This window comes from Brucella sp. JSBI001 (assembly GCF_026014005.1).
Classification (GTDB): Bacteria; Pseudomonadota; Alphaproteobacteria; order Rhizobiales; family Rhizobiaceae; genus Brucella; species Brucella anthropi.
The window spans coordinates 3,069,715-3,127,385 of the sequence record NZ_CP110339.1 but is presented as its reverse complement, the minus strand read 5'-3'; the positions used below and the strand labels follow the sequence as shown (position 1 = coordinate 3,127,385).

Genomic DNA, 57,671 nt, shown 5'->3' with positions numbered 1-57,671 from the left:
ACAATGATAGAAAAACGCCCAATCTCCAGCCTGATCGGCCATCTGATCCTGATCCTAGGCATCATTATTGTTGCCTTTCCGATCTACTACACCTTCGTCGCTTCAACGATGACGTCAACGCAGATCATTCGCCCGCCAATCTCGCTGTTGCCCGGCGACCATTTCGTCGAAAACTACGGCGAAGCCATCTTTGGCGGTGTGGAGCGTGTTGTTGGTGTAAGTCTTGAACGACTTCTCTGGAACTCGTTCGTGGTCGCAATGGCAATCGCCGTCGGCAAGATCATCATTTCGTTCATGTCGGCTTTCGCGATTGTGTTTTTCCGCTTTCCAATGCGCATGTTCTTCTTCTGGATGATCTTCATAACGTTGATGCTGCCTGTGGAGGTTCGTATCCTGCCGACCTACAAGGTGATCGTGGATCTCGGCATGATCGATACCTATGCCGGGCTTACGCTGCCATTGATGGCATCCGCGACAGCGACATTCCTGTTCCGTCAGTTCTTCCTTACCATTCCGGGTGAACTGGTTGAAGCAGCACGTATCGATAATGCCGGACCATTCCGTTTCATGCGGGATATCCTGCTCCCCCTTTCGAAGACGAATATTGCAGCGCTTTTCGTCATTCTCTTCATTTACGGATGGACCCAGTATCTCTGGCCACTACTCGTTACCAATGATGCCAAGATGAACACGATCATCATCGGCCTGCGCCGCATGGTCGATTGGGCTGACGCATCCACACCGTGGAACTACGTCATGGTAACAGCCATTCTGGCCATCATTCCACCGATCCTCGTTGTGGTGTTGATGCAGCGTTGGTTCGTCAAAGGTCTCGTTGAAACGGAAAAGTAATGAGCAAAATCGTTCTTGATAACGTCCGCAAGAGCTATGGCGGCAATGTAGAAGTCATCAAAGGCGTATCGCTGGAGATTCACGACGGTGAATTTGTGGTGCTGGTAGGCCCTTCTGGCTGCGGTAAATCCACTCTCCTGCGCATGATAGCGGGTCTCGAAGGTATTACATCCGGCACAATCTCCATTGGCGATCGCGTGGTCAACGAAGTAGAACCCGCAGAACGCGATATTGCCATGGTGTTTCAGAACTATGCGCTCTATCCGCATATGACGGTGCGCGAGAACCTCGCCTATGGTCTCAAGAACCGCAAGACACCAAAGGACGAAATCGAGCGCCGCATCGCCAAGGCTGCGAAAGCGCTGGAAATCGAACCTTTTCTTGAGCGCAAACCACGCCAGCTTTCTGGTGGTCAGCGCCAGCGTGTCGCCATGGGGCGCGCCATTGTGCGCGAACCGGCAGCTTTCCTCTTTGATGAACCGTTGTCCAATCTGGACGCGAAACTGCGCGTGCAGATGCGTGTCGAGATCAAGCGCCTACAGCGCTCGCTTGGCACCACCAGCGTTTACGTGACACACGACCAGATGGAGGCCATGACCATGGCTGATCGTCTTGTCGTGCTGAATGCCGGCCATATCGAACAGGTTGGCACGCCGATCGAGCTTTACGAAAAACCTGCCTCCACCTTCGTCGCGACATTTATCGGTTCCCCATCAATGAACCTGCTGCAAAGCACAGAAAGCACCGGTTGGGCGACAGGCAGCGCGGTACAAAAACCTGACGGGAGTTTCACCATCGGTGTTCGCCCAGAGGATATCCGTATTCTGGAGGATGGCGAGCCGGACGCTGACGGATTTAATGCAACCATTCGTATTGAAGCTGTCGAACTCGTCGGCGCAGAAAGCTACATCCACGCTGCGTTGCCAGATGGCAAGCCGCTTATCTTCCGCGTTGCCGGACGGTCGGCACATAACATTGATGAGACTGTCAGAGTTGGCGCTTCCTCTGGAAACGTGCATGTTTTCAACAATGATGGCCAGCGTGTAAATGATTGACATGAAACGGGTTGCGCCCTTCAACGGAGCGCAACCCGCTATAATAATCGATTTCTGTTTTAGAATTTATCGGTTACAGAGAAGTGGAATATTTTTCCGCCTGTGAGGAAATCCCGATAGATGACGCACCAGCAGATACTCTCCTTCGCGGTAATCATACTCATGATGGGGGCGTTTATCTGGGGCAAGTTCCGTTATGATGTGGTCGCACTTTGTGCACTTCTCCTGGCAATAGTAGTTGGGGTCGTACCCTTCGATCACGCATTTTCGGGTTTCAGCGACGACATCGTTATCATCGTTGGCAGTGCGTTGGTGGTCAGTGCAGGTGTCGCACGTTCCGGCCTTATGCAGGCGGCGGTACAGCGTTTCCTGCCAGAAATGAACAGTGTGCGGCTCCAACTTGCAGTGCTGGTGGCAGTCGTCACTGTTCTCTCAGCTTTTGTTAAAAACGTCGGCGCACTGGCAATCATGATACCGGTTGCTTTTCAATTCGCACGTCGTTCCAATGTTTCTCCATCGACCTTTCTCATGCCTATGGCCTTCGGCGCGTTGCTCGGTGGTTTGATGACCCAGGTGGGCACTTCACCCAACATCGTTGTTTCTCGCATTCGCGGCGAAATGGTCGGTGAACCCTTCACCATGTTCGATTTTACGCCTGTCGGCGCTGTACTGTCAGTGGTAGGACTCATCTATCTGGTACTTTTCTACTGGCTTGTTCCACAGCGCACTCGCGAAAACGTATCGCTGGATGAGGCAATCAAGATCAAGAATTATGCTTCCGAAGCACGTATCACCAAGACTTCGACGATGACCGGCAAGCGCGTGACCGATCTCATCAAGGCAGCTGAAGGTGAAGCGATGGTGACTTCCATCATACGCAACGACCAACGATTGACGCCACTTCCCGATACGATCCTGAACGAAGGCGATGTTGTCCTTCTTGAAGGTGATCCCAAGGCGCTCGATGCTGTCATAAGTGCCGGAAAACTTACCTTGTCCGAGAACCGTAATCCGTCCGAGACAAGCGGTTCCACCGACATCGAGGTTGTGGAAGCTGTTATCGGCAAGAATTCGCGCCTTATCGGCCTAACTGCCCAGAGACTTGCCCTTTTTGCACGCTACGACCTGAACCTCCTGGCGGTCAGCCGGCCAGGCGAACGTATTACTGAGCGGCTCAGTGAAGTCATCCTCCGTTTCGGTGACGTGGTCGTACTGCAAGGCAGACAAGCAAATCTGTCCACCTTCCTGCCGGAGTTCGAATTGCTGCCGCTTGCCCGCCGCAAGCTTATGCTTGGCAGCGTTCGGCGCGGGTTGATCCCGCTCGCCATTCTGATCGCTGCCATCGGGGCAACCGCGTTAAGCCTTGTACCAGTGGCGGTGGCTTTCTTTGCCGCCGCTGTCGCCATGCTGCTGTTCAAGGTGATACCTCTCAACGAGGTCTATGACGAAATCGACGGTCCAATTCTGGTGATGCTTGCGGCACTCATCCCGGTTTCGGATGCGCTGCGAACAACCGGCGGCACGGACCTCATCGCAGAAGGGCTCGCCACAATCGGCCATCAGTTACCGCCAGCAGGTGCGTTGGCGCTCATTCTTGTAGCAGCGATGATGGTGACACCATTTCTTAACAATGCTGCGACGGTGCTCGTCATGGCTCCCATCGCCACAAGTTTTGCTTCCGGACTTGGTTTCAAGCCGGAGGCCTTTTTGATGGCGGTTGCGATCGGCGCAGGGTGTGACTTCCTCACGCCAATCGGCCATCAATGCAATACGCTGGTCATGGGGCCAGGTGGTTATAAATTCAGCGATTATCCACGTCTGGGATTACCGCTATCAATCATTATAGCGATTGTAACAGTCCCAACACTAATGTTCTTCTGGCCCTTGAAATAGTCCTAGAACTGAACTGAGCGTATCCATTCGAGACTGTCGGAAACAATTTTTTCCACGGTCTCGGCGATATCTGCGCGGAAGACCAGCGGTTCTCCAACAGGGCTTTCGAGCGTAGCGATCTGGCTTTCCAGCATAGTGACCGGCATAAAATGGCCTGTGCGATGCCCCATATGTTCGTGCAACACTTCAAAACTGCCATCCAGAAAGACAAACAGCACCGGTGTACCAGCAGCAGAGCGGAGACGATCACGATAGCTCTTCTTCAGTGCGGAACAGGAAACAACGATTCCGTCGGTCGAAGCCGCAAGACGTTCACCGATTTTGTCGAGCCAAGGCCAACGATCCTCATCCTGCAAGGGGATGCCTGCTGACATCTTATCGACATTGGACTTCGGATGAAGAGAGTCGCCCTCAAGAAACGGGAGCGCCAGTTCATCGGCAATCTTCTCGCCTACGGTTGATTTTCCGGAACCCGAAACACCCATAACGATAATACGCAGCATCAATTCCTCATACACTCGCGGTCATGCCGCCATCGACGTGCAAAACCTGTCCATTGACGAAAGAGGAGGCATCGCTGCTCAGGAATACCGCAGCGCCGACCAACTCTTCCACGTCACCCCAACGGCCCGCCGGCGTTCTTTTCTCCAGCCATGTCGTAAATTCGGGGTTATCAACCAATGCCTGATTCAGCGGCGTCTTGAAATAGCCGGGAGCAACCGCATTGATCTGCAAGCCATGTCGGGCCCAATCGGTGGCCATGCCGCGCGTCAGGTTACGGATCGCTCCCTTTGTTGCCGTGTAAGGTGCAATGGAAGGTCGCGCCAGTTCACTTTGAACCGAAGCAATGTTGATTATCTTGCCGTGTCCTCGCGGGATCATATGGCGCGCAGCTGCCTGCCCAGCATAAAATGCGCTGGAAATGTTGGTTTCCAGAAGCTGCTGCCACTTCTCGATCGGAAAATCTTCAAGCGGCGCGCGATATTGCATCCCGGCATTATTGACCAGAATATCGAGCGCACCGATTTCCTCTTCAATCGCATCAATAGCTGCACGAACTTCTTCAGCAACCGTCACATCGAACACCGACGCAAAGACCGTATGGCCCTCGTCTTCCAGTAGCGTAACGGCCTTATTCACTTTGTTCTGATCACGGCCATTGATGATTACCGTTGCTCCATGTTCTGCAAGCCCACGAGCCAATGCAAAGCCGATGCCCTGGCTTGAGCCGGTAATCAGGGCTATGCGCCCTTCCAGACTGAATAGTTCGAAAGAAGGAGCCATCAGAAAGTTTCCAATTTGAGACCGACGCGGCTTGCCGCCTGCACAATGTGTTGACGCATCACTTCGCGCGCTCGCAACGGATCACGTGAATGAATCGCATCCCTGATTGCGGTGTGTTCATTGATTGTAATCTCGACAATCTGCTCTAGTACTGCCCGCGCACGCGCCGCATTGATTGCCTGATTGATGCGTTCGGCAATGAAACCCAAAACCAGCGGAAAATATTCGTTATGCGTTGCGGAAGCGAGCGCACGGTGAAATGCCAGATCAGCGGCAATACCGGTATCCGTCCATTTTTTCGAACCGCTCATCTCTGCGAGTGCTTCATTCAGTTGCATCATGTCATGTTCATCATGATGCACCGCAGCAAGCCCCGCCGCTTCTATCTCCAACGCCATTCGCAACTGGAACAGGCTGCGGAAACTGTCACGATTGGCAAGTGTTTCAGGTTCTATGCGGAGAGCATGTCGCCTGTCGGGTTCCGTTACGAACGCACCTACACCCTGTCGGGTTTCAACCAGGCCCTCGTTACGCAACTGGGCAATCGCTTCACGCACAACCGACCGGCTGACACCGAAGCTTTGTGCAAGATTATGTTCTGTCGGCAACTTTTGTCCCGGCAGAAGACTACCTTCACTGATCTGCCGCGTAATTTCCGAAGCAATACGTCCCGGAAGCTGCTCATTACGCCTGATTTCGCCAAACAAATTGATGAAGTCTCCCTGATTGCCCGTGCAAGTGGTGTGTCGTCAGCCTTTTGAAGAGTCAAGAGAAAGCTGGCAGCCCGGATTCATGATATTGTCCGGATCGATGACTTGCTTGATACCTTCAAGCAGTTTTCGCCGTGCAGGGTCAATGCGCTTCTCGAAATCTTCCCTTTTGAGGCGACCAATGCCGTGCTCTGCACTGATGCTGCCTGCATAACGATCCAGAACAGCATTGATCGTTTCTTTTGCAAGCGTGATCTTCATGTCTTTCGTCGCTACATCGAGATTGCTTTCTGGAATGACATTGAGATGCACATTGCCGTCGCCAACATGCCCATAAGAAACGGCGAGACAATCTGGAAGGACCTTGGCCAGTTCCCTTTCTGCTTCTCCGACGAATGATGCCAGCTTTGAAAGCGGGACCGAGATATCGGTACGCAGGTGCTTGCCGCGCAGCGCCTGTCCTTCGTTCATCGCTTCACGAAATGTCCAGAGATTTTGACCTTGCGCACGAGAGGACGCGATTGTCCCGTCAAGAACGAGGCCATCTTCCATCGCGCCCGCGAGAAACTGTTCCATCAAGGATAGTATGTCGACCAGCCCTGAACCCGAGACCTCCATCAAAACATAGGCCGGGTATTGTCCAAGTGGCATGGCAAGCTCCGGCATCGCCTCTTGCGCCAAGGTAAAAGCCACTGGCGGCATAAATTCAAAAGCGGACATCAAATCACAGCACTGCACACGCGCGCGCCGATAAAGGGCAATCACGTCATCCAGCGAATTGAGCCCCAGCAGGGCAGTTTCCACCTTGTCCGGCAAGGGCATAAGTTTTATTGCCACACCGGTCACTACTCCCAAAATGCCTTCTGCCCCGATAAATAGCTGTTTCAGATCAATCCCACGATTGTCTTTCCTCAGCGTCGAAAGGCCATTGAATATTGTGCCGTCTGGCAGCACGACCTCCAGCCCCAGGACCAGCTCACGGGTCATGCCATAACGCAACACGTTGATGCCTCCGGCATTGGTGCTGACATTTCCCCCGATGCGACAGCTTCCCTGTGCACCAAGTGCTAATGGAAAAAACATCCCTTCGGCTGCCAGTTTGTCTTTCAGTTCGGAGAGAATGCAACCGGCATCCACAACCGCCGAAAAATCATCCGGATCAATCTTCCGAATGTGATTCATCCGCTCAAGACTTAGAATGACGAGATTGTCGCGCCCATCCGGTACGCCGCCTTGCACCAAACCGGTATTTCCGCCTTGCGGAATGATAGACAATCCCAGTGAATAGCAGGTTTTAACCGCGGCAGAAACGTCCGCTGTCGAGCGTGGTCGGATCACGGCAACTGCCGTATTCTCCACATCTCCCGGCCAGTCGCGACAATAGCCAAGCATGTCGTTTTTCCCGGTCATAACCAGATCGACGCCCAAAAGAGCAACGAGATCAGCCTGCTTGTTTCCAGTCATGTCCCCCGAACCATACATGATATCCTCTTGGCTTTACCGATATGCAATGCGCTGTCGCGGATGTACGACAGTTTTTAAGATGCGGCAGGCTTTTCCGTTTCATTCCTGTGGCAAGACGGAGAAAACTGTTTTCAACGCCTACATATAAGGTTATCAGACAACCCTACAACACAAATCTGGTGGGAGACTGGAGAAGTGTCGTAATGGTAGCCAACGCCACGTTTTCGAGTAGGGTCGGCTGCGAGGCAAGGAGGAGCCTTCTAGATGCATATTGCAATCATCGGCGCTGCCGGCATGGTCGGGCGCAAACTAACGCAGCGCCTTTCAAACGACGGCCATCTCGGGGAAACTCCAGTTGAAAAACTGACACTTATCGATATCGTTGCAGCGGAACCTCCTAAAGGCTTTGCAGGATCGGTCGATACTCTGGCAGCAGATATATCCACCATGGAAACCGCTCAGAAGATCGTGTCAGGACGCCCTGACGTCATCTTCCACCTCGCGGCAATCGTGTCCGGTGAAGCAGAACTAGATTTCGATAAGGGGTATCGAATCAATCTGGATGGCACCCGCCATCTGTTCGATGCGATCAGGCGTGCACACATTGCTGACGGCTATAAGCCTCGCGTGGTTTTCACATCGTCCATTGCCGTTTTTGGTGCTCCGCTCCCCTACCCGATCCCTGATGAATTTCACACGACCCCGTTGACGAGCTACGGCACGCAGAAGGCTATCAGCGAACTTCTGTTGTCAGACTACACCCGGCGCGGTTTCTTCGACGGCATCGGCATTCGCCTGCCAACGATCTGCATACGCCCCGGCAAACCGAACAAGGCTGCATCCGGCTTTTTCTCCAATATCCTGCGTGAGCCACTCTCCGGGCAAGAAGCAATCTTGCCTGTTCCTGAAGATGTCCGGCATTGGCATGCTTCGCCGCGCTCAGCCGTCGGCTTTCTAATCCATGGAGCCACCATCGATACGGAAGCAGTTGGAGCACGTCGCAATCTTTCCATGCCGGGTCTCAGTGCGACTGTAGGCGAGCAGATTGAAGCATTACGTCGCGTTGCGGGGGAAAAGGCGGTAGGTCTGATCCGCCATGAGCCAGACGAAATGATCATGCGTATGGTTGCAGGCTGGGCTCCCGGTTTTGAAGCAAAACGCGCCCAGGCTCTTGGCTTCACCGCAGAAACATCCTTTGATGAGATCATTCGCGTTCACATCGAAGATGAAATGGGAGGCCAACGTTGACACGCAAGATCGCTTTTCTTGGAACCGGCCTGATGGGCGCACCAATGGCCAGTCGGCTTCTGGATGCAGGCTTTGATGTAACCGTCTGGAACCGGAACAGCGCCAAGGCTGCCCCTCTTGCTGAAAAAGGCGCCAAACTTGCTCAGTCTGCCGCTGAGGCAGCAGAGACCGCGGAATTAGTCATCACGATGTTGACCGATGGCCCGGCAGTACGCGACGTCCTTTTCGATCAAGGAGCCGCAGCAGCCTTGAAAAAAGGCAGTGCAGTCATTGACATGAGTTCAATTTCACCAGGCTTCGCACGCGAACATACCAAGCATCTAAAGGCAATTGACATCAATCACATCGATGCCCCGGTTTCCGGTGGCGTAGTGGGTGCCCAGGAAGGCACGCTTGCCATCATGGCCGGAGGAGATGAAGCGATCATCGCAGGCCTTGCCGATGTGTTCAAACCAATGGGACGCCTCACCCGCGTCGGCCCGTCAGGTGCCGGTCAACTCGCAAAACTTGCAAATCAGCAGATTGTCGCCGTAACTATCGGAGCAATCGCTGAAGCAATGGTTCTGGTTGAAAAAGGTGGTGGGTCGCGGGCAGCATTCCGCGACGCTATCCGCGGTGGTTTCTGTGAAAGCCGCATTCTCGAACTGCACGGCAAACGGATGATTGACCGAAGTTTTGAACCAGGCGGCACATCGCGCATCCAGCTCAAAGATCTCAATTCGATCCTCAAGACTGCGAGCGACCTATCGTTGAGCTTGCCATTGACCGAGACCGTACGCGAAGCCTTCGCAGCTTTCGTGGACGAAGGCGGTGGTGAGAAGGATCACAGCGCCCTGCTCCTTCATCTTGAAAAGCTCAATGAAGGTCAGAAAAGCTAGTTTGCAGGCAATCGAGCTGCATTGGGAGGTGCAATGAAGATCACCGCAATCGAAACCATCCGTATCGCCGAACGGCCAAACCTGTTGTGGGTGGAAGTTCATACGGACGAAGGAATTACCGGACTCGGTGAGACCTTTTTCATGTCCGAGACCGTCGAGGCCTATCTCCACGAATATGTTGCGCCGCGCGTTGTCGGTCGCGATCCTTTGCAGATTGATCTGCTGGCATCTGACCTTGTGGGTTATCTCGGTTTCCGTTCAACCGGCGCGGAAGTGCGCGGCAACTCCGCTTTCGATATTGCCCTGTGGGATCTATACGGCAAAGCTACCAACCTCCCGATTGCTCAACTTCTCGGCGGCTTCAGCCGTCAGTCCATCCGAACCTATAATACCTGCGCCGGAACTGAATACATCAAGAAGGCTACCGGCCAGCAATCCGCCAATTATGGTCTGGCGGGTGCTGGCGCTAATTGTGACGATCTTAATGGCTTCCTGCACCGCGCAGACGAGCTTGCGCTCTCGTTGCTGGACGAGGGCATAACGGCGATGAAAATCTGGCCATTCGACATGGCGGCAGAAAAGACACGCGGGCAGTATATCTCTCAACCTGATCTAAAGGCGGCATTACAGCCTTTCGAGAAAATCCGTGCAGCCGTCGGTGACCGCATGGATATCATGGTTGAATTTCATTCAATGTGGCAGCTCTTACCCGCCATGCAGATCGCCCGCGAACTCGCGCCTTTCAAGACCTTCTGGCACGAAGACCCGATCAAGATGGATAGTCTTGGCAGTCTCAAGCGCTATGCGGAAGCAAGCATAGCGCCGATCTGTGCCTCTGAAACACTGGGGAGTCGCTGGGCGTTCCGTGATCTTCTCGAAACGGGTGTAGCTGGCGTCGTCATGCTCGATTTGAGCTGGTGTGGCGGCATTTCAGAAGCCCGCAAAATTGCCGCCATGGCGGAAGCTTGGCATCTGCCGGTCGCGCCACATGATTGTACAGGACCAGTCGTTCTGTGTGCTTCAACACACCTGTCACTGAATGCACCGAATGCCCTCATTCAGGAAAGCGTCCGCGCATTCTACAAGACCTGGTATCGCGATCTGGTCACGGCCCTGCCCGAAGTGAAGAACGGGATGATCACGGTTCCACCCGGTGCGGGACTTGGCATGGAACTTCACCCAGAAATGGACAAGGCCTATACCGTCAGCCGAAGGAAAACAGATCGATCTAATTTTTGATGTTGGCTCGGCCTAAAGTCTGGACACAGCCCCAGACTGCTAATAACAATAACGCTCTTGTTGTCAGACATCCTGACAACATATGACCTATGGGAAAGGTCATGAAATGGGAGGATATCTGTGCAAGACAAGCGTGAAGTGAAAGCAACGGCGATTTTGCCCGAGGACAGCCATTCTGCGATCTTGATCGGTCGCGTATGGTCGAAAGCCGAAAACGGCCCTTGTCCAGTACTGGTAAAAGACGGTTATGTGCACGATATATCCAGCTTGTCCGCTACAGTTTCGGGTCTTCTGGAGCACAACTCACTGTTACGCGAGTTAGATGGCACAGAAAACTTCACCAATCTTGGCTCTCTGGACGATTTTCTTTCCGGTGATTGTGGAGAGTTGCTTGCTCCCATCGATCTGCAATCGATTAAAGCAGCCGGTGTCACCTTTGCTGACAGCATGCTTGAACGCGTGATCGAAGAACAGGCAAAAGGCGACCCCTCCCGCGCCCGTGAAATTCGCGAACGTCTGGCCCCTGTCATTGGCGACAATTTGAGAGGCGTCGCAGCTGGTTCCGAAAAGGCGGCGGAGGTTAAAGCGCTCCTTCAAGAAATGGGGCTCTGGTCACAATATCTGGAAGTGGGTATTGGCCCTGATGCAGAGATTTTCACCAAGTCCCAGCCGATGTCCGCCGTTGGATGCGGCACAACTGTCGGTATTCTACCGATTTCACAATGGAATAATCCTGAACCGGAAGTGGTTCTGGTCGTCGCTTCTGATGGACGCATTGTTGGAGCAACTCTGGGCAACGACGTCAATCTCAGGGACGTCGAAGGGCGTTCGGCTCTTTTGCTCGGCAAAGCCAAGGATAACAATGCGTCTTGCGCTATCGGCCCATTCATTCGCCTGTTCGATGGCGAATTCACCATGGACGTGTTGCGCAAGCTCAAGCTGTCGCTGACTGTTCACGGAGCTGACGGTTTCGAGATGACCGGCGAAAGCCCTATGGAAGCGATTAGTCGCGATCCTGAAAATCTTGCATCGCAGATGATGAACCGCAATCATCAATACCCAGACGGCGCCGTGTTGTTCCTCGGCACGATGTTCGCACCTGTCAAGGACCGTCGCGGTGTCGGACAAGGTTTCACACATGAAGTCGGCGATCGTGTGGAGATATCAACCCCCAAGCTCGGTCGCCTCGTCAATTGGGTCGACCGGACCGACAAATGTCCCGAATGGACATTCGGCATAAGGGCGCTGATCCGAAACCTGCAAGCGCGCAATCTGCTCGATAAAATTTGAGGACGGATATATGACGAAAGCCATAGACTTCTTCTACAAGATGCTTGGCGCAATTCTCGTCTTCCTCCTCGCCGGCATGGCCATTATGGTCTTCGTCAACGTGATTTTGCGCTACGCCGCAAATTCCGGATTGACCGTATCGGAAGAACTTGCGCGTTATTTCTTCGTCTGGGTATCGTTTCTCGGAGCCGTTCTTACTTTTCGCGAGAACAGCCATTTGGGCATCGAGACGCTCGTTGCCCGCTTCGGACGGCAGGGCCGCATTACCTGCATGGCGATCAGCTATCTGATCGTCGCACTGTGTTCGGGAATTTTCTTCTGGGGCACATGGAAACAATTCGACATCAACGCCAGCATGGTTGCACCCGTCACCGGGCTCTCGATGATCTGGGTTTACGGCGTCGGACTATTCACCGGCGGCGCAATGTTCATCATTGCGGCCGAGCGTTTCCTGCGCGCTGTCACCGGTCGTCTGACCGATGAGGAAATTGCCACCTTTGCGGGCGAACATTCGCTCGATCATCTGATGGAGTAAACGACATGACGCTTGTAGTATTTGTCGGCTCACTCCTCAGCGCTATGGCCATTGGTGTTCCGATCGCCTTCTCGCTTATGTTCTGCGGTGTCATTCTCATGTTGTACATGGGGATGTTCAACACGCAGATCATAGCGCAGAACATGATTGCTGGTGTTGACTCCTTCACCCTTCTGGCAATTCCGTTCTTCATTCTGGCTGGTGAACTAATGAATTCGGGCGGCTTGTCCCGTCGCATCATTGATTTCGCCATAGCTTGCGTTGGCCATATTCGAGGTGGTCTCGGTGTCGTTGCCATTCTTGCGGCCATCATTATGGCCAGCGTATCGGGTTCAGCTGCTGCAGATACTGCAGCGCTTGCCACGATCCTCGTCCCCATGATGGCGAAAGCGGGCTATAATATCCCGCGCTCTGCCGGACTGATGGCTGCCGGCGGCATTATCGCACCTGTTATCCCGCCATCTATGGCTATGATCGTATTCGGCGTTGCCGCCAATGTATCCATAACGCAGCTTTTCATGGCAGGCATTGTACCAGGTCTGATGATGGGTATCGCCCTGCTCTTCACGTGGCAGATCGTCGTCAGAAAAGACAACCTCAAAGTGCTTCCCAAGCAATCCGGCAAAGATCGGCTGCAAGCAACCGGACGCGCACTGTGGGCGCTGGGCATGCCAGTCATCATTCTAGGTGGCATACGTATGGGCGTCATGACACCGACGGAAGCAGCCGTGGTAGCCGCAGCCTACGCCCTCTTTGTCGGTATGTTCATCTACCGCGAGCTGCGGTTTGTCGATCTTTACGGCGTCTTCCTGCGAGCAGCCAAGACAACATCCATCATCATGTTTCTCGTCGCCTCGGCGCTGGTTTCGTCATGGCTGATAACGGCCGCAAATATTCCCGCAGAAATCAGTGGCTATATTGCACCGTTAATCGACAGCCCAAAACTGTTGATGTTTGCGATCATGATCCTGGTGCTGATTGTTGGAACGGCATTGGATCTCACGCCGACAATTCTCATCCTGACGCCAGTTCTGATGCCCATCGTGAAGCAGGCGGGTATTGATCCGGCTTATTTCGGTGTCCTGTTCATCATGAATAACAGTATCGGGCTTATCACGCCCCCAGTGGGCGTCGTGCTGAATGTCGTGAGCGGCGTCTCAAAGGTTCCGCTAGGAAAAGTGGTCGCAGGCGTAAATCCGTTCCTGATTTCGCAGGTGATCGTATTGTTGCTGCTGGTTCTGTTTCCAAGCCTCGTATTGGTACCCATGAACTGGCTTCATTAGGTTTAACATCAACTCTGGGAGGAGAGTTCAATGAGAAAACTGATTATGCTGGCAACGACCGCCCTTGTGGCGGGAGCGCTAACCGTTCCTGCATTTGCAGAGTTTCAGGATCGCAATATTCGCGTTTCGAACGGCATTAACGAGGATCATCCCGTCGGCAATGGCATCAAGGCAATGAATGAATGTCTTGCTGAAAAGTCCGGCGGCAAGATGAAGATAACTGCGTTCTGGGGCGGTGCACTCGGAGGTGATTTGCAGGCCACACAGGCACTGCGTTCCGGTGTGCAGGAAGGCGTCGTCACGTCGTCATCGCCGCTCGTTGGCATCGTTCCTGCACTTGGCGTCTTCGATCTGCCATTTCTCTTCGCAAATGATAAAGAAGCAGACGCCGTCGTCGATGGCCCCTTCGGCAAGATGATGGACGAAAAGCTTGCTGCTGTTGGCCTCGTCAATCTGGCCTATTGGGAAAATGGCTTCCGAAATCTTTCGAACTCAAAACATCCCGTCAACAAGTGGGAAGATTTCAGCGGCATGAAAGTCCGCGTGATGCAGAACAACATCTTCCTCGACACATTCCAGAACTTTGGTGCCAACGCTACTCCGATGGCTTTCGGTGAAATTTTCTCAGCGCTGGAAACAAAGGCTATCGATGCACAGGAAAACCCTTACGTCACAATCGATACGTCCAAGTTCTACGAAGTGCAGAAATACGTAACGGAAACGAAACATGCCTATACACCGTTTCTGTTCCTTTACTCCAAGCCGATCTTCGACACGTACTCACCGGAAGAACAGGCCGCCTTGCGTGAGTGTGCCGTAGTCGGTCGCGACGTTGAACGCAAAGTCATTCGCGAACTGAACCAGAAGTCGCTCGAGAAGATCAAGGAAGCGGGCCTGGAAGTAAACACACTGTCACCGGAAGAGCATGCTCGCATGCTTGAGAAGTCCCAGCCGATCTATGCCAAATATAAGTCCCAGATCGGCGATGACATTATCGACGCAGTGCAAAAGCAGCTTGGTGAAATCCGCAAATAGTAAAAGCCTGAACCAAAAGAACAGGCCGCGCTCTTTGCGCGGCCTGTTTCATTTCATTCAGGCTGCTTTCAGGCGGTTGTTGACGCGTTCAGCCAACTTGCGAGCACGTACAAGACTGTCGGCTTGGTCGGTACTGAAACGATCTTCTCCGATTTCCATGATCAGGAATGTATCGGGCAAAAAAGTCAGTTCGTCGAAAATTTCTTCCCACGGAATATCACCCCAGCCGATCGGCAGGTGCAGATCGCCGATACCGAGTGCTGTTGCCTCGGCAGGATGATAAAACTTGGTCATCGTATAAGGACGGCCAAAACTATCGTGAACGTGCAGATGTCCGGTCACAGGAGCCATAGCGCGAATTTGCGGACGCCAGTCAATCCCCAGACGTGTGCATTCAATATAGGCATGGCTGAAATCGATCAGACCGCAAACGGAAGAATGATTGACCGCAACTACTGTTTCGGCAACCTGAGCCGGTGTCTGGCGATATTCAGCATCGCTCATCGCGAAAATATTCTCCAGCGCGATCCGGACGCCATAAGTTTTCGCAAGCTCCGCCATTTCGGCGAGCGCGTCCCGTTCCATCTTGTCGAGGTCGGGAATACGAGAAAGTGCAGGCATCGGAGCATGGCCGGAGTGATGAACCAGAACTTCCGCTCCGACACGGTCACAGAGTTCCAGCATCGCCCGAACAACCGCCTTTTGATAATCCAGATGCTCTCGATCCATGAAGTTGGAAACAATCTGTCCGTGAACGCTGTAGCGCATGTCGAACTGTCTGGTGATATCGATGAGACGATCCACGCGATGCGGAATGAGACGACCGCCTGAGATTATTTCCTCGCCATATAGCGACAGTTCGACAGCTTCCGAACCGAGTTCGACGATATTGCGGATTGCGCCCTCAAGCGTGCTGAAATTACCGTCACCCGTAGGGGTGCAGAAGCCAATCGCTGATATTGTATGGTCAGAGGTCATGATGCTCGTCCTGTCAGACATGAAAAATGCGCGAGCCGAATATCCGGCATCGCGCATCCCCTCTGGCATGTGCCTATTTCAGGCGTATGACCATATGAAACGATTTCTCCTCAATTGAGAGGAATAGCGTTTCCATCTTTGCTCGCCTGATAAGTGCCGGACAATTCGTCATACTTGGCGAAAATAGCATCGAGCCTTTTGCCGAGACGATGGCGGTCAGCGTCTGGTAGCGACGCAACCATCTTCGGAATCGAATGACTGTGCCAGAAGGTATTATCGCGGTTATACCCACCCGGCTCCAGCGTGAAGACTTCCTTGAGAATCTTCAAGTCGTGAGGGATCGAGAAAGCATCTCGTGAATCCTCATGGCTGAACAGGTAGTAAAAATTGTCGAAACCGCTCCAGGTAATGGCCGAAAGGCACATGGAGCAAGGTTCATGAGTGGAAAGAAAGACCATGTCTTTCGTATCCGGACGTCCATTCTCCGGCATTTCGTAGAAACGCTTCAAAGTGTGCACTTCACCGTGCCAGAGCGGGTTTTCAGTCTCGTTGTTGGTTTCCGCAAGAACAAGGGATAGATCTGATTTGCGCAACAAAGCTGCGCCGAAAACCTTGTTGCCTTCCGCAACACCTCGTTCGGTCAGCGGAATGACATCCTGCTCAATAACGTCGATCAGTTTTTCAAGCAGTTTCAGTTCATCTGTTTGCACAGTTCTATTCCTCCCGATGTTGCAGAAAAGCGCCGGACCGTTTCGGTCCGACGCATCTATTGTTACTCCGCAAAGAATGCGAAGCGGATGACGAAGAGTGCAGCAACCAACCAGGTCGCAAGATGCACATCACGTGCCTTGCCGGTGAAGGCCTTGAGCACGACGTAGCTGATGAAACCGAAGGCGAGACCGTTTGCGATCGAATAGGTGAACGGGATAGCCAAAGCCGTCAGTGCAGCAGGCGCGGCTTCCGTTACATCGTGCCATTCGATCTCAGTCAGTTCACGCATCATCAAGCAAGCGACGTAGATCAGAGCCGGTGCCGTAGCATAGGCCGGAACCGAACCGGCGAGCGGCGAAATGAACAAGGCTGCAAGGAAAAGGAGTGCAACAACCAGAGCCGTCAGACCCGTGCGACCGCCAGCCTGAACGCCAGACGCGCTTTCAACATAAGCTGTCGTAGAAGACGTACCGAGAAGCGAGCCACCAAGGATTGCCGTGCTATCGGCAAAAAGGGCGCGTCCGAGACGGTTTGGTTTACCCGGTTCGATCAGACCACCACGCTTTGCCACGCCAATCAGCGTGCCAGTGGCGTCAAAAACTTCAACCAGTACGAAAACCAGAATGACGTGCAGAATGCCGGTATGCAGAGCGCCCATCACATCAAGCTGAAGGAACGTTGGCGCCAAGCTCGGAGGAGCCGAGAAAACGCCGCCGAACTGGCTGATACCGAGAGCAATCGATGCGACGGTGACGACAAGAATACCGATGAGGATCGCACCGCGAACTTTCAGGGCATCCAACACTGCAATGATGAAGAAACCGGCGATCGCCAGCAGCGGGCCAGCTTTCGTCAGATCCCCCAGACCGACCAAAGTTGCCTGGTTGCCAACAACCACCCCAGCGCTTTTGAGGCCGATCAGGGCCAGGAACATGCCGATACCCGCAGCAATTGCGCTACGTAGCGAATGCGGAATGCCTTCGACCAACCAGCGGCGTACACCCGTCACCGTCAAGATCAGGAAGATAATGCCGGAAATGAAAACGGCACCAAGCGCCTGCTGCCAGGAAAAGCCCATCGCCCCGACCACAGTGAAGGCGAAGAAGGCATTGAGCCCCATGCCGGGCGCCATGCCGATAGGCCAGTTCGCAACGAGCGCCATAATGATCGAGCCGAGAGCTGCCGCAAGGCAGGTGGCAACGAAAACAGCGTTTCGATCCATACCCGTAGTGGACAGAATGTCCGGGTTTACGAAGATGATGTAAGACATCGTCAGGAAGGTCGTCACGCCGGCAATGATTTCCGTTCTCGCCGTAGTGCCGTGTTCCTGTAATTTGAACAGCTTTTCGAGCATCGTCCCTCCAAGGCAAGCGCCCGTCAATTGGCGCCTCAGTTCGCGTTAATTCACGACGCGCAACTTGTTGCGCTTCGTAAAGAGCCGAGCTGAGGCAACCTATGCGATTGCCATAATGTTAGTTGCCGCTGCAGATTTGCAGTCGGACAAGTTCCCCATACACCCATCACGGACAAAAGCACAGTTCTGCCGCGTGAATGCCAGTTTGTTGACATGATTTAGTGTGGACTGAGATTTCATCACGCGCCAGTCACTCATTTGCCGGGAAATATTTGAAACAGATTCAAAAAAGACAATTTGCGAGAGGGGCGCGATTATTTCTAACTAACTGATTGAAATGGGCTTTGTAAGAGCAAAGCCGTGCCATACATGCCAAGAGCAAAAAAAGTATGTGCAATAAGATTGAGCAAACGTACATTACCCGCATTCGGCAATTTTGAAGCCGCCCAACCGATTCCCAAACCGGGTTGCAACAAAAACCACCCTGCCGATACTGTCAGTATACCGAAAATCCAAACCGGCAAAAAGACCGGGTCGGAAAACCATTCCGCACCACCATAAATGGCAAAGATGACACCGTAAAGAATACCGACCGCATAATGCCCAATCCAGCCAAGTGCTACTTCATGCTTATAGGGCTTGGCATCAGAAATATTATCGTGGAAAATTTGCCCGTGGCGGAGATGCCAGAACCAGCGACCGACCAGCCCCCAATTCGGGCGCCTCTGCCCTGGTATTGCGGCCAGTATCAGCGCCCACAAGTCCATTACGACGGTTGCGCCAATTCCAATCAAAATCCCGCGCCAGATAATATCCATACTGTATCTGCCTTTGCGTCATCGGGCGGCCAGATAAGCCTGACACCGCCCGATGCGCAAGAGCTAGATTGCGTGCACTCCTGCATTCCACGCAATACTGACTAGCAATAATTTAGAACAATAAACGCAACACCAACCGGCAATAGACATTGCTATGAAATATGAGGCGATGAAGTTTAGCAAACAAACCGCAGTTTAAAACGGAAACGCCGTATCTTCATCGCCTGCCCCCGCAAATACAAGCTGGCGGAAAATTGCGTTGGCGACAACAGCGATCTGTCCCAAAATGGTACGGATTATGTCTCATTAGCGATAAACAGCTGAATAATGAGCGGGCAAGAAACTAAAGCTGTAACGACTGGGAAAGCGGCATCGCGCAGTCAGAACCACAGACCTTCAGGTCAAGAAACTATTTAAGGGGCAACGCATAAAACAAAAGCGCCGGGACTGGAGACCGACGCTTTGTTACTTTATTCGATTTTCACTTATGGGGCGATCTTTCGAGAGAAACGCCATAAGCTATTACTTACCGAAAACGGCGCTGTGAATCTGCGAACGCGAAACACCGATATCGGCAAGAAGATGGTCGTCCATTGCACCGAGCTCACGGATAGCGCGGCGGCGGGACACGAACTGCTGTACTTTCTGACGAATGTTCATTTGCTTTCTCCTCGTTTGGATGATTATCAGATAGGCGTTTGCCCAAATTTCCACCACGGATATGATTGCAAATGAGGCATGCGTTTTTGCTTGAGCTCAAAACCTTGAAAAGGTCGAATTTACTTCTTTTCCAAGCAATGGCCCAATTATAGTCTTAAATGCGAATTTTCAGAAAAGCCTTTTGCCAATAAGCTTCTAATCGATTAAGGGAGCGGCAGGAACGAACTCCTCCCCCCGTTTCTTTCGGACATTGACATGCTTTACGGTATTTTTCTCGCGTTTGCGTCCTATGCGGCATTCGCTGTAAGCGACGCCTGCGTCAAGTTTCTTGATGGCACGCTGTCACCTTACGAAGTGGCATTCTTCGGCGCTGTACTTGGTCTGCTGGCTATTCCATTTACAAAGAAAGCTGACGATGTCTGGCGCGATATGTTTCGCACCACCAATATCAAAATGTGGCTATTGCGAACCGTAACGGCGGCTATGGGAACAATAGGAAGCGTTACGGCATTCACACATCTCTCTATGGCGGAAGCCTTCGCGCTCATTTTCCTTCTTCCAGCCTACGTGACTATACTTTCAGTAGTATTCTTGAAGGAACAGGTTGGCTGGCGGCGATGGTCAGCGGTTCTGATCGGCTTTATCGGCGTTCTGATTGTGCTCCGTCCCGGGTTCAGGGAGCTCTCGATCGGCCACCTAGGCGCACTGGCGGCTGGCATGGGCGGTGCGATGAGCATCATCATCTTCCGCGTCATGGGTAAACATGAAAAGCGCATATCGCTTTATACAAGCGGACTTGTCGGCCCGATCATCATCTGCGGGTTTTTGATGGTCCCGTCCTACGAGCCACCAAATACCGAGCAATGGGTTTATCTCGCAGGCTATGGCCTTCTCGCCGCGCTAGCCAATATCCTGCTGATGCTTGCAGCCCAACGTGCGCCAGCAAGTGCAATTGCGTCCCCACAGTATAGCCAGATGATATGGGCGATCCTTTTCGGATATTTTGTTTTCCACGATCACATAGATATGCCCATGCTGATCGGCATCGTTCTCATTACCATTTCCGGTCTCTTCACCTTTATCCGCGAAAGGCAACGCGGTGTCGAGGGGCCTCCGGCTGTCGTCACATCGGAACCAACTCCCGCGCTTGTTGAAGACAAGGCCGAACAATCTTGAAAGCGAACAGTGACAAGTTCGCGCTTGTCTCCGGCGTTGCCTGCTCCTACGATATAGGTAGCCTGTCCACGGTTGATGAAATAACGCTTCAAACAGAAGTGCTTAGGACGTTAACCTGATTCAACCATATCAAGACGCTTTGAGCATTTTTCCGATAACGATTTGTGTTTGACAGCGCTCTGACGCGGGCAGAAGCACGAGAAATATATTGTCAAAGGACTAGGGAAATGACCGATAAACGCGCGATGTGGACCTATTACAAGGGCGAATGGCGTGAAGGCGATGTTCGCATTCTCGGTGCAGCCTCACAAGCGACCTGGCTTGGTTCGCTGGTATTTGATGGTGCACGCCTCTTTGAAGGCGTAACACCAGACCTTGACCGCCATTCTGCCCGCGCCAATGATTCAGCTCGTGTTTTGGGATTAGAACCGACACTTTCCGCCAATGACATCGAGACGCTTGCGCGTGAGGGCCTGAAAAAGTTCACGCCTGGAACAGACGTTTATATCCGCCCCATGTACTGGGCAGAAGAAGGTGACGCCAGCGCAGTCGCTCCGCTCGCATCGTCAACGGATTTTGCACTCTGCCTTGAAGCGATCCCCATGGTCGAGCCGAAGGGTTTCACGGTCACCACGACATCGTTCCGTCGGCCATATCTGGAAGTCATGCCGGTCAATGCCAAGGCCGCCTGCCTTTATCCGAACAACGCGCGCATGCTGCGCGAGGCAAAGGCAAAAGGCTTTCACAATGCGCTGGTGACCGACGTGCTTGGCAACGTTGCGGAGACAGCAACCTCAAACGTCTTCATGGTACGTGGTGGCGAGGTTTTCACACCAGCGCCCAATGGTACATTCCTCAACGGCATTACTCGCCAGCGCGTAATCGGGCTTTTGCGCACAGCAGGCGTCACCGTCCATGAAACCACTTTGAAGATCGAAGATTTCCGCGAAGCGGATGAAATCTTCTCGACAGGCAATATGAGCAAAGTTGTGCCAATTGTCGGTTTTGATGATCGCAAACTTGAATATGGACCACTGACGAAGCGGGCGCGGGCGCTTTACTGGGAATGGGCCCACGCCTGACATCCAATCACAACATCTCTGGCCCAACGCCGGAGATGTTTTCTCCCCCCACCGCAAAGCTGCCCTATCACATGCTCGAACACACGCCTCTTTTTCTCACAATCGCAGTCATTGCGGCATTTCTTGTTGGGCTTTCGAAAGGTGGGTTGCCGTCCGTCGGTACGCTCGCGGTTCCTTTGATGGCGCTGGTCATATCGCCGGTCACCGCCGCCGCACTTTTGCTTCCGATCTATGTCATCAGCGACATGTTTGGCCTATATCTTTATCGCCATCACTTCTCGGCACGCAATCTTGCAATCCTGACCCCAGCAGCAATTCTCGGCGTTGGCGTTGGTTGGATGTTCAGCGCACATCTTTCTCCTACCTTCATCGGAATGCTGGTCGGCTTGGTCGGCATCCTTTTCTGCTTCAATGCTTGGTTCGGGGCGCGTTACCGCAAAAGCGCGCGAAAGGCGGATGTTCCTGGCGGCGTCTTTTGGGGCGTTCTCACAGGTCTGACCAGCTTTGTCTCTCATTCCGGGGCGCCACCGTTCCAGATGTACGTGCTGCCGCAGCATCTTCCAAAACTCGTCTTCGCCGGCACCTCGACTATTCTTTTTGCCATCGTCAACGCCGCAAAACTCGTTCCCTACTGGCAGTTGCAGCAGTTCTCCAATCTCGATACCTCGCTCGGCCTTTGGTTGGTCCCTGCCGCAGTCATCGGCACCTTCGTCGGTGCCAAACTAACCCGGATAATGCCCGACGGTCCGTTTTTCCTGCTCGTGCAGCTGACCTTGTTTGGACTTTCCATCAAGCTGATTGCCGACTGGATCGTGCCTTATTTCTTCGGTTGAATACACCCGACGACCGCTTGCAACACATCATCCCTTCAGTCACGATGCGCTCATCGAGCGCCTTTTGGGAGAGAGGAAGCGGGGATGGAGAATGCGGATGCAATCATCATCGGTGCCGGATTAGCTGGGCTTGTTGCCGCTCATGAGTTGGCTCTTGCGGGTCGCAAAGTCATTCTTCTCGAACAGGAAGGTGACAATTCCATTGGTGGACAAGCGTTCTGGTCACTCGGCGGATTATTTATGGTCGACAGCCCGGAACAGCGTCGCCTTGGCATCAAGGACAATATCGACCTCGCGCGGCAGGACTGGTTCGGATCGGCACAATTTGACCGGCCGGAAGATCGTTGGCCGAAACGCTGGGCCGAATCCTATCTGGAGTTTGCCGCAGGAGAAATGCGCTCATGGCTGCATGGTCTCGGCATGCGCTGGTTTCCTGTTGTTGGCTGGGCGGAGCGTGGCGGAGCAAAAGCCGATGGTCACGGCAATTCAGTGCCACGCTTTCATGTAACCTGGGGAACAGGACCTGCTGTCGTAGCACCATTTGAACGATCGCTCCGTGCAGCAATCAGCAAAGGGCTCATAACCCTAAAATGCCGTCATAGAGTCAATAGTATCGCCACTACCGGCGGGCGCGTCAGTGGTGTCTATGGAGAGGTGCTGGTGCCATCGACTGTCGAGCGCGGGCAATCTTCGTCACGCGACACCATTGGCGAATTTGCCTATTTTGCTGACTGTGTAATCGTCACATCTGGCGGCATAGGCGGTGACCCCGACAAGGTTCGAAGGGCATGGCCGCGCGACAGGCTCGGCATTCCCCCGAAAGAAATGGTATTGGGAGTACCAGCTCATGTTGATGGACGCGGCATAGATATTGCCGTGGCTGCGGGCGGGCATGTCATCAATGCTGATCGCATGTGGCACTATACGGAAGGCGTGCGAAACTGGAACCCGATCTGGCCGAACCATGGCATTCGCATTCTGCCGGGGCCTTCTTCCATTTGGTTCGACGCTAAGGGCAATCGTCTTCCCGCTCCCTATCTTCCTGGCTTCGACACTCTTGGCACGCTCAAACATATTCTTTCGACCGGCTACGACTATTCGTGGTTCATCCTGACCGAAAAAATCATCCGCAAAGAGTTCTCTCTGTCCGGATCGGAACAAAATCCGGACCTCACGGGCAAAAACTGGAAGCTTTTGCTTAAAAGTCGCCTCGGTAAAGCGCCACCGCCGCCGGTCCAAGCCTTTCTCGATAACGGAGCAGATTTCATCACAGCTGGAACACTGGATGAGCTCATTGCAAAAATGAACGGTTTGACGGGAGAGAAGCTTCTGAAGCCTGACCATATCCGTGATCAAATCCAAGCGCGAGATCGCGAGATCGTCAACCGCTACTCCAAGGATGCTCAGGTGATGGCGGTCCATAATGCCCGAGCCTATATCGGTGACCGTCTCACGCGCGCCGTGCCGCTGCATTCTCTGCTGGAACCCTCCAACGGTCCGCTTATTGCCGTCAAACTTCATATTCTGACACGCAAGACACTTGGCGGTTTACATACCGATATGGACGCCCAAGTTCTCAATGCGGCAGGAGAAAAGGTGCCCGGTCTATACGCTGCAGGCGAAGCTGCAGGCTTCGGCGGTGGCGGCTATCATGGGTACAATGCACTTGAAGGCACATTCCTCGGCGGCTGCATCTTTTCCGGACGAACGGCCGGTCGTGCAGCTGCCGCGGCAACATCGCTCTAGTGAAAGACAAGACGGCAACATCGGCCTTTATCGACCGCATTCCATATATGAGTTTTTTATTTTTTGAAGCAGCGCTCGCTCTCGAAACCCTATGCAATGCGGCAACATAATGTCCCTGTAAGAAACAGGGAGCCCTTTCGGGCAATTCAGGCATGACTATGGATTTCGCCGTCCTTGCAATCGGCATCGGCTTCTTCGCGCTGCTGTTCGGCTATCTGCGCATCTGCGAAAGGCTTTGAGGCGTCGCCATGATGATCGAATATGTCGCTGGCGCCTTGGTTGCAGCCTTTATAGCCGCTTATCTCCTTTACGCGCTCATACGACCGGAGCGGTTCTAGGCCGATCTCCGGCCAAGCCCGCGTAACCGGCAGCCTTTCAGGCCTCGGAAAAGACCATGACAATCAATGGATGGATTCAGATCCTCGTTTTTTGCGGGATCATCATTTTGCTCGTCAAACCGCTCGGCGGCTACATGACGCGCGTTTTCGGCGGTGAACGGACGCTCCTTTCACCTGTACTCGTTCCGGTCGAGCGGGGGCTTTACCGCCTCGCAGGCACAACCGAACGAGAAGAACAGCACTGGACAACCTATGCTGCTTCCCTGCTATTGTTCAATCTGGCCGGCTTTTTGCTGCTTTACATGCTGCAACGGTTTCAGGGCTCTCTGCCCTTCAACCCGATGGGTATGAGCGACGTCCCGGCGGACCTGGCCTTCAACACCACCGCCAGTTTTGTTACCAACACCAACTGGCAGAACTATGGTGGCGAAAGCACCATGTCCTACCTGACGCAAATGGCAGGACTGACGGTACAGAACTTCGTCTCGGCTGCTACTGGCGTTGCCATCGCCATTGCACTCATTCGTGCATTCTCGCGCAAATCCATGAAGACGCTCGGAAATTTCTGGGTCGATCTTACACGATGCACACTCTACCTCCTTTTGCCCTTGTGCATTATCCTCACGTTGGCTTTCGTCAGCCTCGGTGTGCCGCAAACAATTGGTGCTTATGCCGAAGCAACGACGCTGGAAGGCGCTAGACAGGTGATCGCGCTTGGGCCGGTTGCCTCGCAGCTCGCCATCAAGATGCTCGGCACCAATGGCGGCGGTTTCTTCAATGCCAATTCCGCGCATCCTTTTGAAAACCCGGATGCCATCTCCAACATGATCCAGATGGTTGCGATCTTCGCAATCGGCGCTTCGCTTACCAACGTCTTCGGGCGAATGGTCGGCAACGAACGTCAGGGTTGGGCAATCTTTGCTGCGATGGGCATATTGTTCGTCGCAGGCGTTGCAATCTGCTACTGGGCAGAAGCTGCTGGTAATCCCCTCATCCATGCACTCGGTGTTGATGGTGGCAACATGGAAGGCAAGGAGACACGTTTCGGCATCGCAATGTCCGCGCTCTTCGCCGTCGTTACCACCGCGGCATCATGCGGTGCCGTGATCGCCATGCATGACAGCATGATGGCACTGGGCGGAATGATCCCCATGATCAACATGATGCTGGGCGAGATCATCATCGGCGGCGTAGGTGCAGGCTTCTACGGTATCGTCCTGTTTGTTGTCGTTGCCATTTTCGTTGCCGGGCTGATGGTTGGACGCACGCCTGAATATCTGGGCAAGAAGATCGAAGCCAAGGAAGTGAAAATGGCGATGCTCGCCGTTCTCTGCCTTCCGTTATCAATTCTGGGTTTTACCGCCATAGCGTCCGTTATTCCAACAGGGCTGGCATCGATCGCCAATCCCGGACCACATGGTTTCTCGGAAATTCTCTATGCCTATACCTCCGGCACAGCGAATAATGGTTCGGCCTTCGGCGGCCTCTCCGGCAATACGCCGTGGTATAACATCACCATCGGGCTTGCCATGCTGATGGGCCGGTTTCTCGTGATCCTGCCTGCCATGGCGATCGCCGGTTCGCTTGTCGGCAAGAAAGCTGCACCGCAATCTGCAGGCACCTTCCCGACGACAGGGCCGCTTTTCGTGGGCTTGCTGATCGGTGTCATTCTTGTGGTTGGAGGCCTGATATTCTTCCCGGCGCTGGCGCTCGGCCCCATTGCCGAACACCTCGCAATGATCAAGGGGCAGATGTTTTGATGCTCAAACCCTCAAGCTGCATTCTCTCGATCCTTCTGGCAACGACCGCACTCCTTCTCGCGGTTCAGCTTGCCGGATTGATCTGAGCTTTCCGAACGGAAACGTAATTTTACTGGAGCCTCTGTTATGAGCCAGTCCAAATCCGCGAGCATTCTTGATGCCCGCATCCTTTTACCCGCCATCGGCGATGCCTTTCGTAAGCTCAACCCCAGGAGCCTTGCGCGCAATCCGGTGATGTTCGTGGTTGCCGTCGTTTCAGCGCTTACAACTTTGCTGCTGCTGAAGGACGTCGCTACCGGCAATCCCGATGTCGGCTTTTCATTCCAGATCGTCTTGTGGCTGTGGTTCACAGTTCTGTTTGCGAATTTTGCCGAAGCCGTCGCAGAAGGCCGAGGCAAGGCACAAGCAGACTCGCTGCGCCGGACACGAACGGAAACACAAGCTAAACTTCTAGACAGTCCCGAGGGACCAAACTGGAAAAGTGTGCCGGGAACGAGCTTGAAAGTTGGCGATATCGTTCTAGTGGAAGCCAATGACATCATCCCTTCAGACGGTGAAGTCATTGAAGGTGTCGCATCCGTCAATGAAGCCGCCATTACCGGCGAATCTGCGCCTGTCATCCGTGAATCTGGCGGCGACCGCTCTGCCGTTACAGGCGGAACACAAGTTCTGTCCGACTGGATCAAGGTGCGCATCACCGCCGCACAGGGTTCCACCTTCATCGACAAGATGATTAGTCTGGTGGAAGGTGCCGAACGCCAGAAGACACCCAACGAGATCGCACTCAACATTCTGCTTGCAGGCATGACGCTGATATTCGTGCTCGCCGTTGTTACGATCCCTAGCTTTGCGACTTATGCAGGCGGTTATATCCCCGTCACGGTGCTGGTTGCGCTCTTCGTCACCCTGATCCCGACGACAATCGGCGCCTTGCTTTCTGCCATTGGCATCGCAGGCATGGACCGCCTCGTACGCTTCAACGTGCTTGCCATGTCCGGTCGTGCGGTCGAGGCAGCGGGTGATGTGGACACGCTTCTGCTTGACAAGACCGGCACGATCACTCTTGGCAATCGTCAGGCGACCGCTTTTGTGCCAGTCAATGGCGTAACCGAGCAAGAGCTTGCCGATGCAGCGCAACTGGCCTCGCTTGCCGACGAAACGCCCGAAGGTCGTTCCATCGTCGTGCTGGCCAAGGAAAAATACGGTTTACGTGGGCGTGACATGCAAGGTCTTCACGCGCATTTTGTACCATTCACCGCGCAAAGCCGCATGAGCGGCGTCGATATTGAGGGTTCCGTCATTCGCAAAGGCGCTGTGGATGCTGTGCTTGCCTATGTGGGCCAGAATAGCCACGCCGATGAAAGAACACTGTCGGAACTACAGTCTATCGCTGACACAATCGCCAAGGCTGGCGGCACACCGCTTGCCGTCGCTAAAGATGGCCACCTTCTCGGTGTCGTGCACCTGAAGGACATCGTCAAAGGCGGCATCCGCGAGCGCTTTGCCGAATTGCGCCGGATGGGTATCCGCACTGTCATGATTACCGGCGACAACCCTATGACCGCAGCAGCCATCGCTGCCGAAGCAGGTGTGGATGACTTTCTTGCGCAGGCAACGCCAGAAAACAAGCTGTCGCTTATCCGAGAGGAACAGGCGAAGGGGAAACTTGTTGCAATGTGCGGAGACGGTACAAACGACGCCCCTGCCCTTGCTCAGGCGGATGTCGGCGTGGCCATGAATACCGGCACGGTTGCCGCGCGAGAAGCAGGCAATATGGTCGATCTTGATAGCGATCCCACCAAGCTCATTGAAATCGTTGAAATCGGCAAGCAATTGCTGATGACACGGGGAGCGTTGACGACCTTCTCCATCGCCAATGACATTGCAAAATATTTTGCGATCATTCCGGCTATGTTTCTGGCTTTCTATCCTCAGCTTGGCGCGCTCAATATCATGGGGCTCTCCACGCCGCAGAGCGCCATCCTGTCGGCCATCATCTTCAATGCCCTGATTATTGTGGCTCTGATCCCGCTTTCGCTGAAAGGTGTGACCTACAAGCCGGTCGGTGCAGGTGCGCTCCTCTCGCGCAATCTTCTGATCTACGGCCTAGGCGGCGTCATCGTGCCATTCATCGGCATCAAGGCCATCGATATGGCCATTACCGCCCTTGGCCTCGCATAAGGATTAACAAAAATGCTGAAACAACTTCGTCCAGCACTTGTCATGATCGTTTCGCTCACTGTCATAACCGGGTTGCTCTACCCGCTCGGCATGACCGGTATCGCCCAGGCAATCTTCCCCACTAATGCCACTGGCAGCCTGATCGAAAAGGACGGTACAATCATTGGTTCCGAGTTAATCGGACAGGGTTTTACCGGTGACCGCTATTTTCACGGTCGCCCATCTGCGGCAGGGCAAAACGGTTATGACGCCGCGAGTTCTGGCGGGTCCAATCTCGGCCCAACCAATCCAAAACTCATTGAACGAATTAAAGCTGACGTCACCGCCCTGTCACAAGATGAAGGTTCAGCACCACCACCGATTGACCTTGTGACAACATCCGCAAGCGGTCTCGATCCGCATATTTCACCGGAAGCAGCTTTCTATCAGGTGCCGCGTGTCGCAAAGGCGCGCGGGATCGATGAAGCCGCACTGCGAGAGATTGTTGAGCAACAAGTTGAAGCTCGTGAGCTCGGATTTCTTGGGGAACCGGTGGTCAATGTTCTGAAGCTGAACCTTGTTCTGGACAGGACCAGCACCAAGTAGAATAACTGGCGGCGGCATGATTTGCCGCCCTTCCTTTCAGGAGTTTTATTTGACATCGGACCCGCTTCGCTTCGGCGAGAACAGACCTTCTCCCGATGCTCTGCTTGAACAGGCGGAACGCGAAACGCGTGGCCGCCTGAAGATATTTCTCGGTGCCGCACCCGGTGTTGGTAAAACCTATGAAATGCTGATGTCCGGTCGCGCGCGTAGAGCTGATGGCATAGATGTCGTCATCGGCGTTGTGGAAACACATGGTCGAGTGGAAACCGAAGCGTTGACGGAAGGGCTTGAGATTATTCCGCGTGCGCAAGTGGCCTATCGCGGGCATCTCTTGGATGAAATGGATATCGATGCGGTGCTGGCCCGCAAACCACAACTGGTTCTAGTGGATGAACTGGCACACACGAATGCACCGGGCAGCAGACACCCCAAACGTTATCAGGATGTCGAGGAAATTCTGGCGCGCGGGATTGATGTCTATACGACGCTCAACATCCAGCATGTCGAAAGCCTAAATGATGTTGTGGCACAGATCACGCGTATCCGTGTGCGTGAAACAGTACCCGACAGCATCATTGACCGTGCCGACGACATTGAGCTTATCGATCTCACGCCGAATGATCTCATCAAACGTCTTAATGAAGGCAAGATTTACCTACCAAAGACCGCGAAACGAGCGATCCGCAATTACTTTTCTCCCGGGAATCTGACCGCGTTGCGTGAATTGGCGCTGCGCCGCACCGCCCAGCGTGTCGATGAGCAACTGCTCAGTCACATGCGCGCCCATGCCATTGAAGGGCCATGGGCCGCAGGCGACCGCATATTGGTTGCGGTCGATGAACGCCCCCGTAGTATATCGCTGGTTCGCTATGCGCGTCGGCTTGCGGATCGTCTTCGCGCACCTTGGGCGGCCATCCATATAGAAACGGCACGGTCTGCGGGGCTTACTGAAGAAGCAAAGGACAGGCTTGCAACGGCATTGAGGCTTGCCGAACAGCTCGGCGGGGAAACCATCATCATTCCCGGTCAATCCGTCGCCGAAGACATTGTTCGCTACGCTTCAACACACAACTTTACCCAGATCGTCGCCGGAAAATCGATAAAATCGCGCTGGCGTGAGATGATTGACGGCTCCATCGCACGAGAACTGGTGCGGCTCTCCGGCGCCATCGATATTCACATAACGGCAGGTGTCGACTATGAAAACGGGGAGGCCCCTCGTAAGGTAAAGACCGCCAATCAGAAGGCAACGCCCGACATCACGCCCTATCTGATCGGTATGGTGATGACAGGAATAGCGCTTGTCACCGGCTTGCTGCTCGACCAGTTTCTGGATGTGCGCAGCATAGCACTGGTGTTCGTTGTCGGCGTTCTTGGTGTTGCGGTCACCCTTGGTCTGTGGCCAGCGCTTTTCGCATCCGTACTTAGCGCTTTCGCCTATAATTTCTTCTTTCTTTCTCCCCTCTACACGCTTTCCATCGCCGATCCTGAAAGTGTTGTGGCGCTGGTTTTCTTCCTGTTCGTGAGTTTCATTGCCAGCAATCTGGCAAGCCGGGTCCAGCGGCAGGCTGCAGCGGCACGGCAACGTGCACGCATGACGGAAGATCTATATCTCTTCAGCAAAAAGCTGGCAGGGACTGGCTCGCTCGATGATGTGTTATGGGCCACCGCATTCCAGATCGCATCAATGCTCAAGGTGCGGGTCGTGATCCTTCTCCCTGAAGGAAACAGTATAACGGTCAGAGGTGGTTATCCGCCTGATGACACTCTGGATGACGCCGATATCGCTGCAGCACACTGGACCTGGGAACACGACCTTCCCGCTGGGCGTGGTGCCAATACTTTGCCGGGTGCCAAACGACTCTATCTGCCTCTCAAAACCGCCAGAACATCAGTTGGCGTCATCGGCCTCGACAATGATCGCATGGGACCTATCCTCACGCCTGAACAACAGCGTCTCTTCGAGGCTTTGGCCGATCAGGCCGCAATTGCCATCGAACGCGTTCAGCTTGTCGGTGATGTGGAGCGAGCAAAACTCGCCGCCGAAGCTGACAAATTGCGTTCGGCCCTGCTCACCTCAATCTCACACGATCTGAAGACCCCGCTGGCGGCAATTCTGGGCGCAGCCACGACCTTGCGCGACTATTCCGGCTCATTGCCAGATACAGACCGTTCCGATCTCGTTGCAACCGTGGTAGACCAATCAGAGCGCTTGAACCGCTTCATCGCAAACCTCCTCGATATGACGCGGATTGAAGCGGGAGCGATGAAGCCCAATCTGTCGCTTCACTACGTTGGTGATCTTGTCGGAGCAGCGCTCAATCGTGCAGCCAAGATTCTGGTTCATCATCAGGTCAACATTGCCGTTCCAGCTGATTTGCCTATGGTTCAGCTTGATGCCGTTCTGTTCGAGCAGGTCTTGTTCAATTTGTTCGACAATGCAGCGAAATATGCCCCCGAAAACACACCGATTACAATTAAGGCTCATGCTGCTCCGTCTCGTATAACACTGGAAATCAGTGATCGGGGTCCAGGTATTCCACCCGGTGATCTGGAGCGCGTGTTCGATACGTTCTATCGTGTGCGTAAAGGTGATCACGTGCAGGCCGGTACCGGATTGGGGCTTTCAATCGCTCGCGGTTTCATCGAAGCAATGGGGGGCTCTATTCGGGCCGGAAATCGGCATGAAGGCACCGGTGCCGTCTTTACAATCGCTTTGCCCGTCCCAGCTGATGAAGTTGACAGGAACTCATGAACGATCCGAAACTGAAAATTCTTGTTGTCGACGATGAACCAGCCATCCGCAAACTGTTGCGGGTCGGACTGACGACGGAAGGCTACACCGTCGTCGAGGCCGTGAATGGTGGCGAAGCCGACGAGCGCATTACGACGGAAAAGCCCGATATCGTGGTACTTGATCTGGGCCTTCCTGACACTGATGGGCATGCGCTGCTTCAACGCTGGAGAGAAACCGGCGTGACCTTGCCTATTCTCGTCCTCTCAAGCCGAACCGACGAAGCGGGGATTGTTCGTGCACTTGAAGAAGGAGCCGATGATTATGTCCCGAAACCTTTCGGTATGAAGGAACTTGCCGCGCGTTTGCGTGTCGCGTTGCGGCACAGGTTGCAACAGCAGGGAGAAAAGCCACTTTTCCAGAGTGACGGCCTAACCGTCGATCTTGTGCGCCGTATTGTGAAACTCAATGGTGAAGAAATTAAACTGTCGCCGAAGGAATACGATATTCTCCGTCTTCTCGTGCAGCATGCCGGAAAAGTGCTGACGCACCATTTCATTCTCAGCCAGGTCTGGGGGCCGGCGGCTGATGTGCAATATCTTCGCATCTATGTCCGCCAGCTGAGACAGAAGATTGAAAAATCCCCGGATCAGCCGCATTATATCCTAACCGAAACAGGCGTCGGCTACAGGCTGCGCGAAGCTGATCCAGCTCCCTGAGGCAGCCGGAACCAAGGCTTTGCGAAAGCGTTGTTTGCCAAACAACCCAGAGAATTTCCAGTTTAAATTGAACTGCTGGAAATTCTCTATCTCTTTGTTTTTACGCATTATCCTACGCAAAACCACTTCGCACTTTTGCTGGAAATGCTCTAGGTAACGGAGGCAAGCGTGGTCGAGCTGGTCAACAATATCGACAATCTGGAGTTTATAATCGCCAAAGCCCGGGAGTATGACGTTCAGGTTCCCGCAACCGATGAAGAATCCGGGTCAAATGCCAGCGATGACAATGAAGTTGATATTCTCGACGCCTCACTGGCAAATCCCACCCGCAAGGAACTTTTTGCGGCTATCCGGTCCCTAAACATAGATGAGCGGCAGGAACTGCTCGCTTTGATGTGGGTTGGACGCGGCGATTTTAGTGCAGAAGAATGGGATGAAGCTCTTGCAACCGCGGCTGATCGCGACAATGGCCGTGAAGCCAAATATCTCATAGGCACACCGCTTCTCGGAGATTATCTGGAAGAAGGACTGGTTGCCCTGGGTTTTGATGTTGAAGCCTACGATAATGAATAAGAAAAATTGATGTTTCCATGCACCCTTCTGTTTTGACGCTGCCATGTCCCGGCATTAGTGTCGAAAGCAAATCGGGTTGGCTTATGCTGAACTCGAACATTCAGCGCGACGGAGGACAGCACGATGCTTCAGAAAAACCTCGACCAGAAAACAGACTTCTATATCGATGGAGCGTGGCGCGCTCCGATAGAAGCCAAGACCATTGAGGTCATCAACCCCGCCAACGAAAAGCCTTATGCCGTCATCTCTGCCGGTTCCGCAAAAGACATCGACCTGGCGGTCGCAGCCGCACGCAAGGCTTTTCTGTCCTGGAGCGAAACCCCGGCGGAAGAACGCATCGGTTACATCCGACGGTTAGTGGAAATTTACGAAACCCGTCTGGAGGAAATGGCCAAGGCAATTTCACTCGAAATGGGTGCACCGATTACACTTGCGCGGGAATCGCAGGCAGCGGCAGGCCTCTCGCATACCAAGGCTTTCATTGCGGCCTTTGAAAACTTCGAGTTCGAAGAGATCCTTTCTCCGAAACACCCGAACCAGACGGTCGTGCGCGAACCAATCGGTGTTTGCGGCCTCATTACGCCGTGGAACTGGCCGATGAACCAGATCGCGCTGAAAGTTATTCCAGCACTTGCGGTCGGCTGCACCGTCGTCCTGAAGCCGTCCGAGATTGCGCCGATGTCGGCCATGCTCTTTGCCGAATTTGTGGATCAGGCAGGTTTCCCGAAAGGCGTTTTCAATCTCGTCAATGGTGAAGGCACCGTTGTTGGCGAAGCCTTGTCGCAACACCCAGATGTCGACATGATGTCCTTCACCGGCTCGACCCGCGCCGGAACGGCAGTTTCGCGAGCAGCAGCAGCAACGGTAAAGCGCGTTTCGCTGGAGCTTGGTGGCAAATCGCCGAACATCGTTTTCGCCGACGCCGATCTTGAAAAGACTATGGCACGCAGCCTTGCGCATTGCTTCGAGAATACCGGACAGTCCTGTAATGCGCCGACGCGCATGCTCGTGGAGCGCTCAGTTTACGACAAGGCAGTAGACCTCGCGAAAAAGATAACAGAAGGCACGAAGGTCGGCGACCCGGCAAAGGAAGGCGATCACATCGGCCCGCTTTCCTCCTCAATCCAGTTCGAGAAAGTTCAACACCTGATCCAGAAGGGCATTGATGAAGGTGCACGGCTTGTTGCGGGTGGTACGGGACGTCCCGACGGGTTCACCGAAGGTGATTTCGTCAAGCCAACCGTCTTTGCCGATGTAAACAATGACATGACGATTGCTCGCGAAGAAATCTTCGGACCGGTGCTTGCAATGATCCCGTTTGATACCGAAGAAGAAGCCGTCGCCATTGCCAACGACACTCCATACGGGCTTGCAGCCTATATCCAGACCGGTAGTCCGGAACGCGCAAAACGCGTGGCTCACAAATTGCGCGCTGGCATGGTGCAGATCAACGGCACATCGCGTGCACCGGGAAGTCCGTTTGGCGGCTACAAGCAATCAGGCAATGGCCGCGAGGGCGGCAAATGGGGGCTGGAAGACTTCATGGAAGTAAAGCTGATCAGCGGTTGATCTTTATACTACGACAATAAAAAGCGCCGGTTAGCGGCGCTTTTTAGTTTTTTACTTGATACTCAAGCTTTCTCGATAACGCGAATGCGATGGTCCCCGCCTATATCGATGAATTGTGTCCGTGGCGGCACTTCATGAACATCGTGCGTGCCAAAGCTTTCGGGGTAGAATGCATAACCTTCCGGTGCTTGCGGTGGGCTTGTATCGTCGAGCAGCCGACCGCCCGTCAATTCCGTCATCGGATCGGGAATGGCCGAAATCAGTCTCCGTGTATAGGGATGCGTCGGGTTCGAGAATATCCGATCCCACGGTCCGCTCTCAACAATCTGCCCGAAATACATAACCGCCACACGGTCGCTCATATGCTCTACGACACTCAGATCATGGCTGATCATGATATAAGAGAGACCGAGCCGTTCTTTCAGTTCCAGCAGCAGATTGATGATCTGAGCCCGGATCGAAACATCGAGCGCCGAAACAGGCTCATCAAGCACGATAACTTTCGGATTGAGCAGCAGCGCGCGTGCTATGCCGATGCGCTGGCGTTGCCCACCCGAAAACTCGTGCGGAAAACGCTTTGCCTGCTCGGGCTTCAAACCGACAAGACGCAGAATTTCCTCGACGCGCCCATCGACTTCGCTGCGCGAGGTCACACCGTGAAGTCGCAAGGGCGCCGCCAGGGACGTATAGACTGTCTGGCGCGGATTGAGTGAAGCGAACGGATCTTGAAAGACCATCTGCGCCATCTTTGCTCGTTCCAGCCGCGACGGTTCGTCCTTTCCGGTGATCGGTCGTCCTTCAAAATAGATTTGCCCGCTCGTCGCTTTTGCAAGCCGACGAGGGAGAGTGCAAGCGTAGATTTACCGCAACCGGACTCTCCAACAATCGAAAGACACTCGCCTTTGTTGAGGGTCAGGCTGAGATTGTTGACGGCACGCAGCAATTGCTTTGAGCGACTGAAAATGCCGCCGCTCACCGGGAAGTAAACGCAGACATCGTCGATGCGGACCAATGGTTCTGCTAGTTTGGCTGAATGCATGTCATTCATGATGGAAACACCTCACCACACCGGCATCTTCAAGTGGCGTCCAGCCCGGTTTTTGCGCACGGCAAATATCAGTCGCGCGCGTACAACGCGGCTCGAACCTGCAGCCCTTTGGAAAAGCGGAAATGGAGGGTACCACGCCTTCGATTTCCTGCAGCCGCAACTGACCTGCTTTTTGTCGTGAGCCGAGCTGCGGTAGAGAGGCCAGAAGACCATGCGCATAAGGATGAGCCGGGTGGTGGAACAGGCCTGCTGTTATGCGCTGCTCGACTAGATGCCCAGCATACATGACCCCCACGCGACGACACATTTTCGCGATGACACCAAGATCATGACTAATCATCAGGACAGAAGTTCCTCGTGCCGTGCAAAGCTCTTGCATCAGACGAAGAATTTCCGCCTGAACAGTCACATCAAGCGCGGTCGTGGGTTCGTCAGCGATCAGCAAATCTGGATCACACGCGAGTGCGATAGCGATCATTACACGCTGGCGCATACCGCCAGACATCTGATGTGGATAGTTCTTCACACGTTGCTCTGGCGCAGGAACTTGAACACTGGCGAGCGCTTCGATCGCTTTGCGCTCCGCCTCGTGCCAAGTAGCACCTTGGTGCAGCACGAACATTTCCGCGATCTGCCGCCCTACTGGCGACAACGGATTGAGAGCAGTCATCGGCTCCTGAAAGATCATCGCTATGCGATTGCCACGCAGCTTGCGCATTTCACGCGACGACATTGACCGCAAATCCTGCCCTTTGAAGCGTATCACGCCATCCGTTATCGACAGTGGTTTGCGCAGCAATCCGATCATCGATAGTGCAGTGATGCTCTTTCCGCAGCCAGACTCTCCAACCAGTCCGAATGTCTCGCCGGCTCCGATAGTGAACGATACGTCTTCGACCACGTTATGTTTGCTCGAACCAGAAACAATATCGATCCGGAGGTTCTCTACCTCAAGAAGTGCTTGTTCGCTCATACCTTGCGTGTCCTCATATGCGGGTCGAGCCAGTCGCGAAGACCGTCCCCGAACAGATTGAGTCCAAGCACCGTGAAGAAGATGGCCAAACCGGGAAATACGGCAGCCCAAGGCGCGTTCACGATCAACTCACGCGCATCAGTGAGCATGTTGCCCCAGCTTGGATCCGGTGGACTGATCCCAAGACCAAGATAGGAAAGTGCTGCTTCTGCGAGAATTGCGTCGCCCATTCCAAGAGTGCCGATAACGAGGATCGGTCCGATCATGTTTGGCACGATCTGCGTGATCATGATGCGGGCATCGCTATAGCCAAGCATCTTGGCAGCCTGAATATAGCCCTGCTTCTTTAGTGAAAGGGTCGAACTGCGCGCAATGCGGCAAGTCCAGGACCAATTCGTCAGGCCAAGCGCGAGCAGAAGGCTTGGCAAACCGGGGCCGAGGACCGCCATAATTGCCAGCGCGAAGATCAGCGACGGAATTGCCAGCATGAGATTAGTGAGACCATTGACGAAATCATCCCACCAACCGCCGAAATAACCGGCAGAAATGCCAAAACACAGACCAATAACCGTGTTGATGCATTGCGAGACGACACCAACGGTCAAAGACACTTGCGCACCATAAAGGATGCGCGAATAAACATCACGACCCTGGGCATCAGTGCCAAACCAGAACTGTGCGTCAGGCGGCAATTCAGCATTCATCAAATCAGCGTCGAGAACCGGATTATAGTGCGCCAGCAACGGCGCAAAGACGGCTGCTGCAACGATGACGATACACACGAACCCGCCGAATACGAGATTGAAACGGAGCTTCATGGGCTTACTCGTGGCTTATGCGCGGGTCGATAACCGCGTAGAGAATGTCAACGATCGTATTGATGACCAAAAACCACAACACGATTACGAGAATTGCCCCCTGCACCACGGGAATGTCGCGCAGCGAAACGCTATCGATCAGCAAGGAGCCAAGGCCCGGCCATGAGAATAGCTTCTCCACCACCACGGCCTGCCCCATCATCGATCCGAATTGCAAGCCGATTGTCGTGATAATCAGCACCAGCGCATTGCGCATGACATGCCATTTCACCAGGCGAAAGCTGCTCATGCCTTTAGAGCGGGCGGTACGAATGAAATCAGCGCCCATCACTTCAAGCACGGCTGCACGCGTTGTTCTTGCCAGCAACGCCAATGGCGCAACACCCAACGTCAGCGCAGGCAAAATGACGTTTCTGATGCCTCCATCGCCATAGCCGAAACTCGGCAGCCATCCGAGTGTCAGTGCGAAGAGATACATGGCCAGCAGGCCCAGCCAGAACTGTGGTAGCGAGAGGCCCGAGACTGCGCCTATCATCGTCACACTGTCGAGAAGGCTTCCGGGTTTAAGTGCCGCGAGAAACCCAAGCGGTACGCCTATCAGGATCGCAAACCCCATAGCCGCAAAAGCGAGCTTCAATGTTGGCCACATGCGCTCCTGAATAAGCGAGACAACCGGCTGTCTTGATCGATAGGACGTACCAAGATCAAACTGTGCCAGTTGAACCAGATAATTGCCGAAACGCACATGGACAGGCTTGTCGAGGCCAAATTCCTGAGTGATCTTTTCGACCATCTTCGGGTCGTTCATGCCCTTACCATTGGCAATTAGGCCAGAAGCGATGCTGCCCGGAACAACACTGAAAATGATGAAGATCAGCAGTGATACAGCGACGACCGTCGGTATCATCTGCAAGACGCGCCGAAAAATAAAATAGAGCACACGGTCCTCCTTTCGGATCAGCGTAAACTACGCTGGAGCAAAGGGGATCAGTGGCCCGCCCGATAACGAGCGGGCCGATCCAGATCAGCCAGAATTAGCGACCGGACGGAACCGTGTCATCAACCCACAGCTTTTCATAGGACTGAACGGCGAGCTCCGCCGAGTTTGGCTGCAGGCCATGCAACCATGGCTGATGTGCCATGACAGCCTTATTGTAGTTGAAGAACCAGACCGGCGCTTCTTCCTGCAACAGGTTGTTGGCCTTCTTCAGAAGCTCGTTCTTCTCTCCTTCGGTTTTCGCCACCTTTGCCTCATCGACAATCTTGTCGAATTCTGCGTTCGAGAACTTCTGGTAGTTGCACGCAGATTGTGGGGTCGTGGAATAGAAGCACTGCATCGCCGTCAGTGCATCCGGACCGCTTTCGAGCGACCACATATAGGCCTGGAAATTGCCAGCCGGAACTACATCCGCAAGCACTGACGCTTCAACCGGCTTTGCCTTCACCTTGATACCGACCTTGGCGAGCATCGGAATGATCGCTTGAACGATGGTCAGGCCCCAACTCTCGTTTTGCGTTGCTGTCAATTCGAATTCGAAGCCGTCGGGATACCCAGCTTCAGCAAGCAAAGCTTTTGCTTTTTCAGGGTCATACGGATAAGGCTTCGCATCCTTGTCGAAGGCTGGCGATGAGTTTGGCAGCCAACCAACAGCACGATAGGCCTTGTCCTTGACGAGACGCTTGATGATGAGATCGCTATCGATGGCGTAGTTGATTGCCTGACGAACGCGCTTGTCCTGGAACGGCTTGAAATCCGGATTAAAGCCGACGGCGCGCGTATAGACCTCGGCTACCTCGACCATATTCTTCGCAAGTTCAGGATCGGCCAGATAGGCCGTATACTGCGCCGGCCCGAGCACGGCTACGTCGATCTCCTTGTTGCGGAACGCAACGTCGCGCGCGGCCGCATCACCCATGATCATGATGTTGATCTTGTCAGCGTAAGGCTTGCCCTTTTCGTAATACTTGTCCCACTTCTCAACCGTCAGGCGCGAGCCGGGAACATATTCGGCAAACTTGTAGGGTCCGAGACCAATCGGGTGGCGCTGAAACTCTTCGCTATCACCCTCACCTGCCGGGTAAATGGCAGTGTTGTTGCGCATGAACTGGAAGCCCGGATCAATTGGCTGTTTCAGCGTGATTTCGAGCGTATGGTCATCGATCTTCTTCAGGCCGGAAATTTCCTTGGCCTTGCCCTGCGTATATTCCTCCGCCCCTTTGATTTCGGCGATGTAACGTGCCGGTGGGAATGCCTTTTTCGGATCCATGATCCGGGTGTAGCTCCAGATAATGTCGTCTGCCGTCAAAGGCTTGCCATTGTGGAAAAATGCGTCCTGACGAAGCTTGTAGGTATAGACGAGCCTGTCGTCGGACACAGTCACATCGGTTGCAAGACCGAGTACCGGTTTGTTGAGATCAGCATCCCAATCATAGAGCGTACGGTGAATCGCCTTGGCGTAGAACTCGTCTTGTGTGGCAGGCGATGCTTGAATATCGAGCGTCGAGAAGCTGTCGCCGTAGGGCGCGACAAAATTGATGACGCCTCCCGAACGTGGTTCGTCCGCCGCGTAAGCCGCCGTTCCGGCCAGCAGGACTGCGGACAGCGCTGCCAGCAATGCAAATTTTCTCATGTTGTTCCCCTTCATAAATGTCATTCTTGCGATTCAGATGAACCGTTCTTCGGGCAGCTCTGTCGAAACCTCGCTGCCCGAAATCGCCCCGAAGCGTTTACGCTTCAATTCTTTTTATTGCCCCCGGAAACCGGGAGCATTTAACTCACGACCGTTCGAATACGACCTCACCGTCACGCATGGTAAGAACACAATGCGTGTCGTTGAGAATCTCTTCCGGCTTCGCGGTGAGCATATTGCGTGAAAAGACCGCAATATCAGCAACCTGCCCAGGTACAAGCTTGCCCTTCACATTCTCCAGCTTCTGAGAGAAAGCACCGAACTCCGTATAAACCTGCAGGGCCTCTTCGATGGTCACGCATTCGCGGGTATCCATCACCGTTCCCTTACCCGTTTCGCGCGTAAGCATCGAATAGATGTTTGGATAGGGGTTCGGATGGCAGACCGGTGAATCACTGCCAGTCGCAGGCTTAAAGCCCAGATCCTTCCAAGTTTTCAGCGGATAGCTTGAAAGAGCGCGTTCCTCGCCAAGAACAGAAATATAGGCGTCACCAAAATCGTATATGAAGACCTGTTGCGGACAAGGATAAATCCCGGCTTTCTTCATCCGCTCATGCTGTTCCGGCGTAGAGAATCCGCAATGTTCGATACGATGGCGGCGATCTGGATCGGGATGCGCTGCGAGTGCCTTTTCATAGGCTGTAATAAGTTGTCCAATCGCTGCATCGCCGATAGCGTGGCAAGCCAACTGATAACCCTTTTTGTGGGCATCGAGCACCAGCGCTTCCAGTTCTGCATCCGGCAATATCTGGACACCTATATTATCGTCGTCGCCGAGATACGGCTTGCTCATCCATGCAGTGCGTCCGCCCGCCGATCCATCAAGGAAAATCTTGACGGCACCGACTGTCAGCATGTCATCGCCGACACCGGAAACAAGGCCTGCTTTGTAGCATTCTTCGACAATGGAAGGTCCCGGATCGCCGAGCAGTACGAGCCAGGTGCGCACCGGCAAGCGCTTGTCGAGTTTGGCGAGGTTATAGGCACGGATTTCATCGAAGCCCGCGACCTGACCGACAGCGGCGTCCATAACGCTGGTGATGCCATAGGAAAGGAGAAGATTGCCTGCGGCCTCAATGGCCTCGATCATCTCTTCCGTCGTTGCCTTGGGGATCGCTTTGCGGACAGCGCCTTGCGCATTTTCTGCAACCATCCCCGTCAAAGTACCATTCTTCTGCTCGATCAAGCCGCCATCCGGTACCGGGGAATTTTCGTCGATACCCGCCAGTTCAAATGCCTTCGAATTGAAGATCGAAACGTGGCCACATGCGCGTACCACCATGACAGGATTGTTTGGAGCAACAGCATCAAGCTCCGACTTATGCGGATGGCGACCGACATCGAGCTTGGTCTGGTCATAGCCGCGTGCTCTGATCCATGCCCCGGGAGGTGCGGAAGCAGCCTGTTCCCGAATGGCGTCAAGCAGGCTTTGCAATGTCGGGGCCGCCTGCGGCGTCGCATCAATCCACTTGAGTGTCAACCCAATCGAAATGAGATGCAGGTGAGCGTCATTCAGCCCGGGTGTGGCAAAGCGCCCTTTCAGATCGATCAAACGCGTATTATCGCCCTTCAAAGACCAGATTTGATCCTTGGTGCCCGTAGCAAGCACCTTGCCTTGCCAGATCGCTAGGGCTTCGACTGTGCCCTCTTCATATCCACACCAGATCGTGCCGTTATAAACTATGGTATCGGCACACAATTTGGGCATTACAGGCATTTCAGCGATCCCCTCCCTACTTCACGCTTTTATAAGTGCAGGGAGATTTCCATTGATGCTTTGAACGATCAAGCCGTGGATTTGTTAAATTTCGTGGGAACAAATTGTTCAAAATGACAACTACACGGTCAATCTGCCGAAACTTTTGAAAAAAAGACCGGCATCCGCTTGGCAAAATGATAAAAGGTTTCCACCATAATGATAGCTGCCGCGCTCACCTGTCAGCAATCGCAGCTTATAAATGTTAGCGAAAAAGCGAAACATGAGCGGCGGTCACTCGTGAGGGTGTCGCATGATCCGGAACAATCTGGATCAACCACGTACCCCCGAACTCGTTCCTTGACGACTGTTGAGACCAGCACAATTAGCCGTCAAGGGATGGGGTGAACAGGGCATCCTCGTCAGCACGACCACGACGCCCTGGAAAATGACGACCAACCTGTCAATATGCCGATCCGGGCGAGCGATCCGCCAATTGTTCGGGTGTCAGCAAATCTGCATGATGAGCACGCGCAACATCAGGATGGGACCGGAGGCGACTTTTGAGATTATTTGCACCGACCTCTCGGAAGATTGGATTTAGCGCATCAACAGTAACGCCGCGCTCCCTGGTCTTCAACTCATCCGGCAAATCTATAACAGGGATGATTGCATCGTATCGGGCGCCCAGGAAAAAGGCGACGGAAAAGCGTTCCACACCGGCTGGCGGCGCGACAACGCCATGCACATCTGCCCGCACGAATCCATTGGTGGCAAGCTCAAGCAATTCTCCCGTATTGATAACAAAAGTGCCGGGAACCGGAGGCGCATCGATCCATTCACCGTCTTCCCGCTGAACGCGCAGACCGGGGACAACATCCTGCAACAGAACAGTAACGAAACCGCCGTCCTTGTGGGCTCCTACCCCTTGTTCGCTTTCCGCCACATCGCGCCCAGGATAACGGATAATCTTCAGGAGCTGAGACGGATGCGGCTCATAAATCTGGGCGAAGAAGTCTTCCGGCTGTCCCAAAGCCGCCGCGATGGCCTTGAGAATATCAATGCCAACGCGTGTCACCTCGGCCTGATAAGCAAGCAACAATGGCTTAAGTTCGGGCAGTGCTTCCGGCCACTGGTTCGGGCCGATCAAACGCTTCCATGCCGGGCTATTCGGACCGATCTCGGCAGGTTCTGCTTCCGTGTTGATATCGAGCTGTTCGCGCCAATCCTGCTCGCCACGCGTCCGTTCAAGGCCGGCACGATTGTAACCGCGGAAATGCGATGACTTCACCATTTCTATCTTGAGTTTTTCTTCCGCTGGAAGTGCGAAGAACGTCTTCGCCGTTGCAACCACGTCCTCCACGAGTTTCGGATCGACGCCATGTCCCGTGAGATAGAAAAAGCCATGTTCGTGAAGAGTGCGGCGCAGCTCCTCAATGAAACTGTCGCGCTCCTCGGCGCTGCCGTTGAAACGGGACAAATCAAGCAGAGGCAGATTGATTGGGGTGGTATGTATATTCATCGGAAGCTCCTGAAAAACTCTCAGCGGGAACGACGGCTGCGCGCCACACGGTGATTGACAAGACGGGCAGCGTAGTCGCCCGTGATCTGGATGGATTGCACGATCGCAACCAGGATGATGACGACGGCAACCATGACTTCCGGCATGAAGCGTTGATATCCGAAGCGAATTCCGAGATCGCCCAGTCCACCGCCGCCGACTGTTCCTGCCATCGCCGAGTACCCGACAAGGCTGACAAGCGTAACTGTTTGCCCCGCAATGATCCCGGGTAGCGCTTCAGGCAAGAGCACCTTGAAGATGATCTGAATTGGCGTTGCACCCATGCTCTCGGCAGCTTCGATCAGGCTCTGGTCCACCTCACGCATCGCCGTTTCGGCGAGCCGTGCGTAGAGAGGTGCGATTGCCGCGGTCAGTGGTACGATGGCCGCATAGGTGCCAACGGTCGTTCCGGCAATCAGGCGCGTTAAGGGAATGATCGCCACCATCAAAATGATGAATGGCGTGGATCGAACCAGATTGACGACAGTGCCCGCAACACGATTGAAGACCGGCCGTTCGAGAAACTGGCCCGGACTGGTAACAACCAGTGCAACACCGAGCGGCAGGCCAATCAATGTCGACAGAATGGCAGATGCGGCCACCATAGTAGCCGTCTGCTTCAGCGATTCAAGCAAGAGCCCGACGAGTGCCGGCGGAAGCAGATCGGACAACATGACCGAGGACCTCTCCATGAAGATTGAGTGAAGACAGATAATTGCGAACGTCCGCGAGATCGGCGGAACCATCCTCAGCGACGAGCGTTATGATGCCCAGTGGTCTGCCACCGATATAGTCTATGCGCCCGTGCAATATGTTCGGATTTATCCCGAAGCGCTGTACGAGCGTAGCAACGACCGGCGCATGCGCGGCTTCACCGGAAAAGATAATGCGCAGAACCGGATCCGACCCGACAACTGGTTGTGGAAGCACCCGCTGCGATACTTCCGGCGGTAGGTCGTGGGCGACGATGCTAGCCAGAAATGACCGGGCGATCGGTGTTTGCGGAAAGGCGAAGACGTCGAAGGTCGCTCCGTTTTCAACGACTTTGCCGCCATCAAGAACCGTCACGTGGTCTGCGATCTGGCGCACCACGTCCATTTCATGCGTTATGAGTACAATCGTCAGCCCCAGTCGCCGATTGATATCTTTCAATAACGAAAGAATTTGCTCCGTGGTTTCGGGATCAAGCGCCGACGTCGCCTCATCCGACAGCAAAACGCTCGGCTCCAGAGCCAATGCGCGCGCGATACCCACACGCTGTTTCTGACCACCAGACAGTTCCGATGGATAAGCATCGGCCTTTCCCTTGAGACCCACCAGATCAAGCAAATCGTTCACGCGGGTTCTTATGGTGCTGCGATCAACGCCTGTGAGCTCCAGTGGCAGGGCTATGTTGCCAAAAGCAGTTCGTGAAGACAGCAGACTAAAATGCTGAAATATCATTGATACCTCACGACGAACCTGTCGCAATTCGCCTTGACGCAACGTTGTGATCTCTCGCCCGGAAACAACGACTTGTCCTCCGGTTGGGTGCACCAGACCATTCAGGCAACGCACGAGCGTGCTTTTTCCAGCGCCTGAACGACCAATGATTCCGTGAATGGTTCCCTTGGCGATTTGAAGCGAGACATTGTCGATGACCGGACCGGCCTTCTTGTCAAAGGTCTTTGTCAGCGAACGTATGTCGATGATTGACGGTGCCGGGTTTGTATCGTCCGGTACGGCGTTCGACACAGGTCCGCTGCGTACGAGCACGTTCATGTCACCAACCCGCTACGATATTGCCATCGAACTTCTTCTCGATGAAGGCTTTGACATCAGGAGATTTATAAGCCTCGACAAGCGTCCTGACCCACGGTGCATCCTTGTTCTTTCCCGCGACAGCAAGCAGGCAGAAATAATCGGATAACTGGTCTTCGATCAGGATCGCATCACGGGTCGGAACCAGCCCGGCACTCAGCGCAAAATGTGAAGTGATGACGGAAAAATCCACGTCTTCCAGCGACCGTGGAAGCTGGGCCGTTTCCATCGGTATGATTTTGACCTTTTTCGGATTATCGACAATATCGAGTTCAGTTGCGTTGAAAGTTACACCCGGCGTAAGCTTGATAACGCCGCCAGCTTCAAGAAGCTTCAAGGCACGGCCTGCATTGCTCGGATCATTGGGAATGGAGATTTGTGCGCCCTCTGGCAGCTCACTTAGAGATTTGTACTTGCGTGAGTAACCAGCCATTGGCAGCAAGACAGTACGTCCGCCAACAGCAACGAGATTGAGACCTCGATCCTTGTTCTGTTGATCGAAGTAAGGTGTATGCTGAAAGCCATTGGCGTCGAGATCGCCATCATTTGTCGCCGGGTCGATCAGTGCGCCGTCCGAAAACTCCACAATCTCGATATCCAGCCCCTTTGCCTTGGCAACGGGCGCGAGTGCTTCGGCGATTTCAGCATGCGGCCCCGAAGTTACACCAAACCGGATTTTTTCCGCAAGCGCCGGTGAAGCGACGAGCACTGAGAAGAGTGCTGCGGAAACTGCACCGCGCAAAAATGAAACTGAATGCATCTTATTTTCCCTGTAGTGATTTTCGGGCGCGCCTATGATGCCGCGCGCCAATTGTGCTCATTATTCCACTGGACCAGCCGTGAAGCGGCCTCCCGCAGCGTTTCTTCGCCCTTGGCGAAACAGAAACGGACATGGCTGCGCACATCGCGTGCACCATAAAAAGATGAGATAGGAACCGGGGTTACACCTGCTTCAAGCGTCAACCGTCGGCAAAAATCGAGATCGTCACCGCCATGATCGAGCGACTTTATATCGGCCACCGCGAAATAGGTGGCAGGGACAGCTACGACATCAAAACCCGCAGATTTCAGCCCTTCAACCAGCAGATCCCGTCGCGATGCCAGCGTTGTCCGAAGGCCGACAAAGTAGCTATCAGGTAACGAAAGCCCAACCGCAACCGCCGACTGGAATGCTGGCGGCGTGGCGAAAGTGACATACTGATGAGCACGAGCAATCGGTGCGAGAAACTTCGCGGAAGCTGTCACATAGCCGACCTTCCATCCTGTCAATGAAAAGCTCTTTCCAGCGGAGCCAATTCGCACGACACGGTCGCGGACTTTCTCAACACCGAACATAGAATGAAACGGGTGACCGTCGAAGACGAGATGTTCGTAGACCTCATCCGAAACGATCACGAGATCATGCTTGATCGCAAGTTCGGCGAGAAAGTCCAGCTCATCTGGATCCAGTATCTTGCCGATTGGGTTCATCGGCGTATTGACGACAATGAGTTTCGTCCGTGGAGAAATGGCTTTTGCCAGCTCCTCTCGCGGTAGCTCCCAATGAGGTGGTTTCAGCCGTACCGGCACCACCTTCCCGCCTGCACGGCGGATAAGCGTAGCGTAAGCATCGTAGACCGGCTCGAACAAGATAACCTCGTCGCCCGTATCCAGATGCGCCAGAAACGTATCGGCGAGCGCTTCCGTAGCGCCGGACGTAACTAGAACTTCCCTTTCCCAGTCTACGTCAATACCGAGAAATCGCCTTGCGTTTTCTGCGACAGCTTGGCGGAGAACCGGCAGCCCCATCATGGGCGGATATTGTTGTGAAGTTTCACGAAGAGCCCGAGCAGCGGCATCAAGGAGCTCGGACGGTTCAAAGCCTTCTGGAAATCCCTGCCCCAGATTGATGGCTCCACGCTCAACAGCAAGTCGCGACATCGCCTCAAAAATAGACGTCCCCGCCTCGCCGAGTACCTGATTGACCATCGAAGCTCCCCTGTTGCAATCGAATTCACGGGGAGAAAGATAAAGCCTACAAAATTAGTAGACAAAGCATGGACTTGCCATCCTCGAACGAGCGAGAGAAAGCTTTTTCAAATTCTGCCGGACGTGAAACAGTTTTACGTTCCACAATCGCAACTACTTCCAAATCACGCCGCCGCCCGGCTGTGGCGATTTCGCCAGAGCTTTTCGGCTTTCTCGAAAAATTGCGCATGGCTTTCGTTGTCTGCGGCGGCGGCCGTCATCATCGCCATGGCAGCCGTCGCAACGATTGTATTTTCTGCACGTTTGTCCGTTGCCGCGCCAGACCAGATGCCATACCAGTATTCGAATGAACTGAAGCTCGAATGCTTGTCACCACTTTCCTTGGAAAGGGTCGGAAGCAATAAATCTGTTTCACGACCATTAAGAAGCCTATGGATCGTATGCGTTCGATGCGGAACTAACTCGGCAACGTCCCGGCTGGTCGAAACTACCGAAATAGAAGGCATATCAAGAAGTACGCCCGCATCGCGGTGTAACTCACGATATGTGGGCTGTGTAACCCCCAAAAACGATGCCTTGAGATTCATCGGATTGAGCAAATGAACGAGGCTATTCATCGATGAACGCGACTCGAACAGTGGGTAAAGCGCCATCAGCGCATGAATCTGAGGAGCGAAACCGGCCAACGGCATAAAACAGATGCCATGCGCTCTTAATGCACCTTCTGCGAGCGAATGTGATGTCGCGATCGGGAGATTGATAGCTTCGGCCGCTATCTCAAGCTTGCCCGAGATTTCACCTGTGCCACAATTACCGTGTAAGACAACAGGATAACCAGCCCGCGCGACCAGCAAGGCTGAAAGCATGAACCACGGTGACTGCACAGAATTCGGCGATAGATAAGCTGGCCAGTCCAGCGCTGGCATGTTCAAGCCCGCCTCCACGGAATAAATTCGTCTCGCTGCTCGCGCTATGCCAGCAAGTTCCGGTGCAGTTTCCCCACGATAGTGAATGAGCCGCAGCAACGCACTGATCTGCATCGGATCGGCATTACCCCTAAAGATCGTCGTGAATGCATCATCAGCCTCAGACATCTCGAGCGGACGGGTGTGCCCGGCTTTTCGCCCTACAACAGCGATATATTTCGCTAGTCGTCTGGCCGGATCGTTTTCGTCCTGGATGTTGGCGAACTGTGCTGCAAGCTGCTCTGGTGTCGGATGGTTTTCAAGCTCAACAACCTTACGGATTCCGAGCGGCGGCGGTGTTACAATGGCGCTTCGCTTCCACCCGTGATGCCCGGTACAGCTCGACTTCGGCAATTCGGTAAAGTCCAAACTCAACAGCGTTTCGGCCTCATTCGCCAACCGCCGTAAACGCCCGCGCAGCGCCTCGGCTTTCGGGGTGGCCACCATGTTTCGGCCGGAGCGAACTAGAATGGGGTCGTTGAACTTTTCGCGAATCTGTCCGAGCAGTCGGCTCATAGCCGCAATGCTTAACCCCATCTGTTTGGCAGCACCGCCAACACTGCCTTCCACAAGAAGTGCATCAAGAGCGATAAGCAAGCGCAATTGTCCCAAACGAAGGCTTTCACTCTCACCTTTCTCCGTTTGTTGCTGCGTTTTCACCGGCTTGCCCGACATCACTTTCTTACCCGTCCATTTGCGGTTTTTGAAATTTAGAACACTTATAAAACATCACGATTGACGTCACCCGACAGCCATACATAAGGAGACTTGAAAACTCAACTTTAAACGGTGACGAAAATGACCAGCTTGTTTCGGGGATTGTGGGCCGATGGTACACAAAACAGGCGTTTGGCCAGCAAATCGCTCATTTATCGGGCGATCCTTGCGGGGACGTGTCTTTCCACAACGCTACTTCTGAGCGAAATGAATGCCATCGCGCAAACCGCGATCAACGCTGCGGAAGAGGCAACTTCAGACGAAGCTGGCACCAAGAAGAAAAAGGCAACGGAAGCGGGCATCGAAACGACCGCTGATGGAGCTGTCAAACTTAACCAGATTGTTGTCACGGCAACAGGGTTCGAACAGAACATCACCGACGCTCCGGCAAGCATCACTGTCGTTCCTGGCGAAGAGCTGGAAAAAGGCGCCTATCGCGATCTGACCGATGCTCTGAAAGACGTTCAGGGCGTCGCGGTGACAGGTCCGGCGGCCGAGCGCGACATATTCATTCGTGGTCTTCCTGGTTCTTATACTTTGCTGCTCGTTGACGGGAAGCGCCAGAGCACGCGCGATGCCCGCACCAACGGCAACTCCGGCTTCGAGCAGAGCTTCTTACCGCCTGCGAACGCAATCGAACGGATCGAGGTCATTCGTGGCCCCATGTCTTCGCTCTACGGATCGGACGCGATGGGCGGCGTTATCAACGTGATCACCAAGAAAGTATCGGACACCTGGAGCGGTTCTTTCTCTGTAGACGGCACGGTTCAGCAGCATTCCAAATTCGGAAATTCGTTGCAGGGGTCTTACTACATGACCGGGCCGCTGGTCCCGAACCTCGTCGGCGTTCAGGTCTGGGGACGCGGTCTCAAGCGGCAGGAAGACAATATCGTCAGCGGGACGCCAGAACAGAAAGATATCGACATCACCGGTCGCGTTACAATCACGCCGAATGAAGATCATGATATCATGCTCGAGCTGGGCAAGACTCGCCTTCGTCGCGACGCCACCGTCGGCAACACGGCGGCATCGGGCTCGGATTCCTACAACTACAATGATCGCGATCATTGGTCGATCAGCCATACTGGTCGCTGGGGACCGACAACGTCGGAATTCTCATTCCAGCAAGAATGGGCAGAACGCACCAATTTCAATTGGGACAACAAGACCAAGAGCTACGTCGAGAACCTGCGTTCGCCGCATATCCGTAATTCGGTACTCGATGGCAAGTTCACAACTCCGTTCGAATTCTACGGTAATCACACGCTGGTAACCGGTGGACAGTTTTCGCAATCGGTGCTGACCGATCAGAACCCAGGACGTCGTACCGGATTGGATGAAGAGTTCAGCGTTCGCCAGTGGGCGCTCTTTGCAGAAGATGAATGGTGGATCACGCCAGACTTCGCCCTGACAGGCGGTCTGCGTATGGACGACCATGAGATTTATGGCTCCCATTTCAGCCCACGCGGCTATGCCGTCTGGCACGCAACTGAACAACTGACGTTCAAGGGCGGTATCTCCACCGGCTTCCGTGCACCGGAACTCCGTACTATCGCCCCGGGATATGCTTATACGACGGGCGGCGCGGGATGCTCGTATGGTCCAAACGGCACCTGCGGCGTAATCATCGGCGATCCAGATCTGCAGCCTGAAAAAAGCACAAGCTATGAAGCGAGTGTTCTCTGGGACAACCAGTCTGGCCTTCGCCTCGGCGCAACCTATTTCTACACGGATTTCAAAGACAAGATCAGCAATGCGCTGGTGACGGATGCCAATGGTAATCCAATTCGCTGGAGCGAAGATCCGAACTATCGTCTCTGGTACAGCTTCAATATCGATGAAGCCGTCATGCAAGGTGTGGAGTTAACCTTCAACTGGGAAGCAACCGACACAATTACCGTGCGCGGCAACTATACCTACACCGACTCCGAACAGCAGACCGGTGACTACAAGGGCTTGCCTCTGACACGTACGCCGAAGCACATGGCCAGCTTGCGTGCAGATTGGATAACGCCGATTGAAGGCTTGAGTGCATGGGCCAGCGGTAACTACCACGGCGAAGAAACCAATGCGGGTGCGCGTATCGGCACAGCCGGTGAACCCGTCTACAGGAACGGCAAGGTAGTCGCTCGCAAGTACAAGCCCTATGCAACCTTCGATATCGGCGGCTCGTATGACTTCAGCGAGAATGTTACTCTGAACGCTGCCGTCTACAACGTCTTCGACAAGAAGGTTGATGTTGATGACTTCAATACAGTCGTCGATGGTCGTCGCCTCTGGGTCGGTATGACTTCCCGCTTCTAGTATCACAACAAAAAGACGCCTGCCCGCAATGGCTGGCGTCTTTTGCATGAATGGGATGCTCTTATGAGCGCACTGACGAATATCGTGAAGAAAGCATGCCTGATGATGACGGGGATACTGATGGCTTCCACCGTGAAGGCTGCTGAGCCTTCCACCTCGTCCTTTGATATGGAAGCCAACGGCATCGCCTATCGTATATTCACCGCTGCACCGCAGGAGGCTGCACCCGAAGGTGGCTATCCTGTCATATACATGGTCGACGGCAATCGCATGTTGCCGATTGCAGCAAAGCTCATGGCAGAAAACTCTGCCCTGAAGGCTGTATTTGTGGGCATCGGCTACCCGACTGACAATCAGGAAGAAATCGTCCGCCTGCGATATTTCGACTTCACGCCTCCGACACCTGACGATCTGATCCCAGTCCACTTCAATGTACCAAAGACTGGAGGACGAGATGCATTCTTCGACTTCATCGACCATCAGGTAAAGCCAGAAGTCGAAAAGCGTTTCAACGTCGATGAAAGCCGACAGGCCCTGTTCGGCCACTCTCTGGGCGGATTATTCACCCTTTATGCCTTGTTCAACCACACGAATTCCTTCCAGAGCTATAGCGCAGCGGACCCATCGATCTGGTGGAATGATCGTTCAATTCTAACTGATAAAAATCAGTTCATCACGCGCTTCAAGGATGCCCCTCGCCCAATCCGCTTGCTTATAGAAACCTCCGGCAAACGTGGTAGCCGCCCCGGCCAGACGAAGCAGGACGATGACCGTTTGAAGAAACTGCGTGGCGGACCTTCCGGTTCAGACATCTTCAAAGAGCTTTCTGAACTACCGCAAGTTGGCGCAGCCTTTCATCGTTTCGAGGATGAGAGCCACGGCTCAATGATACCGCTCACGGTGGCGGACAGCCTTAATTTCATTGTGCTCGGACAAAACCCCAAGGGCAAAAACAACTGAATTTTCTCTCTCGGTCTTTGACGGAGAAGATACTTGACTGTAAAGCACAGGATTGATGAAAGGATCGAACATCATGCTGAATATCGCTCAACAGGTTACACGCTTGTGCGGTGCCGCCATAATGGCGCTGAGCATTGCCTCAACTGCAAATGCTGCTGATGTGACTATCAAGCATGCTCAGGGTGAAACAGCAGTTCCAGCCTCACCGGCTAAGGTACTGGTTTTCGATCTCGGCACCCTCGACAATCTGGATCGCCTTGGCGTCAAGGTGACTGGTGTTCCCAGCGGCATATCGTTTCCTGAATATCTGAAGAAATATCAGGGCGACGAGTATGCGAAAATCGGCACATTGTTCGAGCCTGACTATGAAGCCGTTAATGCGGCAGAACCAGATCTTATTATTGTGGCAGGTCGTTCGGCTGCGAAATATGGTGAGCTTTCGAAGATCGCTCCAACCATCGATCTGACGACCAATGCGAAGAATTTCATCGCCGACACTGAAGCCAATGTCGAGAAACTTGGCCAGATTTTCGGGAAGGAAGCAGAAGCAAAGGCGGAAGCCGAGAAGCTTGATGCCGCACTTGCTGCATTGAAGGAAAAGGCCGCCAACAAAGGCACCGGCCTTCTGATCCTCACTTCCGGCGGCAAAATCAGCGCTTATGGCCCCGGTTCGCGTTTCGGCGTCTTGCATGACAGTTTCGGGGTCAAGCCTGCAGCGCCTGACCTTTCCATCGGCAATCATGGCCAGCCCGTGAGCTCGGAATTTATCCTCGAAACCAATCCCGACTGGCTGTTTGTCATCGATCGTGACGCCGCCATCGGTCGTGAAGGCAATTCGGCAAAGCAGGTTCTGGACAATGAGCTCGTGCGCCAGACCAATGCCTGGAAAAGGGAGCAGCTTGTCTATCTGAACGCTCAGAACTGGTATCTGATTGGCGGCGGTCTCGGCGCGCTTCACGGCACGATCGATCAGCTTTCCCAGGCTTTCGACAAAGCAAAGTAACAGCTTTCCAAACCCAATCCGGTCGGGCCACACAGTTAATAGCAGGTGGCCCGAAACCGTGATCAGGCAACAGAACAGGAAACGAGCGTGAAGGGACTTGCAGCAGCCATTGCCGTTGTCGCCGTACTGGCTGTCATCAGCCTGTTTATCGGCGTCAGCGATGTGTCGCTGAGCACGCTATTCGGCACCGAAAGCACTGACCGTGCCGCCGAAGTCATGCTTGTCAGCCGTATTCCACGCACCCTTGCAATCATTCTGGCGGGCATGTCCATGGCCGTCTCAGCATGATCATGCAGATGCTGACACGCAACCGTTTCGTTGAACCATCGACGGCAGGTACGGTGGAATCTGCCAGTCTTGGCATCCTTCTGGTCATACTGTTTGCACCGGAAACGCCAGTAATCGGAAAAATGCTGGTCGCTTCTGTTACGGCGCTTGCCGGAACTGCTTTGTTCCTTCGCATTCTTCGTGCCATTCCGTTGCGATCCGTTCTTGTCGTGCCCTTGGTCGGCATCATGCTTGGTGGTGTTGTCAGCGCAATCACTACTTTCATTGCTTACCGCTTTGATCTTCTGCAATCGCTCAACTCCTGGACAACCGGCGATTTTTCCGGCGTTCTTCGCGGACGCTATGAACTCTTGTGGCTTGCGTTCTTCCTTACAATCATCGCCTACATTGCCGCTGACCGCTTCACGGTCGCGGGACTGGGCGAGGATTTCACCACCAACCTTGGCCTAAATTATCGCCGTGTAGTCACACTTGGCCTTGTCATCGTTTCGATGGTCAGCGCATCAGTCGTCGTGACCGTTGGCATGATACCTTTCCTTGGTCTTATCGTTCCGAACGTCGTCAGCATGTTTATCGGCGACAATATGCGACGGGCTGTACCGTGGGTTGCAATACTCGGCGCTGGACTTGTTCTTGCCTGCGATATTGTCGGGCGAGTAGTCCGCTTTCCTTACGAAATTCCAATCGGTACCATGATGGGAGTCGTGGGAAGCGTCATATTCCTCTATCTTCTGTTGCGGCGGGGATCACGCCTTGCTTAAGCGCCCTACCTTGATCCTCTCGCTCCTCTCTGTGATCACTCTGCTTGCAGTGGCAGCATTCATGACAGTCGGCGCAAAGGGAAGCTGGTCTTTCATCCTGTCCTTCCGCGGCACCAAGCTTGCAGCCATGGTACTGGTCGCATACTCGATTGCGGTTTCAACGGTGTTGTTCCAGACAGTCACGAACAACCGCATCCTAACCCCCTCGATCATGGGGTTCGACGCGCTTTATATTCTGATTCAGACATTGGTAGTCTTCTTCTTCGGCGCTGTTCAAATCGATTGGATCGGACCGAATATTCGCTTTCTGGCAGAAACCGCTATCATGGTGGTTTTCGCTGGTACACTCTATTACTGGCTCTTCTCCGGAGCAACGCGCAGCCTGCACCTCGTTATGCTTGTCGGCATTGTCTGCGGTGTCTTTTTCCGCAGCATTTCCAACCTGATGCAGCGGATGCTTGATCCAAATCTTTTCGCTGTTCTGCAAGACCGTTTCTTCGCCAGTTTCAACACCATCAATAGCGACATTCTGATTATGTCAGCCGTTATTGTCGCGGCTGTTTCGCTCTACGGTCTGCGCTTCGTCTATGTCTTTGACGTCCTGTCACTCGGCAGAGATCCGGCAATCAATCTGGGCGTCGATCATCGACGCATCGTGCGCAAAATCCTGTTCATGGTCACGGTGTTGGTTTCCGTTTCCACCGCACTGGTTGGACCTATAACCTTTTTCGGTCTTCTGGTCGCCAATCTGGCTTACATGCTTGCCGGTTCGGCAAAACACCGGTTTATCCTGCCTATAGCCATCTTGCTTGCAATCCTCTGCATCGTTGGCGGACAGACCATTCTGGAACGGGTCTTCTCGTTCAATACCGCACTCAGTGTCATCATCGAGTTTCTGGGCGGCCTTGTCTTCATTATCCTTCTCGTCAGGGGGCACGCGCGTTGATAGAAATCAGCCAAGTCAGCAAATCCTACAACAGCACACTTGTCGTTGATGATGTGACCCTGAAATTGCCTGCTTGCGGCATAACCTCGATCATCGGGCCGAATGGGGCAGGAAAATCGACGCTGCTCTCGATGGTGAGCCGTCTCCTGCCAATGGACAAGGGTCGTGTGACCGTAGACGGACTCGATGTTTCAACGACATCCGGTGATGTGTTGGCAAAACGCCTTTCGATCCTACGACAGGAAAATGCGATTAATTCCCGCCTGACCGTGCGCGACCTCGTAACCTTCGGTCGTTATCCCTATTCTAAAGGCCGCCCGAATAGTGAAGACCGCAATCATGTCGAGCAGGCCATCGGCTATCTCGGTCTTGAAGATCTAAGCGGACGCTTTCTGGATGAACTTTCGGGCGGACAGCGCCAGCGTGCATTCGTAGCAATGGTGCTATGCCAGGATACAGATTATGTGCTGCTGGACGAACCGCTCAACAACCTCGATATGAAGCATTCAGCTTCAATGATGAAGTTGTTGCGGCGAGCTGCAGACGAACTTGGAAAAACCGTTGTTCTGGTTCTGCACGACATCAATTTCGCATCGTGCTATTCCGACCACATAGTCGCCATGCGCCACGGCAAGGTTGTGCATCAAGGAAGCCCGGATGAACTTATTCATCCGGAAATCCTTGCAGACATTTACGAGATGGAGATTGCCGTCGAAATTATCGGCGGCAAACGCATTGGCGTCTATTATCTTTAAGCAACCGCATCCGAGGGAAGCATCATTTGCAAGGCATCATAGGATGCCAGCACGGTTTCCATTTGCGCCGTGTGTCCCTTGACGAAAGCATCGCCATAAACCGTCTCATCCGGATACTCGGTGATCAGCGTCAATGGCACCGTATGGCGGTCATCCACGCCGACGAGGCACGGAAACCCATTGATGATGCGGAAACCCGTTTCGCCTGCATGCTGCTCGAACAGCCTGATCTGGGCATTGTTATAGGCAACCAAGCCATCAATCGCGGCCAGATGTTTCGTCACGCGGTCGATTAGTTCTTCTGCTGCCTTCTCCCAGGAGGCATGGTGGCGGATGATCAGGAAAAAGCCCTTCGGCAACGTCCACATGGCAAAGGAACGCGGCACATAGCCGGACAGCGGACGCGTCCATTCATGCGATGGATAACCATGCAGGTTGACGTGCAGTTTCGCATCCGTCAGCTTTTCAGCCTCGACACGAATGGCCTTTTCGTAAAGCCCCTCGCCGCTGCGATATTCAAGATCGTCACCCAGCGCCGTATAGCGCGCGGCGTGATGCATGTGGTGCGGCTGAAGTGCGCAAAGCCGCTTGTGTATCTCGTATCCGTCTGGATTCTCCTGCGGGGAGATCGTGAAATGCGCGCTTTTGCGCGCAGCAAGCCGGTTAGCCGCCCGTAACGCGCCGACAACGCCGGTCGTTTCATTGGCGTGCTGTCCGGCGCTGATCATCATCGCGGCATCGCTGCCCTTGCGATAGGTCGCGCGCACCGTTCTGCCTGAACGGGTCTTTGCCTCGAACGGCTTGCCGCCCAGTCTGGCGATTTCACGGCGGATCTGATCGGCGGAAAGCGGCGCTTGCGCCGTCTCCAGAACCTGTTCTGCCGTCAGCGCGTCATCGGTTGAAAGCGAGCGTGTCTCCACTTTGACCGACGGCTCGGCATCGCGAAAGCGGACTTCCGGTACAATCTGGCCCGGTTGCAAGCCACGATCGCCCACCGGACGACCCGACTTTTTCTGAAAAACTTCGAGCAGCGAGAAGTAGATATCCTCGTGCATGGCTTCGGTGAGGCTCAGCGTTTCCTCGTCGTAAGGCAGGCGGCGGTCGGTGATCGGCAGACTGACCGCGATGTTCAACTCATCGAAATAAGGTTCGCCACGCTTCCAGTCATGGGCGGCGATGGCCGCGACGGTGTCATGAAACAGCTTTTCATAGGATGTCTCATAGCGCGCGTTTTCAATCTTGCCGTGCCGCGTGACGGCCAGCCAGCCGGTTGGCGACACCAGCGTTTCGCCGATGAAATCCACATGCACGCGGTTGGGCGCGAAAACCCGATGGCTTTCGCTGTGGCCATCGGCAAAGACCAGATCGACTTCATAATGAAAGTCGTCTTTGCCCGAAGCCGAGAAATCTATCTCCGTCTCCGGAAGAAGCGCTGATAAAGGATAGGTCTCAAGCAGAAACCTGTTCTGCACACAGGCGTCATGACGCGGATAACGGATCGCTGCCGACTTCAGCGCAGAGCCATCAACTTCTTCCAGAAAGAAATGCAGGAGCGGCTTATAAGCCGAGCGCAGCCGCACCTCGACACCAGCCTCGCGCAGCGTCGTTTCCGCGGCAAAGCGGCTCGGCTGATCATCGAACAGCCATGCTTCCACCTTCGCGCCGCGCATTTCCGGTTTCAGGAAGCGTTCGACAAGCGCATGAACCGTACGCGGATAGGTTTTCTCAAAAAGCACGCTCATCGGGAAGTCCTGCCGGTTGGATCTAGGCTGTCGCGCAGCCAGTCGCCAAGAAGATTGAGACCAAGCACCGTGAACAGAATGGCGAGGCCCGGG

The 57,671-nt window shown here is 53.9% G+C and carries 49 protein-coding genes and 2 pseudogenes (1 of these 51 running past the window's edge); 28 read left to right on the top strand and 23 right to left on the bottom strand.

Going from position 1 to position 57,671, the window contains the following annotated elements:
- Window positions 1–3: 3 nt before the first annotated feature.
- The 3 genes from ugpE to LJ361_RS14735 all read left to right on the top strand — a co-directional run bounded on the left by ugpE (window position 4) and on the right by LJ361_RS14735 (window position 3,800).
- Window positions 4–852, top strand: coding sequence for a sn-glycerol-3-phosphate ABC transporter permease UgpE (ugpE, locus tag LJ361_RS14745; protein ID WP_010658939.1), 849 nt, complete (start codon window positions 4–6; stop codon window positions 850–852).
- Window positions 852–1,907 carry a sn-glycerol-3-phosphate import ATP-binding protein UgpC gene (locus LJ361_RS14740; RefSeq protein ID WP_010658940.1) on the top strand — a complete coding sequence of 352 codons (1,056 nt, stop codon included), beginning with the start codon at window positions 852–854 and terminating at the stop codon, window positions 1,905–1,907. Before ugpE ends, LJ361_RS14740 begins: the two co-directional genes overlap by 1 nt.
- 120 nt (window positions 1,908–2,027) lie before the next feature.
- Window positions 2,028–3,800 (top strand): SLC13 family permease, encoded by a 1,773-nt coding sequence (locus LJ361_RS14735; RefSeq protein WP_010658941.1) that lies wholly within the window; start codon window positions 2,028–2,030, stop codon window positions 3,798–3,800.
- Window positions 3,801–3,802: 2 nt separating this feature from the next.
- Here the strand turns inward: LJ361_RS14735 and LJ361_RS14730 are convergent, their stop codons facing one another.
- From LJ361_RS14730 to LJ361_RS14715, 4 genes are read right to left on the bottom strand one after another with little or no spacing between them, the layout of a single operon-like run.
- Window positions 3,803–4,303 (bottom strand): gluconokinase, encoded by a 501-nt coding sequence (locus LJ361_RS14730; RefSeq protein ID WP_010658942.1) that lies wholly within the window; start codon window positions 4,301–4,303, stop codon window positions 3,803–3,805.
- A gap of 7 nt (window positions 4,304–4,310) precedes the next feature.
- Entirely contained in the window at window positions 4,311–5,084 is a 774-nt protein-coding gene (locus LJ361_RS14725) for an SDR family oxidoreductase (protein ID WP_010658943.1), read from the bottom strand.
- The gene (locus tag LJ361_RS14720) at window positions 5,084–5,791 is read right to left on the bottom strand and encodes a FadR/GntR family transcriptional regulator (RefSeq protein WP_010658944.1); all 708 of its coding nucleotides are present in this window, start codon (window positions 5,789–5,791) and stop codon (window positions 5,084–5,086) included. The genes LJ361_RS14725 and LJ361_RS14720 overlap by 1 nt, the downstream gene beginning before the upstream one ends.
- Window positions 5,792–5,833: 42 nt before the next feature.
- On the bottom strand, window positions 5,834–7,276 hold the full coding sequence (locus LJ361_RS14715; RefSeq protein WP_010658945.1) for an FAD-binding oxidoreductase: 1,443 nt from the start codon (window positions 7,274–7,276) through the stop codon (window positions 5,834–5,836).
- Between the two features lie 246 nt (window positions 7,277–7,522).
- Here LJ361_RS14715 and denD point away from each other — a divergent pair, with 246 nt between their 5' ends.
- From denD to LJ361_RS14680, 7 genes are all read left to right on the top strand, one after another.
- Window positions 7,523–8,506 carry a D-erythronate dehydrogenase gene (gene denD, locus LJ361_RS14710; RefSeq protein ID WP_010658946.1) on the top strand — a complete coding sequence of 328 codons (984 nt, stop codon included), beginning with the start codon at window positions 7,523–7,525 and terminating at the stop codon, window positions 8,504–8,506.
- A 32-nt stretch (window positions 8,507–8,538) separates the two neighbouring features.
- Window positions 8,539–9,384 (top strand): NAD(P)-dependent oxidoreductase, encoded by an 846-nt coding sequence (locus LJ361_RS14705; RefSeq protein WP_050897430.1) that lies wholly within the window; start codon window positions 8,539–8,541, stop codon window positions 9,382–9,384.
- A 33-nt stretch (window positions 9,385–9,417) separates the two neighbouring features.
- Window positions 9,418–10,623 (top strand): mandelate racemase/muconate lactonizing enzyme family protein, encoded by a 1,206-nt coding sequence (locus LJ361_RS14700; RefSeq protein ID WP_010658948.1) that lies wholly within the window; start codon window positions 9,418–9,420, stop codon window positions 10,621–10,623.
- A gap of 120 nt (window positions 10,624–10,743) precedes the next feature.
- Window positions 10,744–11,913 carry a fumarylacetoacetate hydrolase family protein gene (locus tag LJ361_RS14695; RefSeq protein ID WP_010658949.1) on the top strand — a complete coding sequence of 390 codons (1,170 nt, stop codon included), beginning with the start codon at window positions 10,744–10,746 and terminating at the stop codon, window positions 11,911–11,913.
- 10 nt (window positions 11,914–11,923) lie between these two features.
- Window positions 11,924–12,448 carry a TRAP transporter small permease gene (locus LJ361_RS14690; RefSeq protein WP_010658950.1) on the top strand — a complete coding sequence of 175 codons (525 nt, stop codon included), beginning with the start codon at window positions 11,924–11,926 and terminating at the stop codon, window positions 12,446–12,448.
- Between the two features lie 5 nt (window positions 12,449–12,453).
- The gene (locus LJ361_RS14685) at window positions 12,454–13,731 is read left to right on the top strand and encodes a TRAP transporter large permease (RefSeq protein WP_010658951.1); all 1,278 of its coding nucleotides are present in this window, start codon (window positions 12,454–12,456) and stop codon (window positions 13,729–13,731) included.
- A 30-nt stretch (window positions 13,732–13,761) separates the two neighbouring features.
- The gene (locus tag LJ361_RS14680) at window positions 13,762–14,766 is read left to right on the top strand and encodes a TRAP transporter substrate-binding protein (protein WP_010658952.1); all 1,005 of its coding nucleotides are present in this window, start codon (window positions 13,762–13,764) and stop codon (window positions 14,764–14,766) included.
- Between the two features lie 57 nt (window positions 14,767–14,823).
- Here the strand turns inward: LJ361_RS14680 and LJ361_RS14675 are convergent, their stop codons facing one another.
- The 5 genes from LJ361_RS14675 to LJ361_RS14655 form a co-directional block, all read right to left on the bottom strand.
- Entirely contained in the window at window positions 14,824–15,744 is a 921-nt protein-coding gene (locus tag LJ361_RS14675; RefSeq protein WP_264811834.1) for a sugar phosphate isomerase/epimerase family protein, read from the bottom strand.
- Between the two features lie 110 nt (window positions 15,745–15,854).
- Window positions 15,855–16,454: a nucleoside deaminase gene (locus tag LJ361_RS14670; RefSeq protein WP_010658954.1), complete on the bottom strand. Its 600-nt coding sequence runs from the start codon at window positions 16,452–16,454 to the stop codon at window positions 15,855–15,857.
- A gap of 62 nt (window positions 16,455–16,516) precedes the next feature.
- Window positions 16,517–17,809, bottom strand: a complete 1,293-nt coding sequence (locus LJ361_RS14665; protein ID WP_010658955.1) for an NCS2 family permease — start codon at window positions 17,807–17,809, stop codon at window positions 16,517–16,519.
- 320 nt (window positions 17,810–18,129) lie between these two features.
- Window positions 18,130–18,627, bottom strand: a complete 498-nt coding sequence (locus LJ361_RS14660; protein WP_036578490.1) for a DUF2938 domain-containing protein — start codon at window positions 18,625–18,627, stop codon at window positions 18,130–18,132.
- Between the two features lie 522 nt (window positions 18,628–19,149).
- Window positions 19,150–19,287 (bottom strand): DUF1127 domain-containing protein, encoded by a 138-nt coding sequence (locus tag LJ361_RS14655; RefSeq protein ID WP_010658957.1) that lies wholly within the window; start codon window positions 19,285–19,287, stop codon window positions 19,150–19,152.
- Window positions 19,288–19,542: 255 nt separating this feature from the next.
- Here LJ361_RS14655 and LJ361_RS14650 point away from each other — a divergent pair, with 255 nt between their 5' ends.
- The 12 genes from LJ361_RS14650 to LJ361_RS14595 all read left to right on the top strand — a co-directional run bounded on the left by LJ361_RS14650 (window position 19,543) and on the right by LJ361_RS14595 (window position 34,583).
- Window positions 19,543–20,463 carry a DMT family transporter gene (locus LJ361_RS14650; RefSeq protein ID WP_010658958.1) on the top strand — a complete coding sequence of 307 codons (921 nt, stop codon included), beginning with the start codon at window positions 19,543–19,545 and terminating at the stop codon, window positions 20,461–20,463.
- Between the two features lie 227 nt (window positions 20,464–20,690).
- Complete coding sequence (locus LJ361_RS14645) at window positions 20,691–21,545, top strand: branched-chain amino acid aminotransferase (RefSeq protein ID WP_029375981.1); 855 nt, start codon at window positions 20,691–20,693, stop codon at window positions 21,543–21,545.
- A gap of 71 nt (window positions 21,546–21,616) precedes the next feature.
- Window positions 21,617–22,378, top strand: a complete 762-nt coding sequence (locus tag LJ361_RS14640; RefSeq protein ID WP_010658960.1) for a sulfite exporter TauE/SafE family protein — start codon at window positions 21,617–21,619, stop codon at window positions 22,376–22,378.
- A gap of 84 nt (window positions 22,379–22,462) precedes the next feature.
- Window positions 22,463–24,124 (top strand): FAD-binding dehydrogenase, encoded by a 1,662-nt coding sequence (locus tag LJ361_RS14635; protein WP_264811831.1) that lies wholly within the window; start codon window positions 22,463–22,465, stop codon window positions 24,122–24,124.
- Between the two features lie 248 nt (window positions 24,125–24,372).
- Entirely contained in the window at window positions 24,373–24,462 is a 90-nt protein-coding gene (gene kdpF / locus LJ361_RS14630) for a K(+)-transporting ATPase subunit F (RefSeq protein WP_036578495.1), read from the top strand.
- Between the two features lie 56 nt (window positions 24,463–24,518).
- A complete protein-coding gene (kdpA, locus tag LJ361_RS14625; protein ID WP_010658962.1) occupies window positions 24,519–26,222 on the top strand; it encodes a potassium-transporting ATPase subunit KdpA in 1,704 nt (567 codons plus the stop codon).
- A gap of 126 nt (window positions 26,223–26,348) precedes the next feature.
- The gene (gene kdpB, locus LJ361_RS14620; RefSeq protein WP_010658963.1) at window positions 26,349–28,403 is read left to right on the top strand and encodes a potassium-transporting ATPase subunit KdpB; all 2,055 of its coding nucleotides are present in this window, start codon (window positions 26,349–26,351) and stop codon (window positions 28,401–28,403) included.
- A gap of 12 nt (window positions 28,404–28,415) precedes the next feature.
- Window positions 28,416–28,988 carry a potassium-transporting ATPase subunit KdpC gene (gene kdpC, locus LJ361_RS14615; RefSeq protein ID WP_010658964.1) on the top strand — a complete coding sequence of 191 codons (573 nt, stop codon included), beginning with the start codon at window positions 28,416–28,418 and terminating at the stop codon, window positions 28,986–28,988.
- Window positions 28,989–29,037: 49 nt separating this feature from the next.
- Window positions 29,038–31,743, top strand: coding sequence for a sensor histidine kinase (locus LJ361_RS14610; protein WP_029375982.1), 2,706 nt, complete (start codon window positions 29,038–29,040; stop codon window positions 31,741–31,743).
- Complete coding sequence (locus LJ361_RS14605; RefSeq protein ID WP_010658966.1) at window positions 31,740–32,441, top strand: response regulator transcription factor; 702 nt, start codon at window positions 31,740–31,742, stop codon at window positions 32,439–32,441. Before LJ361_RS14610 ends, LJ361_RS14605 begins: the two co-directional genes overlap by 4 nt.
- Window positions 32,442–32,609: 168 nt before the next feature.
- Entirely contained in the window at window positions 32,610–33,014 is a 405-nt protein-coding gene (locus tag LJ361_RS14600; RefSeq protein ID WP_010658967.1) for a DUF3775 domain-containing protein, read from the top strand.
- A 123-nt stretch (window positions 33,015–33,137) separates the two neighbouring features.
- Window positions 33,138–34,583: an aldehyde dehydrogenase family protein gene (locus LJ361_RS14595; RefSeq protein WP_010658968.1), complete on the top strand. Its 1,446-nt coding sequence runs from the start codon at window positions 33,138–33,140 to the stop codon at window positions 34,581–34,583.
- 62 nt (window positions 34,584–34,645) lie between these two features.
- On the opposite strand, the pseudogene LJ361_RS14590 reads toward LJ361_RS14595, so the two are convergent.
- The 12 genes and pseudogenes from LJ361_RS14590 to LJ361_RS14535 all read right to left on the bottom strand — a co-directional run bounded on the left by LJ361_RS14590 (window position 34,646) and on the right by LJ361_RS14535 (window position 48,777).
- Window positions 34,646–35,631 (bottom strand): annotated as a pseudogene (locus tag LJ361_RS14590) (ABC transporter ATP-binding protein).
- Window positions 35,624–36,604 carry an ABC transporter ATP-binding protein gene (locus LJ361_RS14585; RefSeq protein ID WP_010658970.1) on the bottom strand — a complete coding sequence of 327 codons (981 nt, stop codon included), beginning with the start codon at window positions 36,602–36,604 and terminating at the stop codon, window positions 35,624–35,626. Before LJ361_RS14585 ends, LJ361_RS14590 begins: the two are co-directional and overlap by 8 nt.
- Window positions 36,601–37,422, bottom strand: coding sequence for an ABC transporter permease (locus tag LJ361_RS14580; protein WP_010658971.1), 822 nt, complete (start codon window positions 37,420–37,422; stop codon window positions 36,601–36,603). The genes LJ361_RS14585 and LJ361_RS14580 overlap by 4 nt, the downstream gene beginning before the upstream one ends.
- A gap of 4 nt (window positions 37,423–37,426) precedes the next feature.
- Window positions 37,427–38,362, bottom strand: a complete 936-nt coding sequence (locus LJ361_RS14575) for an ABC transporter permease (protein WP_010658972.1) — start codon at window positions 38,360–38,362, stop codon at window positions 37,427–37,429.
- Between the two features lie 94 nt (window positions 38,363–38,456).
- Window positions 38,457–40,052: an ABC transporter substrate-binding protein gene (locus LJ361_RS14570; protein WP_029375983.1), complete on the bottom strand. Its 1,596-nt coding sequence runs from the start codon at window positions 40,050–40,052 to the stop codon at window positions 38,457–38,459.
- Between the two features lie 145 nt (window positions 40,053–40,197).
- Window positions 40,198–41,820, bottom strand: a complete 1,623-nt coding sequence (locus LJ361_RS14565) for an amidohydrolase (protein WP_010658974.1) — start codon at window positions 41,818–41,820, stop codon at window positions 40,198–40,200.
- 451 nt (window positions 41,821–42,271) lie between these two features.
- A complete protein-coding gene (locus LJ361_RS14560) occupies window positions 42,272–43,330 on the bottom strand; it encodes an isopenicillin N synthase family dioxygenase (RefSeq protein ID WP_010658975.1) in 1,059 nt (352 codons plus the stop codon).
- A 20-nt stretch (window positions 43,331–43,350) separates the two neighbouring features.
- Window positions 43,351–44,043: a methionine ABC transporter permease gene (locus LJ361_RS14555; protein ID WP_264811827.1), complete on the bottom strand. Its 693-nt coding sequence runs from the start codon at window positions 44,041–44,043 to the stop codon at window positions 43,351–43,353.
- Entirely contained in the window at window positions 43,997–45,130 is a 1,134-nt protein-coding gene (locus LJ361_RS14550; protein ID WP_010658977.1) for a methionine ABC transporter ATP-binding protein, read from the bottom strand. The genes LJ361_RS14555 and LJ361_RS14550 overlap by 47 nt, the downstream gene beginning before the upstream one ends.
- 1 nt (window position 45,131) lies before the next feature.
- Complete coding sequence (locus LJ361_RS14545) at window positions 45,132–45,929, bottom strand: MetQ/NlpA family ABC transporter substrate-binding protein (RefSeq protein ID WP_010658978.1); 798 nt, start codon at window positions 45,927–45,929, stop codon at window positions 45,132–45,134.
- A 32-nt stretch (window positions 45,930–45,961) separates the two neighbouring features.
- Window positions 45,962–47,137 (bottom strand): aminotransferase, encoded by a 1,176-nt coding sequence (locus LJ361_RS14540; protein WP_264811826.1) that lies wholly within the window; start codon window positions 47,135–47,137, stop codon window positions 45,962–45,964.
- Window positions 47,138–47,301: 164 nt separating this feature from the next.
- Complete coding sequence (locus tag LJ361_RS14535; RefSeq protein ID WP_010658980.1) at window positions 47,302–48,777, bottom strand: glycosyl transferase family protein; 1,476 nt, start codon at window positions 48,775–48,777, stop codon at window positions 47,302–47,304.
- A 123-nt stretch (window positions 48,778–48,900) separates the two neighbouring features.
- Here LJ361_RS14535 and LJ361_RS14530 point away from each other — a divergent pair, with 123 nt between their 5' ends.
- The 6 genes and pseudogenes from LJ361_RS14530 to LJ361_RS14505 all read left to right on the top strand — a co-directional run bounded on the left by LJ361_RS14530 (window position 48,901) and on the right by LJ361_RS14505 (window position 55,836).
- Window positions 48,901–51,123, top strand: a complete 2,223-nt coding sequence (locus tag LJ361_RS14530; RefSeq protein ID WP_105529205.1) for a TonB-dependent receptor domain-containing protein — start codon at window positions 48,901–48,903, stop codon at window positions 51,121–51,123.
- A gap of 63 nt (window positions 51,124–51,186) precedes the next feature.
- Window positions 51,187–52,083, top strand: coding sequence for an alpha/beta hydrolase (locus tag LJ361_RS14525; RefSeq protein ID WP_010658982.1), 897 nt, complete (start codon window positions 51,187–51,189; stop codon window positions 52,081–52,083).
- A gap of 55 nt (window positions 52,084–52,138) precedes the next feature.
- On the top strand, window positions 52,139–53,086 hold the full coding sequence (locus LJ361_RS14520; RefSeq protein ID WP_010658983.1) for a siderophore ABC transporter substrate-binding protein: 948 nt from the start codon (window positions 52,139–52,141) through the stop codon (window positions 53,084–53,086).
- Between the two features lie 87 nt (window positions 53,087–53,173).
- Window positions 53,174–54,135 (top strand): annotated as a pseudogene (locus tag LJ361_RS14515) (ABC transporter permease).
- On the top strand, window positions 54,128–55,081 hold the full coding sequence (locus tag LJ361_RS14510; protein ID WP_010658985.1) for an iron chelate uptake ABC transporter family permease subunit: 954 nt from the start codon (window positions 54,128–54,130) through the stop codon (window positions 55,079–55,081). Before LJ361_RS14515 ends, LJ361_RS14510 begins: the two are co-directional and overlap by 8 nt.
- Window positions 55,078–55,836 carry an ABC transporter ATP-binding protein gene (locus LJ361_RS14505; RefSeq protein WP_010658986.1) on the top strand — a complete coding sequence of 253 codons (759 nt, stop codon included), beginning with the start codon at window positions 55,078–55,080 and terminating at the stop codon, window positions 55,834–55,836. The genes LJ361_RS14510 and LJ361_RS14505 overlap by 4 nt, the downstream gene beginning before the upstream one ends.
- Here LJ361_RS14505 and LJ361_RS14500 read toward each other — a convergent pair.
- Together LJ361_RS14500 and LJ361_RS14495 are read right to left on the bottom strand one after the other, a co-directional pair.
- A complete protein-coding gene (locus LJ361_RS14500; RefSeq protein WP_010658987.1) occupies window positions 55,833–57,578 on the bottom strand; it encodes a peptidase M14 in 1,746 nt (581 codons plus the stop codon). The genes LJ361_RS14505 and LJ361_RS14500 overlap by 4 nt on opposite strands.
- Window positions 57,575–57,671 carry the 3' portion of an ABC transporter permease gene (locus tag LJ361_RS14495; RefSeq protein ID WP_010658988.1) on the bottom strand. The gene runs 758 nt beyond the window's last position, so 97 of the gene's 855 nt are visible here — the last part of the coding sequence; its start codon lies beyond the right edge, outside the window; it ends in the stop codon at window positions 57,575–57,577. The genes LJ361_RS14500 and LJ361_RS14495 overlap by 4 nt, the downstream gene beginning before the upstream one ends.

What these genes read in the sequence shown, in the direction of transcription:
- ugpE (WP_010658939.1), top strand. Translation starts at nt 4, where the DNA reads ATGATAGAAAAACGCCCAATCTCCAGCCTGATCGGCCATCTGATCCTG.
- LJ361_RS14740 (WP_010658940.1), top strand. Translation starts at nt 852, where the DNA reads ATGAGCAAAATCGTTCTTGATAACGTCCGCAAGAGCTATGGCGGCAAT.
- LJ361_RS14735 (WP_010658941.1), top strand. Translation starts at nt 2,028, where the DNA reads ATGACGCACCAGCAGATACTCTCCTTCGCGGTAATCATACTCATGATG.
- LJ361_RS14730 (WP_010658942.1), bottom strand. Translation starts at nt 4,303, where the DNA reads ATGCTGCGTATTATCGTTATGGGTGTTTCGGGTTCCGGAAAATCAACC.
- LJ361_RS14725 (WP_010658943.1), bottom strand. Translation starts at nt 5,084, where the DNA reads ATGGCTCCTTCTTTCGAACTATTCAGTCTGGAAGGGCGCATAGCCCTG.
- LJ361_RS14715 (WP_010658945.1), bottom strand. Translation starts at nt 7,276, where the DNA reads ATGTATGGTTCGGGGGACATGACTGGAAACAAGCAGGCTGATCTCGTT.
- denD (WP_010658946.1), top strand. Translation starts at nt 7,523, where the DNA reads ATGCATATTGCAATCATCGGCGCTGCCGGCATGGTCGGGCGCAAACTA.
- LJ361_RS14705 (WP_050897430.1), top strand. Translation starts at nt 8,539, where the DNA reads ATGGGCGCACCAATGGCCAGTCGGCTTCTGGATGCAGGCTTTGATGTA.
- LJ361_RS14700 (WP_010658948.1), top strand. Translation starts at nt 9,418, where the DNA reads ATGAAGATCACCGCAATCGAAACCATCCGTATCGCCGAACGGCCAAAC.
- LJ361_RS14690 (WP_010658950.1), top strand. Translation starts at nt 11,924, where the DNA reads ATGACGAAAGCCATAGACTTCTTCTACAAGATGCTTGGCGCAATTCTC.
- LJ361_RS14685 (WP_010658951.1), top strand. Translation starts at nt 12,454, where the DNA reads ATGACGCTTGTAGTATTTGTCGGCTCACTCCTCAGCGCTATGGCCATT.
- LJ361_RS14680 (WP_010658952.1), top strand. Translation starts at nt 13,762, where the DNA reads ATGAGAAAACTGATTATGCTGGCAACGACCGCCCTTGTGGCGGGAGCG.
- LJ361_RS14675 (WP_264811834.1), bottom strand. Translation starts at nt 15,744, where the DNA reads ATGACCTCTGACCATACAATATCAGCGATTGGCTTCTGCACCCCTACG.
- LJ361_RS14665 (WP_010658955.1), bottom strand. Translation starts at nt 17,809, where the DNA reads ATGCTCGAAAAGCTGTTCAAATTACAGGAACACGGCACTACGGCGAGA.
- LJ361_RS14660 (WP_036578490.1), bottom strand. Translation starts at nt 18,627, where the DNA reads ATGGATATTATCTGGCGCGGGATTTTGATTGGAATTGGCGCAACCGTC.
- LJ361_RS14655 (WP_010658957.1), bottom strand. Translation starts at nt 19,287, where the DNA reads ATGAACATTCGTCAGAAAGTACAGCAGTTCGTGTCCCGCCGCCGCGCT.
- LJ361_RS14650 (WP_010658958.1), top strand. Translation starts at nt 19,543, where the DNA reads ATGCTTTACGGTATTTTTCTCGCGTTTGCGTCCTATGCGGCATTCGCT.
- LJ361_RS14645 (WP_029375981.1), top strand. Translation starts at nt 20,691, where the DNA reads ATGACCGATAAACGCGCGATGTGGACCTATTACAAGGGCGAATGGCGT.
- LJ361_RS14640 (WP_010658960.1), top strand. Translation starts at nt 21,617, where the DNA reads ATGCTCGAACACACGCCTCTTTTTCTCACAATCGCAGTCATTGCGGCA.
- LJ361_RS14635 (WP_264811831.1), top strand. Translation starts at nt 22,463, where the DNA reads ATGGAGAATGCGGATGCAATCATCATCGGTGCCGGATTAGCTGGGCTT.
- kdpF (WP_036578495.1), top strand. Translation starts at nt 24,373, where the DNA reads ATGATGATCGAATATGTCGCTGGCGCCTTGGTTGCAGCCTTTATAGCC.
- kdpA (WP_010658962.1), top strand. Translation starts at nt 24,519, where the DNA reads ATGACAATCAATGGATGGATTCAGATCCTCGTTTTTTGCGGGATCATC.
- kdpB (WP_010658963.1), top strand. Translation starts at nt 26,349, where the DNA reads ATGAGCCAGTCCAAATCCGCGAGCATTCTTGATGCCCGCATCCTTTTA.
- kdpC (WP_010658964.1), top strand. Translation starts at nt 28,416, where the DNA reads ATGCTGAAACAACTTCGTCCAGCACTTGTCATGATCGTTTCGCTCACT.
- LJ361_RS14605 (WP_010658966.1), top strand. Translation starts at nt 31,740, where the DNA reads ATGAACGATCCGAAACTGAAAATTCTTGTTGTCGACGATGAACCAGCC.
- LJ361_RS14595 (WP_010658968.1), top strand. Translation starts at nt 33,138, where the DNA reads ATGCTTCAGAAAAACCTCGACCAGAAAACAGACTTCTATATCGATGGA.
- LJ361_RS14585 (WP_010658970.1), bottom strand. Translation starts at nt 36,604, where the DNA reads ATGAGCGAACAAGCACTTCTTGAGGTAGAGAACCTCCGGATCGATATT.
- LJ361_RS14580 (WP_010658971.1), bottom strand. Translation starts at nt 37,422, where the DNA reads ATGAAGCTCCGTTTCAATCTCGTATTCGGCGGGTTCGTGTGTATCGTC.
- LJ361_RS14570 (WP_029375983.1), bottom strand. Translation starts at nt 40,052, where the DNA reads ATGAGAAAATTTGCATTGCTGGCAGCGCTGTCCGCAGTCCTGCTGGCC.
- LJ361_RS14565 (WP_010658974.1), bottom strand. Translation starts at nt 41,820, where the DNA reads ATGCCCAAATTGTGTGCCGATACCATAGTTTATAACGGCACGATCTGG.
- LJ361_RS14560 (WP_010658975.1), bottom strand. Translation starts at nt 43,330, where the DNA reads ATGAATATACATACCACCCCAATCAATCTGCCTCTGCTTGATTTGTCC.
- LJ361_RS14555 (WP_264811827.1), bottom strand. Translation starts at nt 44,043, where the DNA reads ATGTTGTCCGATCTGCTTCCGCCGGCACTCGTCGGGCTCTTGCTTGAA.
- LJ361_RS14550 (WP_010658977.1), bottom strand. Translation starts at nt 45,130, where the DNA reads ATGAACGTGCTCGTACGCAGCGGACCTGTGTCGAACGCCGTACCGGAC.
- LJ361_RS14545 (WP_010658978.1), bottom strand. Translation starts at nt 45,929, where the DNA reads ATGCATTCAGTTTCATTTTTGCGCGGTGCAGTTTCCGCAGCACTCTTC.
- LJ361_RS14540 (WP_264811826.1), bottom strand. Translation starts at nt 47,137, where the DNA reads ATGGTCAATCAGGTACTCGGCGAGGCGGGGACGTCTATTTTTGAGGCG.
- LJ361_RS14535 (WP_010658980.1), bottom strand. Translation starts at nt 48,777, where the DNA reads ATGTCGGGCAAGCCGGTGAAAACGCAGCAACAAACGGAGAAAGGTGAG.
- LJ361_RS14530 (WP_105529205.1), top strand. Translation starts at nt 48,901, where the DNA reads ATGACCAGCTTGTTTCGGGGATTGTGGGCCGATGGTACACAAAACAGG.
- LJ361_RS14525 (WP_010658982.1), top strand. Translation starts at nt 51,187, where the DNA reads ATGAGCGCACTGACGAATATCGTGAAGAAAGCATGCCTGATGATGACG.
- LJ361_RS14520 (WP_010658983.1), top strand. Translation starts at nt 52,139, where the DNA reads ATGAAAGGATCGAACATCATGCTGAATATCGCTCAACAGGTTACACGC.
- LJ361_RS14500 (WP_010658987.1), bottom strand. Translation starts at nt 57,578, where the DNA reads ATGAGCGTGCTTTTTGAGAAAACCTATCCGCGTACGGTTCATGCGCTT.